The sequence below is a fragment of the Planctomycetia bacterium genome (assembly GCA_015200345.1).
Lineage (GTDB): Bacteria > Planctomycetota > Phycisphaerae > UBA1845 > UTPLA1 > PLA3.
On record CP054187.1, the window covers coordinates 345,786 to 403,456 of the forward strand.

Below are 57,671 nucleotides of genomic sequence, written 5' to 3' on the forward strand. Positions count from 1 at the left end.
TGCCGCAACCACGATTACGACTTTGCCCTCATTGGCGACGGTCAGCGGATCCAGCCCGAACATTTCCGAGGCATGCCGTGCGGTCGGGGTAATCGGCAAGTCCGCCTCCTCGATCACGATGCTCACCTCGCGCTGCTCGCTGATATCCGCCAGGACTCCGGCCACGCCGCCGCGCGTCGCGTCGCGCATGAATCGAATGTCGGCCCCGGCATTCAGCGCCGACTGGATCATGTGGTTCAGCGGCGCGGCGTCACTTGCAAGATTGCTGTCAAACTCGATTCCCTCGCGCGCGGCGAGAACCGTCAGTCCGTGTTCGGCGAGCGCGCCGCTCACGAGGATCACGTCGCCGGGGTGTACGCGCGAAACATCCAGTTTCGCGCCGGGCAGTGGCGCGCCGATCCCAGCCGTGTTAATGTACATGCCCGGGAAGAATGCAGGTTCGCCCGCGGCTCCGCTCAATCCTCGCCGTGCTTCGATGACTTTCGTATCACCCGTCACGATCAATACCCCGGCTTCCCGGCAGGCCGCCTCGATCGATGCCACGATCCGATCCAGCACCGCCATCGGCAGCCCCTCTTCGAGGATCATGCCCAGGGAAAGAGCGATCGGCCTCGCTCCCATCACGGCGAGGTCATTCACCGTGCCGCACACAGCCAGCCGACCAATGTCGCCACCGGGAAACTCCAGCGGCGTCACGACGTAGGAATCCGTCGTAAAGACCAGTTTGTCGCGCGACCAATCCAGGATCGCGCCGTCAGTCAGCGGTGATAATTGCCCGTTCGCGAGTTTCGGCAGGAAGTGCTCGCGAACCAGCGCCGCCGTCAATTCTCCTCCTCCTCCGTGCGCGACAACGACGCGCTCGAGCGCGTTGCCCGGCATGGACGCCGCCGGAGCAGGGCTGCCTGACGCGATCGGACCCGCAACCGATGTTGATTGAAACGTACTCATGGCAGATCCCCTCGGGGTGTTGGCTTGCCAATCGCAGCGACCTCGCTGGATTCCCTGCCGTGGGAATCCACGTGGGCCCATCTCTTCGCCCATTGGCCGCCGCGTGATCGCAACGCAGACGCATAGCGATACCATGCGCCGCAGGTGCCTTCGCCGCTGACCATGCAGGGTCCGATGGGCGTGCGCGGCGTGCAACCGTTCCCGAATAACGGACACTCCTCGGGCATGGCCACACCCTGAATGACCTCGCCGCATCGACACGCGGGCGGATCATGATCCTCTCCAAGTGTGATGCCGAAACGCTCCAGCGCATCAAACTCTCGGTAAGCATGCGCCAATTCAAGACCGCTTCTCGGAATCACGCCCATCGCGCGCCACGGTGCATCGGCCACAACAAACACGCGCCGCATCAGCCCGCGCGCCGTGCGATTGCCTGTTTCGTGAACGACACCAGTGTAAACATTTTCCAATCGTGCCGCGCCGTCTTCGATTTGTCGCACGAGATGGAGCAATCCCATCGCCAATTGCGACGGCTCGAATCCCGCCACGACGCACGGCTTGCCGAATCGCTGTACCAACGGACGATAGGCCTTCGCCCCGATGATGACGCTGACGTGCCCGGGGCAAAGGAATCCGTCGAGCAGCACCCGTTGCCCGTGCAACAACGCCGTCATGGCCGGCACGACCAGCTTGTGGCACATGAGCACGCTGAAATTGGCGATGCCGTCGCGCCGAGCGGCCAGCACCGCCGCCGCGGTCGCCGGCGCCGTCGTCTCGAAGCCCACTCCCAGAAAGACGACCTGTCGAGTGGGATGGGCCGCTGCCCATTCGACGGCCTTCATTGCCGACTGCACGACGCGAACGTCCGCGCCGACAGCCCGCAGCGACTCGAGACTGCCGCGCCGACCCGGAACGCGCAGCATGTCTCCGTATGTCGTGATCGTGACGTCAGGCCGAGCACCGAGTTCCATCGCGGCGTCGACGTGCCGCTGTGCCGTCACACAGACCGGACAGCCCGGTCCGCTGATAAGCCGAAGCTCCGGCGGCAGCAGCGAGCGAATCCCGCTTCGGAAAAACGAAACGGTGTGCGTACCGCAGACTTCCATGATCTGCACGCGACGACCGATCCGGCGAACCGATGCCGCCACGTCGGCGAGCAGGGATGGGATGTCTGCTTTCACGATTCGCACTCCTTGGCTTCGCTTAGTGCGTCTTTCAACGCTTCGCCGCCATACGCTCCGTTCAAATAGTCCCACGTCGCATGCGCGGTCTTCTCATCCATCATCGAAATCGAGAAACCGGCATGCACCAGCACCCAGTCACCCGGCCGCGCCTCGGGGGTCAGCACGCGAACGATTCGCACCCGATTGCCTTGCATATCGACGACGGCGTCGGCGCCTTCGCACTCGATCAACTTACCCGGCACAGCGAGACACATCTTCCTCACCGCCCTTTCACAACGGGATGCGAGCCGGAGTCGGACCATCGACCCGGCGCTGCGACGCAAGCCACGCCGCCCCGATCACCGCTTGCCCCAGCGCAAGGCTGTCATCGCCAAACGATGTGCGACGCGGCGTCAATACATCCAGCCCCAATCCGGCCAACTGCGCAATTACGCGCTCACGCAACAATTCGTTGACAAAACAGCCGCCACTCAACACGATCAAACGAATCCCGGTGCGATCGACCATGATTTGCGCCGCGGAAGTCAGCATCCGCGCGACGGTCTCATGGAACCGCCCCGCGATTTCCGCCACGGATCGCCTCTGCTGCGCGTCCGCAACCAGTGCTCGAACACAGGGTATCAAGCTCATCCGCACCCCCCGAACATCTACTAGCGTCTCATAGGCGTACGGCGCGCCGGTCCAGACTTCGGCCGCCCTCTGCAATGCAACGGCCGCCTGCCCTTCATACTCATTGCGATCGCACAAACCCAGCAAGCAGGAAACGCCGTCGAAGAGCCGGCCAAGGCTCGATGTCTGCAAGTGGGCCTCGGCCGCAGTCCGCCGACCAGCCAGCCATTCTGCTTCATTCGTCTTGATGGACGCGACGCCGCCTGTGACGTGGTTCTTCCAATCATTCCCAAAGGCGGCACGCAGCAGCGCCAGCGCCGGTCGCCATGTCTGAACGGCTGCCAAGTCACCGCCCAGCAAGGGAAACGTAGCGTGGTGACCCACTCGTTGAAACGTCTCCTCCCGGCAGACCAACAGCTCGCATCCCCAGATCGTCCCGTCGCTGCCGAATCCCGCCCCATCGCAAACCAACGCCAGCACCGGCCCGCATACGTCGTGCTCCGCCATGATCGTCATGGCGTGCGCGTGATGATGCTGCACAGCCAGACAAGGCCAACCGAAGCTTCGAGCCAATCGCGTCGATACGTATGACGGATGCGCGTCATGTGCGATCAGCGCCGGTTCAGCACCAGCGCGGTGCAGGGCTGCTTCAACTTGCTGCCGATACCGGCGGTAGTGAGTTGGCTGGGTGAGATTGCCCAAGCCACCGATCAGCTCCGCCCGTGATTCGCGATAGAAACAAATGCTGCCTTTACTCTCGGCACCCAGCGCGAGGACTGGCTCGAACACACGGCGAGCCATGGCGAAGTCGTAAGGTGTTGCTGACCGGTCGTTGGTGGCATGCTTCGCATTGTGGTTGTGAGGCTGGACCAACATGGCGATCGCCTCCGTTGCGCGCTCCCGAAGCGACTCCGGCCTAAACCTGGATCAGGACTTGCGCCAAGATCAACAAGATCGGATTGCAATTCCAATGCCATGCCGGAACGAAACGACCAACGATACGCACCATGCGCCGCGACGCGATGTGGTGCGCAAGATGACGCAGCGGCGATGGAAAATACACATTCACACGCTCAACGGGATCGGATCGAGCCATCCGGCAGATGGAACACGCGAATCAATGCCGTCACTTTGATAATCGATTGCTCGTTCGCAGGAGTTCGCGCCGTGCCGAACCGGACACTGCGAGAACCGCAGGGTGTCGAATTCGCCTTTCCACGGAAATGGCATAAATCCGTTCGCGTAAAACGGGAATCGTCCCGACGCACTGCACGCCGTACTGCTGTTCGATCTCCGTCGCGATAGCCTTCGGACCAAAAAACAGGCCGGAGCCTGCATGCCCGAATGCCTTCATGAGGGCGCTGTCCTCGAACTGCCCGACAATGCGAGGCGTGATGCCGGTGGTCAACATCCATTGATTAAGCATCCGGCGGATCGTACAGGTCTCGGCAGGCATCAGAATCGGCGCGCCGGTAAGGCTCGCAGGAAATCGCGCGCGATACTTTCGTGCCAGCGCCGGTGCTCCAAACACGGCAAGCGGACTCTCGCCCAGAAGATGGCTGAACGCCCGCACGCTCACATTCGGCCCGATCGGTGAATCGCTGATGACCAGATCCAGCTCGTGAATCGCCAGATCGGCGAGCAACTTGTCCGGCTTGCCCTCCCGACAGACAAGTTCGACACCCTCCGGCAGGTGAAGGGCCGGTTCGAGCAGGTGATAGGCGATCAACTTCGGCACGGCGTCGGCCACTCCGACAACAAATCGCTGGGGGCGGTCAACCGGTCGTCCACGAAGCGTTTCGCTCAATTCACGGCCGAGCGTGAAGATCGCGTCCGCATAGCGAAGCGCGATATGCCCGGTCTCGGTGAGTTCCAGCCGGCGGCCGTGGCGGTGAAATAACGGCTGCCCCAGGGAACGCTCAAGCATTCGGATCTGCGCCGAAATGGTCGGCTGGGAAACGTGCAGCTTGCGGCTGGCCGCGAGGATGCTCCCTTCGCGCGCGACCATCCAGAAGTAATAGAGGTGGTGGTAATTGGGGTAGATCATGCCGGGATTATATAGAAAAAAAGTATATGTCACTGCATCGATTCCTATTTTTCTTTCTTACGGGCGGTTGCTATGTTTACCAGACGGGCGGGGCAGGGTCGCTGCGCCGATCATGGAGAAGAACGATGCGGGTGTCCCTCAAAATCGCCGAGCCGATCAAAACCGCCAACTTGAGTGATTCGCTCGCGCGGCGAATTCGACTGGCCCTGGGTCGATTCGAGGCCCTGATCGAACGAACACATGTTTTCCTGGACCACGAAGCGAATTCGGGCAACCGACGGAATTGCCGTTGCCGCTTGAAAATATCTCTTCGTTCCGCCCAGGGCTTTTTTATCGAGATTCGGGATCCCGATGCGGAGTCCGCCGTCCGGCGGGCCATCGATCGCGCTGCCTGGCTGGTTCGCGAACACGTGGAGGAGAGAACGCGTGATTTCTGACCGGAATCGTTCATGGACCGCTTCCCCGGGGCACGACAACGGCTCAGCGGTCGTCGCCGCTGCCGGTCGTACCCCCCACTTGCACGAACCGCCGCTCACCGGCGTCCCGCCCTTTCGTCGCCTGATTCGCCTCTTCGCGAACGACCGGCGCGACATCGGCCTGGTTCTCCTCTTCTCCGTGATCGTCGGTATCCTGACGCTTGCCACGCCCATCACCGTACAGGCGCTGGTCAACTTCGTTTCGTTCGGCGGGCTGATCCAGCCGCTCGTCGTGTTGGGAATACTCTTGTTCGGATTTCTGGCACTGGCCGGCACGATTCGGGTGGTGCAGGCGTTCGTCATCGAAATTCTGCAACGTCGGCTGTTCGTGCGCGTCCTTGCGGATTTGTCCCTGCGGCTGCCGCGCGTAACCGCGGAATGCTTTGACCGGGGCAACGGACCCGAGCTGGTCAACCGCTTTTTCGACATCGTTACCGTCCAAAAGGTCGCCGCGATGCTTCTGCTCGACGGCGCCTCGGTGCTGCTTCAGATTTTCGTGGGGCTGGTGATCCTCGCGTTTTACCATCCTTTCCTGCTCGCCTTCGATGTCCTCCTGATTCTGTCCATCATCTTTGTCATGCTCGCACTGGGGCGCGGCGCCGTCCGGACAGCCATTGCCGAATCCCGTGCGAAATACGCCGTCGTGGCGGCACTGGAGGAAATGGCCCGCTATCCGATTGTGTTCAAGCTGGCGGGCGCCTCCGATTTCGCGCGCGAACGCGCCGACGCGCTGGCCGTTGATTACGTCGAATGCCGCCGAACGCATTTTTCCATCGTGCTCCGACAGACCATCGGCTTCCTGGCGACGCAGGTTTTCGCCGCCACCACGCTCCTCACCCTCGGCGGGTTTCTCGTGATCGATGGGCAACTCACCTTGGGGCAGCTGGTGGCGGCCGAGTTGATCGTCTCCGGCGTTCTGGCGTCACTCGCGAAGTTCGGCAAGACACTCGAAAGCGTGTACGACCTGCTCGCGGCCGTTGACAAACTCGGTCAGCTCTTCGACCTGCCGCTAGAGCGCGATGACGGCGTTGCCATGCAGCCCGTGCGTGACGGCGCCAGGCTCGAGCTTCGCGGCGTGATGTATGCCTTTCCCGAGCAGCCGCCCGTTATCCACGATTTCTCGCTGTCCGTCGCGCCGCGCGAACATGTCTGCATTGTGGGGCGCCACGGCTCCGGAAAAAGCCTCCTGGCGGACATGCTGATTGGTCTGCGCCGTCCGACAGCCGGGACCATCGCACTGGACGGAGCGGACCTGCGGGAAATCAGCCTCGCCAGCCTGCGCGAACACGTCGCACTGGTCCGCGGCACCGAGATCGTCGAAGGGACCGTGGAAGAAAACGTCCGCATGAGCCGTCGCGACATTCCGGCAGAAGTCGTCCGAGATGCGCTCCAGCGCGTGGGAATTCTTGAGCGCATTCGAGAACTGCCCGACGGTCTTCGCACCCATCTGGCGCCGACCGGCGCGCCGCTTTCTCCTGGTCAGGCTGGTCGGCTCATGGTGGCCCGTGCGATGATTGGTCGCCCGCAAGTGCTTGTCCTTGACGATTTGCTGGATGATTTGGACGAAGAGGCCCGTGAGCACGTGCTCAATGCCGTGATGGCGCCCGATGCATCGTGGTCGGTTTTGATTCTCGGCAGCCATGAGATCGGCCGGTCGCGCGGCGCACGCATCGTGCGACTGGATCGGGACCCGGAGCCGGCGAACGGTGGCGCCGTACGTCCACGGGCGACGGTCACGACCTAGAGGGAACAAATCGGAATGAAGGCAACACATTCACACGCTTCTTCGGGAACGATCCAGCCGCACTTTGCGGTCATGTCGATGGTTGCGCGTCCGCGTTGGCTCGGTCGGGTTGCATGGTGCATCGCGCTGTCGTGCGGGGGTGTCCCCGTTGCAATGCTGTTCGTTCCTTGGCAGCAAAATATCAAAGCAGCGGGGCGCGTGCTGGCTTTTGCGCCGCTGGAGCGCGAGCAGGCGATCAAGGCCCCCCTCGGCGGACGAGTCGTGCGTTGGCGCGTGCAGGAAGGATCACGCGTCTTAGCCGGTGATCCTCTGGTTGAAATCTCCGACATCGACCCCGAGTTGATTTCTCGCCTGCAACAAGAACGCAACGCCACGCAAGGCAAGTATGAAGCGGCGGTTGAAAAAGTACGCTCCTACGAGCAACAAGTCGCCAACCTCGTCGCCACGCGGGATTTGGCCGTTACGGCGGCCATGCACCGGCTGGAAATGACGCGCGAAAAGGTACGTGCTTCCTCCGCCGCGCTCGAGGCGGCGCAGGCCGCGCTCAAGGCGGCCGAGGCGCAGTTCAATCGGTACCGCGCGCTCCTCGACGACGGCTTGGTGTCCCGCCGTGATTATGAAGTGGCCGAACGCGACTTTGAATTAGCGCGAACGAGTGTTCAAAGCGCCGAAGCCTCGCTCAAAGCCACACAAAACGAACAACAGGCCATGGAAGCCGAGTTGGAGCGTATTCGCACCGAGGCAGACTCTCGAATTGACTCTGCCCGCGCCACCATGAACGAAGCACAGGGGCAGGTCCAGGAGACCCTCGCGAGCCTCGCCAAGCTCGACGTGGCCATTTCCCGACAGCAATCCCAACTTGTCACCGCGCCGCGCGATGGATACGTCTTTCGACTCCATGCCAGTCAGGACGGTGAAATCGTCAAGGCCGGCGACTCGCTGATGGTCCTCGTCCCGCAAACCGACAACCCCTCGGTCGAGCTTTGGATCGACGGCAACGATGCACCACTTGTGCGCCAGGGAAGCCCCGTTCGCCTTCAATTTGAAGGCTGGCCCGCCGTTCAATTCGTCGGCTGGCCTTCGGTCGCGGTCGGCACATTCGGCGGACGGGTCGCGCTGATCGACTCGACCGACAATGGCAAAGGTCAATTCCGCGTCCTGGTCGTTCCCGATCCGGCGGACGATCCATGGCCGGATAGCCGATACCTTCGACAGGGTGTTCGCGCAAAGGGCTGGGTGCTGCTGAACCGGGTCACGGTAGGATACGAAGTCTGGCGCCAGATCAACGGATTTCCCCCCGTCATTGCGCCATCGGAGCCTGCGCCGGGAGACGGAAAGGCCGAGGAATCGTCGAAGAAATGACCGCCGCAGTTCCCTGCTTGCACGGCCGACGCACTCCCGCCCCTCGCACGCCGTGGGTTTCTGCTGCGCCGCCGACCTGCCGAATCCCCTCACTGCTGCTTTGGATCGCCGTTGCCGCGATCCCGGGCTGCTCGGCGTGGCAGGGTCGGTTGGATCCGCAGTTCGAAGACCAGGTGAATCGTCGCCTGCAAGGCATCGAACAAGCCCGGTTGGACAAGCAGTCAATCCGGCCGCCGCAGGATATTGAATCCGGCTTGGCGAGTTTGAAAGACGTGGCAAGAACCGAGACGCCTTCCACTGCGCCGGCTTCGCTAGACTTGCCGATCGACCTGGCTCGCAGATCCGTGCTGGAAAACAACCTTGATCTGTCTGTTGTGGCCATCGAGCCGGACAAGGCGCGGACTCGCATCAGCGAAGAAGAGGCAAAGTTCGACGCGACGATTCGCCTAGGGGCCTCCTACAAAAAGCAGAACCCGCCCGCGCTCGACGGCGACTTCGTGCAGTTCACCGAAAAGAAAACCGCACTGGACCAACTCATCAAGCGGTATGAAGCCGGTCGGTCGTTCGTTGATACGATGCAACAACTGGCCGAGGGCAAAACACCGAAGGCTGACAAGGTCGGCGGGTTCGACGGCGGGATCGCTAAATTGACGACCATCGAGCAGACCAAAGAATCCATCAACGCCGAACTGGGCCTGAATGTGCCGCTACCGACTGGAGGAAGGGTAGGCCTGACCCAATTCCTTGACCGCCAGAACAAACTCTCTCCGTTTTCTTCGGATCAATCGACTTCACCCCTGGTTTTTTCAATCAGCCAGCCGCTCCTTCGCAACGCGGGACTGGACACGAATCTCGCGTCGATCCGCATCGCCCGGCTGGATGCCAAGGCGACGAGTGCCAAAACGAAACTTGTCGCCATTCGCCTGTTGGCGGCCGCGGAGAAGGCCTATTGGAAATTGTACGGCGCAAGAAAACTGCTGGAGATTCGAGAGCAGCTGAACGAGCTTGCCAATCGAAATCTCGAACTGGTGCAGAAGCGCGCCGACGAAGGGCTGGTCGCGCCGATCGAAGTCATCCGGGCACAAGCCGGCGTCGCCTTGCAGCTCGAAGCCCTGATCGTGGCGCGAACGAACGAGCGGATTCAAGAGCGCGACTTGAAGCGCATTCTCAACCTGGAAGGAGTTGACCTGAACTCGCCGACTCGCCTGGACATCACGACGCCACCGACCCTGCTGGCGTATGAATTGAAGCCGGAACCGCTGATCAATCGCGCGCTGACCAATCGCATGGAAATGCTCGAGGTCGAGCTGGAGCTGGCCGCTGATGCGATTCGCGTCGATTTTGCCAGGAACCAGACGCTCCCCCTGATCTCCCTCGACTTTGAGTACGGCCTGATTGACACGGGTGGCACTCCGGGAACCGCGTGGCAAAATGCATGGGATTTTGATAATTCGAACTACGGCATCGGGATCAAGGGGGAGATCCCCGTAACAAACGAAGCCCGCAAGGCGCAGCTTCGTCGCGCCGTGCTGACGCGCACGCAACGACTGTCGACCCGCGCCGCGCGTGAACTGGCCATCCGGCAGGAAGTGCTGGACGCCCTGGATCTGCTCGACCAGAACTGGAAACGGATTCTTGCCGCTCGACAGGCCGCCATCGTCTCTGGATTGAATTATGAGGCGGAGCGCAAGCAGTTTGACCAGGGTACGCGAACCATGCGCGAGGTGTTCGAGGCCCTCGCGCAACTGGGCGACGCCCAAGCCCGCGAAGCCAGCGCGATTGTCGCCTACCAGGTGTCGCTGGTCGACCTCGCGTTCGCGACCGGAACACTCCTTGGATATTCAAAAGTCGATATGCTGGAAGCCGATTTTTGATGATCGGACGCGTATCGAAACGGAGAGGGAGGGATTCGAACCCCCGCAGCAGTTGCCCGCTGACCGCATTTCGAATGCGGCTCCTTCAGCCACTCGGACACCTCTCCAGGACTGCCGGCCCATCGGCCCGGCGCGATTGGGAATCGTAAGAAACTCATCGCCGAGAGGCAAGCCGATCTCACGCGGAGGGACCGAAGCGTTTCCGCTATCATTTCCCAGTGGAGGGTCGTCAGAAGCCACTTGCGGCCTCGTCGCGTCGCCTTCGGGCGCCGTGTGGCGGCCGTCGGTGGGGAAGACGTACCTGCGAAGGGCAGCGGCCGGGATTCTCTCCCATCCGATCATGCCCTTTGTTTTTGCGCCATGTGGATGCCGTGGGTGGCGTAGTTGTTTCCGGCGCCTTGAGCAGGAATCGAAGTCACGCGGCGTTCCCGACGGTGCGGCCCGGCCGAACAATCGCTGACTCATTCTGATGCGTCGAGGACGCACTTTCTGTTCGCACCGCCGATCTTCGGCGTCTTGGCCCCCGGGGGCATCAGCGGTTTTCATTCCATGGCATGAGATAAGAACTCGCGGGTCTCGTCGCGCGCGGGAGATTCGAACATCTGGGCCGGTGGACCGCTTTCGATGACGCGGCCGGCGTGAAGCATGTGAACCGTCGTCGCGCTGCGGCGCACGAATCCCATGTGATGGCTGACCACGATCATCGTCTGGCCGCTCGACGCAAGATCGGCCATGACGGCGAGGACCTCGGCGGTCATGCGCGGGTCCAAGGCACTGGTCGGCTCGTCGAACAGAATCGCTTCGGGATGATTGGCGAGCGTGCGCGCAATGGCCACGCGTTGTTGCTGCCCACCGGACAGACTCACTGGTCGCGCATCGGCCTTGTCCGCCAAACCGACGCGGTCCAGCAGTTCCCGAGCAAGCACGGCGGCCTCGTCGCGCGGCGTGCCTTGAGCATGAAGTGGGCCGCACATGACGTTTTCCATAGCGCTCATGTGCGGGAACAGGTTGAACTGCTGAAAAACCATGCCGATGCGACGGCGAAGTTTCAGATGGGTCGCTGCCTGATCGGCGCCGTTTGACGGCACCGGCAACGTGATGTCCCCGACTCGAATGCTCCCCGCGTCGAACGTCTCCAGCGCATTGATGCAACGCAGCAGCGTGCTCTTGCCGCTGCCGGAACCACCGATCAACGCGGCGACTTCGCCTTTGTCAACCTTCAGCGACGCGCCGCGCAAGACGTGCGTCGTGCCGAATCGCTTATGAAGGTCGATCGCCTGGATCATCGTCACGCCCCCATCGGCACGCCGTAGCCCGCACCGGCCAGTTTTTTCTCCAGCCGCGCCGCCACGACCGACAAGGGGTAGCTCATCGCGAGATAGAGGCCGGCCGTCAGCGCCGCCAGCTTCAGCACCTCGCCCGTGCTGTTGGCGAGCATGTTGTATTGTTTCGTCAATTCCGTGACCGCGATCACGGAACAGACGGAAGTATCCTTGAACATGGCGATGAAATCATTGGTCACCGGCGGCACGACGATGCGCACGGCTTGTGGCACGATCACGCGACGCAGCGCCGTGCCGCGCGTCATGCCCAGCGCCAGCGCGGCCTCCATCTGACCGCGCGGGATCGCCTGCAAGCCGGCGCGGTATATCTCGGCTTCGTAGGCGGAGTAATTCACGGCGAGGCCGATGATCGCTGCTGCAACGGGCGAGAAACTGAACGGAAGCACCTGTGGGAGAATGAAAAAAATGACGTAGAGTTGCAGCATGACCGGGGTGCCGCGCAACACTTCGACATAGAGCGTGCATGCCCATCGCAATGCCGACGGGCCGTACATGCGAATGAGTGCCACAATCAGCCCCAGCAGCATGGCCAGCGGCATCGAAACAACGGTCAGCAAGACGGTCATCCCTGCGGCGCGAAGAAGAATGCCGCCGTAGGCACGCACGACGCCGGTGCGAGCATACTCCGCGCCCTCGGTTGTTTGCGACTCGGCTGCTTCGGCGTCCGGATCGGCTGACAGAAGATTCTCCTGCGCCGCAGTCCAGACACCGTGGCGATCATAAATCGTCTTCAGCCGTCCATCGCGAAAGAGCCTTTCAATCGCGTCATCAATCGCCGCGATCAGACGTCGCTGGTCCGGCCTCGCATAGATCACGTAATACCCCCGCCCCACCGGCTCACCAACAAAACGAAGTCCTTTCCCCTGGGGTTTGTCGCGATAGAACACCGCCATGGGCAGATCGAGCAGCGTGGCGTCATGTACGCCGTTGCGCACCTGCAACATGGCGTTGGTGTTGCCGTCGTATTCGATGATGTCGGCGTCGGTTTCCCAGTGGGCGTGCAGGTACTCCGACGCCGCGCAGCCGCCGAGGACCGCGATCTGCCGCCGCGGACGACCCGGCGTCGCACGCAGGTCCTCCCAGGCGCCGATGCCGCCGTCTCGGCCCAGCAGTTGCAGTTGATAGATGTAATAGGGCCGGCTGGCCGCCATGCGCTCGGCCCGTGCGTGCGACCATTCGTAGCCATTCAGGATGATGTCGATTTTCCCGCTGCGCAGGAACTCCGGCAGCGTCAGCCAGTCGCATTGGCGAAACTCGGCGCGGACGCCCAGCTCGGCCGCCAGCGCGTCGGCCAGCTCGACTTCGAATCCCACGAGCTTGTCAGGATCATCCGGATCGGGATAGACGTAAGGCGCGTTGCCTTCCTGATCGCCCCCCCAAACCATCACACCCCGTGCCCGAATCTCATCCAGCAGTTCCGCGTGGGCAGGCGGCAGGCCGTCTGCGAGAATTGCAAGAACGACGACGGCAATTCGATGGGACCAGGTAGGCACGTCGACCACTCATGCGCCCCCCTGCATCGCCCGCGCTCGACGAGCCATGACAAACGAACGAACACAAAGCACGACATAGACACCGCACACCAATGCGGTCACAGACGCCGGCCAGCGATTGGTGCCGGAGGGCGTAGCGGCGCCCGCTGAATCCACCACGGCGTCGCCCTGCAATACGCCAACAATCCCCACAACCATGCCGATCAGACCGGCCAGCACGGCACCGTGCATGGCGTGCATCCGAACACGCTCATTCATCGCTGCCCAGCCGCAAGCAATCAGGACGCTCCCGGTGCCAGCGATCGCCAGCGGATTTCCCCTTGTCGGCGCAGCGCCGAAATAACTCGCGGCGCCAATCGCCACCAGAATGATCCCCACCAGCACGGTCAGCCTCTGCATCATGTACAGGCACTCCTCACTTGCGCTGCGAGACGTCGCTCCCGCATGTTTATTCCGCGCTCCCAATGCGGTACATCGTACGCGCTTTGCAAGCGGAGACTAGGGCCGACCGCCCAGAGGAGGCGGACGCTTCACGGCCGCGGCATTGAACGGTTACACTCGAGTTTTTGGGAGTCAGCCATGGCCGGATCAACCTCCGCAGACGCCTCGCGACTGATGGAGCTGATGTCAGCCCGCCCGCCTTGCGTGTTTATTCCGACGCACGAAGAGGCCTGGGCCTTGTCCCTCGTCCGAGAGGCGGCCTGCGGAGACGCGGAAGAGTATCTTACTTGGTCGATTATCGATGGCCTGCGCGACGGGCTGGTGCGCGATCAGCCGGCCATCCCCGAGACGGAGCACCCCGCCGGCGCGTTGTTCTACTTGTTCAAACGAATCGAGACGGTTCGCGCCGCGATCATGCTGGACTTGATTGCACATTTGGACGACGCACGAACGGCGCGGCTGGCTCGTCAACTGGTGCAGCGCTGCGCCGAGATGAAGCGAACGCTCGTATTGATCGACCATCGCGACGAGTTGCCGCCGGTGCTGGCGAGCGAAGCCGTGCGGTTCGAGTTGTCGCTGCCGACCGATGATGAAATTGAGACACTCGTCACGGGGGTGCTGCGCACTCAACACCAGAAAGCGCCGTTGCGCGTGGACATTCCACGCAGCGCGTTCGATGCCATCCTGCGCAATCTTCGTGGACTGACGCGCCGTGAAATTCTCCGCATCATCGAAGAAACGGTCTCAACCGATCGAATCTTTAGCGCCGACGACCTTGAGACCGTGCTGACGCGAAAACGGCAGGCTCTGCGATCCGGCGGCCTGCTGGAGTTCATCACGGCTCCGACTTCGATGAACGAGGTCGCGGGGTTGGCGCGGCTCAAGAACTGGCTGAATGTTCGACAAAAGGCCATGCACCGCGACGCAGAAGCGATGGGCCTCGCCGCACCGCGCGGCATCCTGCTTCTCGGCGTACAGGGTTCGGGAAAAAGCTACTGCGCCAAGGCCGTCGCCACCGCCTGGCAGCGCCCCCTGCTGCGGCTGGACCCCGGAGCACTCTATGATCGCTACATCGGTGAATCGGAGCGGCGTTTGCGCGACGCCCTGGCGCAAGCCGAGCGCATGGCGCCGATCGTGCTCTGGATCGACGAAATCGAGAAGGGGTTTGCCTCGGCCGCCAGTCGCAATATCGACGGAGGTCTATCACAACGCATGTTCGGATCGCTGTTGACGTGGATGCAGGAACACCGCGCGCCGGTGTTCATCGTGGCGACGGCGAACGACATCGAAGCCCTGCCCCCGGAGCTTCTCCGCAAGGGCCGCTTTGACGAAATCTTTTTCGTCGATCTGCCGACGCCCGCGGTGCGTGAGCAGGTCTTCGCGATTCACCTCCGCAAGCGCAAGCTGGATGCGTCCCGCTTCGATGTCGCGGCCCTTGCCGTGGCGACCGATGGATTCAGCGGTGCGGAAATCGAGCAGGCGATTGTTTCGGCCCTGCACGACGCATTCGCCTCGAAATCGGCTATCACGACCGAGCGGCTGATGACGGCCGTTCAATCAACGATCCCGCTTTCGATCACGATGGATCGCAAAGTCGCGGCGCTGCGCACCTGGGCTGCCACGCGGTGCGTCCCGGCCGACTAGTCGTGCGTTGGCGCGATCCGAAACAGCGTTCCGTACGGCGGCTGATCCTGGGCAATCGAAAACTGCTCCTCCACCTCAATCACGCCCGCTTCCAGCATCGCGCCGAACACGTGCGGCGACAGGCCTGGCCAGAAGCCGTAGCGCGAGTTCGCCAGGCGAGCCCATTCGCTCCAACCGACGTAAACGTGGGTATACTGATTGGCGACGAGCCAGCGTCCGATCTCCTGCGGCGATTTGTCCGCGGCGGCCTCCGCGAACGCGGATCGATTGAAGATCACCGTGTATTCCGCGCACGGCGAGAGATAGAAACTCCTCGCCTCCGCCACCATCAGCACCCGTCCGCCGGAATCGCACACCTTGTTGATCACCGGCACATGCGCCGTACCCGGCCACCGTCCCTCGCGAAACCAGGCGAGTCGATCCGCCGCCGGCAACGATGCGACGGCAAACAGCCCGTCGCGTTGACAGAAATCGAACGTGAGCCACAGATTACCCGCCGCAATGGCGAGAACGACGCATGCTGCCAGGCGCGCCGGTTGCGTCAAACGGTCCAGGGCGAGTCCAATTGCCAGCGCGGCCACGGGAAGGAGCGCGACGGCGAATCGACCATAAAGGTGCGATGCGAACAGCCACCATCCGAGCGTGCCGAGCGCGATCAAGACCATTGGAACAAGGCTCGTAGTGGCTGGTGCGCCGATCGTCGGGCTGCGAAGAATCAGCACGATCGCCGCGGCAGCACCAAGGACGCTGACCGAACCGTAAAGCTCGGAACCAGCGATTTCACTTCCCAATCGAGCGAGACGGCCGCCCAACGAACGCCATTCGGGAGCCGGCAGATGGCCTGCGTGCCAGCGCGCGGCGGCTTCGTCGGTCCAGATTCCCGTGCGCTCCGTGAAGACGCTCCGCGCCACGGGAAACACCGGATTGCCAGTATAGACGGCGTTCTTAATCAGCCACGGCAAGAATGCCGCAATTGCGCCCGCTGCGAATGCGACGATGCGGTTTCTCCGACCTGATACGCCCGGCCACGCAGCCAGCCACAGGGGCAACGCTACACAGGGGATCGCGGTATACTTGCATCCGCAGGCAAACCCGGCACATAGCCCGCTGACCACCCACCATCGGCCAGAACGGTGGCCGTCACGCGAGGCACGAAACACCGAGGCGAGCGCCAGCGTTGCGAACAGGATCAGACTGTTCTCAACATACGCAAGGCCGCTTAAGAAGCAGAGCATCGGGCACGACCCGGCGACCACGGCTGCGGCCCAGCCCGTGCGCGAAGAGAACTCCCGCCCCATCAGCCACACCGCTGCAATCGCCATCGCCCCGATAAACACATTCAAAATCTGCGCGACGGTAGCGGCGCCGACGGCATCGCCCCGCAGCACCATACACAGCAGATAAAGCATTTCCACGCCGAATGGAAAATTGGAGTAGATGTTGTGCGACAGATAGCCGATTCGCCCTGTCTGCCAGAACTCCTTCGGTACTGCGAGGTGATACTCCAGCACGTCGTAGCCGTTGCCTTCGGCGGGCCAGAGGATGCCCGGCGGCAGACTCGCTGCGGCGAGCGCCAAGCCCGCCGGAATCGTTAGCACGAGCCACGTCCAGGCGGGGATTGCTCCCGATTCGTCAGCGTCCCGCACGACGTCACGTTGACCGCGGTCGCGCCGAAGCTCCAAGCTGCTCGACACAACCGAGAGCCCGACCAGCGCCAACCAGAGCGGTCGCGCCAGCATCCCCATCCACCCCAGACCCAGCACGGCCAGACTCAACGCGCCGAGGCCCATCCCGAAACCCAGCAGCCATCGCCATCGCACTTCCAAATCGCCGAGGCCGATCGCTCGCAGCAGCGTCAGGCCTGGTCCGACGGCGCCGAAACAGATGATCAGCGCGAGCAGGCCGTCGCGCAGCACGACCGGCAGACAGGCCGGGCCGACCGCAGCCACGACGCACGCGGTCGCTGCAAACCACGCGACGATGATCCAGCTCGTCGGGCGCATCAGTAGCGCTCCCGCTCGCGGCACTCGGTGAACATCTTCACGTAGGATTCGTGCCTTATTTGTGACACTTCTCCCGCGTCGACCGCGGCGAGAATCGCGCAGCCCGCCTCGACGGTGTGCGTGCAATTCTGGAACCGGCACTGGGCAACGCGATCACGAAACTCTATGAAGTACGCCTCCAGATCTACCGCCTTCACCTCCGCCAGGTCGAATTGCCGCATCCCTGGCGTGTCCACGAGGTAGCCGCCAAAATCCCATTTCAGCAATCGCGCCGTCGTCGTCGTATGCCGACCTCGATCCAGATCGCTCAACGTGCCCACCTCCACCCCAAGGCCGGGCTGGAGCGCGTTGATCAGCGAGCTTTTCCCGACGCCGCTGGGGCCGACGAACACCGATACCTGGTTCGTCAATAGCCCACGAAGTTCGTCGATGCCCTCGCCACGCGCCACGCTGACGAACAGCGATTTGTAACCCAACGATTGGTACCGCGCCACCGCTTCGGCCGCGGAACCGTCTTCGTCCAACTCACGTTTATTCATGCACAGGATCGGACGAATGCCCCCCGCGTGAATCGCCACGAGGTAGCGGTCGATCAGGTGCGGCCGGAACTTCGGCTGTTCGGCGGCCATCGTGATGACTGCGTTGTCGACGTTCGCTGCGACGACCTGTTGCCGGCGTTCGTACTGGCGAAGCAGCGTGGCGCGACGCGGGGCAACGTGTTCGATCACGCCCTCGGGCATCGGGCCGGCGGCGGCCCCCCCGGGCGAAAACCAGACTTCATCCCCCACGGCCAGCGGCACACGATGGGAGATCAGCAGCGTTCGCAGTTTCCGGCGAAGGGTGCATGCCCAGGTGCGCCCCTCCGCGTCCACCTCGGCCACCAGTCCGCGCATGGTCAGCACGATCCCCTTGTGCCAACCCGACTGGTTCGGGTCGTCTCGGATGATGATGGTGCGCTTTCGCGAAAGTTGACCCTTCGCACGCACATTCTCAACGTTCTCGGCATCGTGAACCGTCTCATCCCCCGCCTTGACGCGGCGGGTCCACGTGCGATCGCGTGCGGCCTTACCGCGATTCTTGCGAAAATCGACGCGCTGCTTTCGCCCGCGCGGCGGTCGATCTTCCGATTCGCCGGTCATGGTCTCGCCTCGGCGGGCTGCATAGGGGTGTTCGCGCCAGCCGCCGGATCTCCCGATTCTGCGGTTGGCTGAAAGGCGATCACCACGCGAACGCGGCGCGAAGCTCCGAACAAGTTCCCCGACGCCGCCGGCTGCGATGCCGCATTGAACTCACGAACGGGCTTCTGCGATTCGTATGCCGCAGGAACTGATTCGGCAGGCGGCCCGCCTGATCCCGCAGGAGGTCTGTCGCTGGACTTCTGCGGCACTGGACCGCGCTGCGCCACCACCCGGCCTGCCGTGACCGGCGCATCCGCCAATTGGGACGCCCGAAGCTCGTACCGCGTTCCGGCGATGGGCTGCAAGACGGCGAGCAATTCAGGCACGTCGGCCTCGTCCAGCGCGATTTCAATCTGGTCGTTGCCTCCTGACGTGCCCCCGACCGGCAAGCCGAGGAAGAGCCAATCCAGTCCCGGGATCAGCAAGGCCATTTCCGAAACGTCCGCCTCCACGAACTCGGCCGACGGCGAGGCTTCAACGAACTGGTACAGCCGGTAGAGGATTTCATCCCGATCCTCGGCGCGTGCCATCGCGCGAATCGCGGGCGCCGATACCTCATCCTGCACCGGGCGCTGCATCGCAGCCTCATTTGATTCCAGCTGATCGAGATGCGCATCAGACGATGTCGGATCGTCCTCACCCGTTAAGCCGCCGGCGCTCATTGGAGCTTTCTGCTTTGGCTCCGGCGATGGGGTCATTGTTACGGCGTATGGTTTTGACGCTTGCGCCAGATCGACGGGCTGTGCAGCAGAATCAAACCTCACCCGAAGCCGCTCTACTTCTTTTGACGTATCACCACCCGACCGAGACACCGGCTCCGGTACGGCGGCCGTCACGGGTTGTTTGTCTTCCGCGTCGGCCACGGTCAAGACCCGATCCTCGCGAGCAGTCTCTGAAACTCTCGCCCGCGAGCGCAGGGCTATCGTGACGGCAAGAAGAACCACCGCCGCGGCACTTAGTCCCACCAGCCAACCTTGACCAGTCTGTGTTCGGGGCTTCTCCCGATGCGCCAGCAGGGCCTCGCGTTCAACCTGTGAAATCACACGATCGGCCATGTCCGAGCCGGCGGCAGCGCGCGGCAACGCGCCCACCGCGCGCGCTACGCGGCGCAGCGATTCCAGCTCCGCTCGCGCCGCCGGATCGGACGCGAGCCAAGCGTCAATCTCGGCGCGCTCGTGCGGCGTCACTTCGTCATCGAGGTACGCGCTCAACCGCTCGCGTTGATCGTTGCTAAGCGACATCGTTCAATCCTCGCCCAATTTGCCGACCAGCAGATCTCGCAGCGCCGCACGGCCCCGATGCAAACGCGATTTCACCGTGCCCCGCGGAACATCCAGTATCTCCGCGATCTCGTCGTAATCCAATCCATCCAGATCGCGCAACACCACAACCGCCCGGTGATCCGGTTCCAATTGCTCCAGGGCCGCGGCCACGAGCTCGCGCGACTCGTTCGCCGCCGCCGCATCGATTGGCGCGCGCTCGGACGACGCAACCGGCCGGCGATGGCCGTCGCCGTCGCGGTTCCCGTCCTGCCCTGCCGCAGCGGTGTCAAACGACGAATGTCGCAGGATCGACGGTCGGCGCTGGGCCGAAAGCGCCAGATTCACCGCGATCCGATAGACCCACGTATAAAACTGCGACTTGCCTTCGAATCGGTGTATCTGTTGAAATGCACGCACGAACGCCTCCTGCGTGAGGTCCTCGGCCTCCTCGTACCTGCCGCACAATCGCCAGCATACGTTCAGAATGCGATCCTGGTACGCCCTCACCAGCCCGCCGAATGCCGTCGCATCCCCTGCGCGACATCGCGCCAGCACAGCCGCCTCGTCCGCAAGCGTCCATTCAGACGGGGCCGATTGTGAATGCCTGTCAGGTTGTGATGCCAGTCTCATTCGATTGGACGCTCGCAGGGCCGCTCTGGTTCCGGCCGATCGCCCGGTTCGGCTCAATTCTCATCGGCCCCCATCAAACGCTTATTCACGCAAGAGAGCAAGGGGTGGCAGAAATGCGATGAGATGCAAACGAATTGCCACGGTTTTCTCGCGGCGACCGGTTATAATCGGTCAGGCATGGCAATCTCGCTACCGCTCGTTGAAGGCTTCTCGGATCCCCGGCCGTCAATCGCCGCGGCAATCACCGGACCGCGCGACATTCGCTCCGTCCGCACGCTTCGCATCAGCGTGACCGATCGCTGCAATTTCCGCTGCGTCTATTGCATGCCCGAGGAGAAGCTCGACTGGGTTCCGCGCGATGAGTTGCTGACCTTTGAGGAGATCGTCGCGGTCGCGCGTGCGGCCTTGCGACACGGCATCACCGAGTTCAAGTTGACCGGCGGCGAACCGCTCGTGCGTCACGATCTGCCGCGACTGGTAGGCTTGTTGCGAACGCTCTCGGCCGACGCCGAGCTGTCGATGACCACCAACGGCTCGTTGCTGAATCTCTATGCGGCGGAACTGAAGAAATCCGGATTGAATCGCCTGACCGTGAGCCTCGATACGCTGGATGCATCGCGCTTTCGCGACATCACGCGCGGGGCGGATATCAAAGCGGTCTGGGCAGGCATCGCAACGGCGCAATCCGCCGGTTTCTCGCCGCCCAAGATCAATTGCGTCGCCATGCGCGGGATCAACGACGACGAATTCGCCGACTTCGCCGCGCTCACCCTTGACGTGCCGCGCACGGTGCGCTTCATCGAGTACATGCCGCTGGGCCGCACGCAGCTGGGTGGGGAGTATGAAGCGCGTTTCATTTCTGAATCAGATATTCGCCGTTGCATCGAGGCACGATTCGGCCCGCTGGAGCCGGCCTCGCAAGACAGCGGAGCGGGTCCGGCCAAAGTTTGGCGCGTACCCGGTGCCGCCGGGAGGATCGGCTTCATCAGCGCGATGAGCAAGCCCTTCTGCGAAACGTGCAACCGCCTGCGGCTCACCGCCGAGGGCCAGTTGCGTAGCTGCCTGTTTGACGGAGGCGAAGTAGAACTCCGCCCGATCCTGCGTGAATCCCGATCCGATGCGGCGGCCGAACGGTTGCACCGGGCATTCATCGATTGCGTGGCGTTCAAGCCGCAGGTGCATTCGTACCACGGCAATCGCCAGATGTCGCAGATCGGCGGTTGATCTGTTCGCACGATGGGCGTAGTCAACCCCGCGCCAGCGCTACGCCCCGAGAATCCAGTTCTTGATGTCCTGATAGGTCACGAGAATAAACAGCGTGGCGATCAGGGCGATGCCGATGAGTTGCGTCGCGACCTGCGTCTTGATGCTGACCGGTTCGCCGCGAATCTTCTCCAGAATCAGAAACAGGAACAACCCGCCGTCCACAATCGGCATGGGGAGGAAATTGATCACCGCAAGGTTCGCGGAGATGACTGCGAGGAACCAGAGCAAACCGATGATCCCCGCGTCGGCCGCCTTGCTGCCGATGCGGATGATGCCGACCGGTCCGCTGACTTTCTCGACGCCGACCTGCTGCGTGAAGACCATGTGCTGGATCGAAAGGATCGTTTGCAGCGTCGCGATGTACGCCTGTCGAAACCCCTCGGCCATCGCCAGAATCGGATTCGATTCCGAGTACCGCTCGATCAGCGGGTAACACATGAACGGGTCCTGATATTGCACGCGCAACAGCCACGGATCGGTGTTGGACTCCGTGACGGCGAACGTACCGGCTCGGCGCTCCGCCTGAAGGGTGACGTACTCGACGGAGACCGTCTTGCCGATGGATTTCTTCAACAACTCGCGCACGGCTCGCCAATCGGGCAGACTCAATGTGCGCAAATTGCCCTCGGTGTCCGTGATGTTGACTTCCGTCTGGTTGTCGATCCGCGCGATGCGCGAGCCTTGCGGCATGTCCAGTGCTGCGCAGAGGTCACCGGGCACATTCAGCTTCACGGTCTTGTACAAATCCGCCGCACGATAGGTCACATCAACGAGGCGCCCCGCCGCCGCACGAAAGGCCTCGCTCAACTCGTACCATTGCCGCACCGGTTTCCCGTCCACCGCGGTGATGACCGCTCCGACGGGAATGCCCGCAGCGTGCGCAGGCGTCTCCATAGTGCCATACTTCGCCACCACATCCGCCACAACCAAGTGCGACTCGTCCATCGTGCGCAACATCGCGTCGATCGCAGGCGGCGGCGCCTTGCCGATCAGCGCGAAGTTCGCGCGCGGCACAAGCGGTTGAAGGACGTGCACATCGACGTTCTCCAGCCATTTTCGCCATGCCGTGCCATCCGGCAGCTTGGTCAACGCGGCGATCAACTGTTCGACGTCTGCTTCGGGCAGTTGCTTCGTCGCCAGATCGCGCGCCTGACTGACTGCCGCGGAGACCTCCTTCAGGGCAGCGGCAATCAGCGACTCGCGGTGTTCGACAAGCAGCGAAATCGTGGCGGCAGAGAGTCCGTGATTGGCCATCCCCGGACGGGAGACCGCCAATTCAATCGGCTTCCCGGGGTTTTCTTCGATAATCTTCCGAACGAGCGCGTAACTCGGATACGGCTCACCGCCGATTCGCGCGATGACGTCGCCGAACCGAGCGCCGGCCGCATCGAACGACTTCTTCTCATCCGCCATGCGGATGGAAAGTCGCGGCACAAGCCCCAGGAGCGAACCGGTGACCTGATCGCCTTCCTCATACGCCATGGGCGACCACACGGCCTGCACTTTGACGCGCGCCTCGATGGTGTCCAGCGCCGGCTCATGACCCAGAACCGCCTCTGGTGTCAGCGCTGCGGCATTTTTCGGGCGCTTCACGATAAACTCGACCGGCTTTCCTCGCGCCTCGATCAAGGCGCGGCTGAACACGCCGGGATCCTTGAACTCCTTCGGTTCCCCGTTCGGCAGCACCAACTGATAGAGTTCATCAAACTGCCGCAGCCGGTCCGGCGCATCCACCTCCGACGGGGCCGCCGCTGGAATGGCGACCCGGCGGTTCCGGCCATTGGAGATGCCGATCTGACGGATCTTCTGATCCTTCTTGAATTCGGGCAGCACGACGGGCTTGGGATCAAGCATCTTCCCGCCGCGTTCGACGTCCAGCGTCAGTTGCTCATCCACGTCGGAGAGCATGACCGCGAATTGAAACTCCTCAAAGGAGTGAATCTCCTTGCCGTTGATGGCCACCACACGATCGCCGGATTGCAGTCCGGCCCGCGCTGCCGGCGAGTTTGGCGCGACATCGCCAACGACCGGCGGCTGGCGGTCTCTTCCCGCCATGATCACAATGGCGAACGCCACCGCGGCAAAAAGCAGGTTCATGATCACGCCGGCCGAGACGATCACCATGCGCTGGCCGATGGACTTGTGGGTGAACGAATCGGGATCGGCCTTCACCTTCAACTCGCCGGATTTGTCAACGACAAAGTCTTCCTGCCCGAGCATTTTGACGTATCCGCCGAGCGGCAGGATGTTGAAGGAATACCGCGTTTCACCGTGCGTGAACCCGAACAGCTCCTTGCCGAAGCCGATGGCGAAGCGCTCGACTCGCACCTTGGCCCACTTCGCCGCGAGGAAGTGTCCCAGCTCGTGAACAAAGATCACCAGCGAGAAACCGGCGACGAGGAGTAGAATGGACCACAGGTTCGCACCAAGTTGGCGGAAATCCAACGCCGCCAAGAAGTCACTGCCCAGCATCAGGAAACCGCACTGCATTGAAGAACCTCTTGCCGCGCCCAGGCATCAACGCGCATCAGCGTGTCGAGCGTGGGACGGGCTTCATAAGGATGACGCGACAATACTTCTTCCACTCTTGGAACGATGTCGAGGAATCCGATTTTCCCCTCGCGAAAGGCCGCCACAGCCGCTTCATTCGCCGCGTTCAACGCCGCGCCGGCCGTACCACCCTGCCTTGCAACGGAGTGTCCCAATCGAAGCGCCGGAAACCGATGCGGATCGGGCGGCTCAAACGTCATACGCTCCAGGCGCGAGAAATCCACCCGTGCCGCCCCGCCCGAAAGCCGACGCGGATACGTCATCGCGTACTGAATCGGTGTCCGCATATCGGGACTGCCCATCTGCGCGACGATCGACCCGTCCCGAAACGCAACCATTGAATGGATGATCGACTCTGGGTGGATCACGACTTCAATTCGATCCGGATCGACCTTGAACAGCCAATGAGCCTCGACCACTTCCAGCGCCTTGTTCATCATCGTGGCCGAATCGATGGTGATTTTCGGACCCATGTCCCACGTGGGATGACGCAGCGCGTCACGAAGCGTCGCCTCGCGCATGCGATCCTGCGACCACGTTCGAAACGGGCCGCCCGACGCGGTCAGCAGGATACGCTCGATTTCATCGTGCTGACCGGAATGAAGCGATTGATAAATCGCGGAGTGTTCGCTATCGACCGGCAACAGTTTTGATCCGCTCCGCGCTGCCGCGGAGATCATCAGCTCCCCCGCCACGACGAGCGACTCCTTGTTCGCCAAGCCGATGGTCAACCCGCGCTGCACCGCTGCCAGCGTCGCCGAAAGTCCCGCCACCCCCACAATGGCCGACAGCACAAAATCGCAATCCGTCTCTTCGACAAGACGCACCAGTCCGGACGCGCCGGCCAACACCCGCGTCCGGCCGCCGCCGGCGCGCAGGCGATCCGCGAGTTTCTCGCATGCCGATACGTCACTCATCGCAACGGCCTGCGGACGGAATTGCTCGACCTGTTCGGCCAATGCCTCCCAGCGCGAGCCGGCTGCCAGCCCGACGATTTCGAATTCACCACCCAGGGATTGTGCGACGCTTAGCGCACTGCGACCGATGGAGCCGGTTGAACCGAGGATGACGATCTTCTTGGCCATGAAATGCGACCGCTCGCCCTCTTCCGTGCCCGTCCCACAGGCGAGCGATCCGGCATCATAGGGCACACCGGATCGCGCGGCAATTCAGTCAATTGGGAGGACCTGCGGGACACGCGGCACGCGAGCGGCCTCGCGCTTGCGAGCACGGCAGGCGCGACCGCACAATTCGCGTATGACGAGTCAGCCTCTTCAGGCGCTGATCGCGTTGCGAACCGAATTCTCGCACGCCGCAGCGCGAAAAAAAGCCGCCGCCCTGCGCGCGCTCATCGGGGCGCCGCCGACGGACGCGGCGCAAGTGCGTACGCTCCACGACACGCTTCTGTTCATCGCCGCCCACCCGGATGACGCCACGATTCGGCGTCTGGCGGATACGTGCCTACGCTCGGTTTGTCATTCGATCGAAGGATCGATGCCAATCAGCCGACGCCTTTCCAACTCCGGCATACTCGGCACGACTACCACGCACGTGTTCTCGCTCTCCATGTTGAATTGGCTCGTGTCAACCTTCCCGAAGGACCTCGACCTCGATTGGAGCGATGGAGCCGCCATGGACCGGCTCGAGGCCTTTCTCCCTCATCTCGTCCGCACTTGCGAACGCGACGGACTTTATGCCGAGCACTTGTCCACCCGCGAATGGATGGACCTCGCGCGCGGTCGACAGACGGCTGCGGCGTACCTTGTTGACTGCGCGGGACGCATTCCCGGTTCATCCACGCTCAAAGAACACCTCTTCGAGTCGATGGAGCTGGCTATTCGCTGGCGGCTGAATCGGCCCGCTGGCTCGCGTTCGTTCGCGCGGTTTCCTGCGCGGTCCGCTCATTTTCAACAGGAGCCGATCATCAAGATGATCGAACTGCGCAGCCTGTTGAATCGCCGCCTGCCGACGCCGAAAAAACTGAACCGCACGGCAACAGAAAAACTCCTCGACGCCTGCCGGATCACCCTCTGCGCTCGCAACCGCGAAATCGACACACTCACCTACGTGAATCCACGCGAGGTGTATTTCCTTCAACTTGAGCGCGGGATCGATGTCGCCGTATTCGGCATGAGCCCCCCCTGGCGGTTGCCCATCGAGAGTTACTTCGGCTTCGTGGCAGCGCGAAATCGCGTGCCGATCGCCTACGGCGGCGGCTGGGTGCTGTTCGACCGCTGTGAGATCGGCGTTAACATCTTCGACGAATTTCGAGGCGGCGAATCGGCCTACGCATTCGCGCAGGTGCTTCGCGTCTATCGGCAGTTATTCAAATCCACGCGGTTCTACGTCGATCCGTTTCAGTTCGGTGCCGACAACCCGGAAGCCATCCGCTCTGGCGCGTTCTGGTTCTACCATCGCCTCGGGTTTCGGCCGACCGATGCCGCGCTGCAACGCCTGGCCGCCGAGGAATCGCAGCGCATCGCCGTCCAGCGCGGCTACCGCTCGCCCCCTGCCGTGTTGCGGCGGTTTGCCAAGGGGAAACTGCTGCTCGATCTGAACCGGCCCGCGGAAGACGGCATGTCCTCCGGTGCGATTGCGAAACATGCGCCGCGCGGCGACGTGTCGCACAATCTCGATTTGACGGCATTGAGCCTGGCGACAACAAAGTGGATTGGCGATCGGTACGAAGGCGTGAAGTCCAAGCCGCTTGAAAAGCATTGCGCGAGCGTCTGGCGCATCCTGGGCATTCGTTCGACGCGCGGCTGGTCAGGATTCGAGGGCGTATGGTTTGGCCGTCTCGTTCGCCTCCTATGGCCGATCGCCCCGGAATTGCGCTGCTGGCCGCTCACAGTGCGGCGCGCGATCGCCGACGCATTTCGCGCCAAGGGCGGCATAAAGGAGCGAGTCTATGCGCGTCGCCTCGCCGCGATCCCGCAACTCCGCGATGCATGGATGCGCCTGGCTGCAACCGCGCCGAAGCCGGACCGTCCATTGGGGCGGCGAAACGAATCGCCATGAAGTGAATCAGATGATCGCACCAAGCCGATACGCACCGTGTCATTCACTCGCCCCGGCGCGCCGAACGGGCTCGAATGCTCGCTGGTTCAATTGTCGGCCTAGATGAACGCGAAAATCAGATCCAGAATCGCGAAGATCAGCTCCAGGATCAGGTAGAAAATGTCCACGCGCGTTGCTCCTGTTCCGCGAGGTCCAAACGCAGGCAGTCCTCTCTATTCTAGGGAGGTTGCGCGCACGTACCCGGCGCTACATTAGACCCATGAGAATGGCCGGGGTTAGGGCAACGAAACGCCGCGACGTTTGCTGCAAAGCTCAATGGCAAGCCGAATAGCGGACTTCATCGAGCCGGGGTCCGCTTGGTTCTTGCCGGCGATATCAAAGGCCGTGCCGTGATCGACGCTGGTGCGAATGATAGGCAATCCGAGTGTTAAATTAACTGCCTCATGAAAAGCAAGCAGTTTGACCGGAATCAGCGCCTGGTCGTGATACATGGCCACCACGCCGTCGAATTCGCCGTGCACCGCACGGTGAAAAAGCGTGTCAGCCGGCAAAGGCCCCTGGGCGTCGATGTCGTGTGCGCGGGCCATTTCAATGGCCGGTTCGATGACGCGCGATTCCTCGTCGCCGAAAAGCCCGTTCTCGCCGGCGTGCGGATTCAGACCCGCCACGGCGATGCGCGGCCGGGCAATGCCGAACCAATCCCGCAATGCAGCGTGCAACAAGTCAATAGGTTGAAAAACGAGGCCGATCGTGAAGTGATGTCGCAGTTCAAACAGCGGCTCATGAATGCTTGCCAGGGCCACGCGCAACGGACCGCCGACAAACATCATGGTGATTCGCCGTGTGTGGAACCGTGCGCCCAGCAACTCGGTGTGCCCCGGATACGGCACACCCGCCATCTTCCATGCCGTTTTGTGAATCGGCCCGGTCACAATGGCATCAAGCAAACCTTTCTGGCAATCCGTAACGGCCTCATCAATGAAACGGATCGACGCCCGCCCCGCTTCGACTGATGGTCTACGCAGCGGTCGCGCGTCGACGTTGCAATCGTCGAAATCGGCGATGAGAACGGAAATCTCTTCCGTGGCGCCGCCCAAGGGAGAAGTTAGCGTTCCATCATTCAGACCGTTCCAACCGCTTGCTGTGCGTGGCACGCCTCCAGCTACCGGATGCGAATCGGCCGACAACACCCGGCGTGCGTCGTCCAGTGAGCCTTGAAGCCAATAGGGACGCGTTTCCGCCAGATCCGCTGCATACGTCAGGTGTTCCGCCGTGCCGTACAGGACAAACCTGGCTCGTTCGCGAAGCGAGTGATCGGCCAGTGCTTTGACAATGCACTCGGCGCCAATCCCCGCCGGGTCGCCCATGGTGATCCCAATGGTAGGCAGTTTCTGTCGCGGTTGCGTATCGCCATTCATGACGCAGGAAGTGTAGCCGCCGCGCCGTAGCGTGGCGAATCGGTCCACGAGAAGCAACGAGGGATACTCCCGGCGAAATGCGCGGGGCGATCCGAGGCCCGTCGCGGACTATTTCGTGATCTCCGGCATGATCGCCTTCATCTGGTGAATCACCGTTCGCGCGATGATGTCGGTCTCGAGGTTGACCTTCGCACCGAGCTGCTTCGTTCCGATGGTTGTGCGCTCAAGCGTTGTTGGGATCAGCGCAACGCTGAACTCGTCGCCGCGCACGTCCGCGATGGTGAGCGATATCCCGTCAATCGCAATCGAGCCTTTGGGGACGATGCACGGTAACGCCTCACCGCCGACGCGAACCCACCATTTTGATTCAGCGGCAGACGATTCCACGCGAGAAACAACGCCGACCGCATCAACGTGCCCCTGCACGAAATGTCCATCAACGCGGTCTCCAACACGCAGGGATTTCTGAAGATTCACACGACTGCCCGCGCGAAGCTCGCCCAGCGTGGACCGGCGCAGCGTCTCGGCCACGACATCAAACCAAGCAGAGTCGCCATCGGTTCTCGTGACCGTCAAACAAACGCCGTCGATGGCGACGCTCGCTCCGGGCATCACATCGGCCCAGTATCGCCTCGCGCGGATTGAGAGCGCGACCCCGCCCGGCACACTCTCCACCGCGCCGACCTCTCCAACGCCATCGATGATTCCGGAAAACACGCGTGCGCCCCTCACAACCCATGGCTCGTATCAACCGGCAAGGAATCGGTCACAAGAGCTTCTACAAGATTCTAATCCATTCGCAAAGGATCAATCCATTTGAGCCTTCATGAAAAAAGGCCCCGGGCGACGGGTCGCCGAGGGCCTTGGGTGAACTGTTTAGATGAGTCAGAGCACTTCAGCCGTTGTCGTTCTCATTCTCGTTCTCATTCTCGTTCTCATTCTCGTTCTCATTCTCGTTCCCGTTGGAGTTCCCGTTGGAATTACCGTTGGAGTTCCTGTTGGAGTTGCCATTGGAATTACCACCGGTCGCACCGGTGAAAACCTGATCGAAAATGTTTTCGATGTCATCCCGAGTCGCGGTTTCCGGGTCGAATTGGCTGCTGGTGCCTTCGAAAGCCGCAGCCAATGCTGCCAAGCCTTGCATCGTCGATGGATCCTGTTCAAGAAGATTCAGAATCTCCTCAAGGCACTGCGCCTGATTCAACTCCAGAAAGGTCGCGACGGCCTTCGCCTGCGCGGGGGTCATGACGTCAATCGTGATCGGCGGAGTCTGTGACGCAAGGAAGTCCCGCGCTGACGTGTTCAACGCCAGGATTTCATTGGCCGTCAGGTAGCCCGCGTTGCAGTCGCCCAGCTTCAGCAGCGCATTGAACGCATCGCAACCTGCGACGACTCCAATCAACAAACCGCAGGAAACGAGCGAATGAACCCATTTACTTCTCGACGACATGTTGGGATACTCCTTTTGTTGCAGGCCGTGCGAGGCCGAAAGCTTGCGAGACTATTGTGGCACGCTTCGCCGCACAAGTCAAGGAATCGTGAAGCTAAGCAGATAATTCACCAAGCGATCCCCTTCGGGAGTCATCGGCGCGCCGATCGCGGTGCGGACAGCCTCTCTGCGTTCATCCAACGTAAGACGTTCATCGCGCTGAATCGCACGAAGATCCTCAAAGTCAAAGTCAGGAAACGCGTTCGGAAGCGCCGGCTGGATGCGCTCAAAGCCACACCCCCACCACCCGGGCGCCGCCAACACCAGACCAATTCCCACACACCAGTTTCGAACTCGGCGGATCTTGTGCATTCGGAAGGCTCGTTTGGCGAGAGTCCACACGCATACTAGCATCGTCGATCTGTCCATCCACCCTTTAGGGTTGACCGATGGCATCCGAATCGCATGATCTTTTCGGCAGTTTTCGCCTCCTGACGCCGAAGCTCCGGAACCTATAATCGCCTGTTGCCGGAAAACCCGTGGCACACGAGACTATATCTTGCATTACCTGGTTGACGCACGGGCGGAAGATTTCCATGGAAAATTTAATGGGTTGGTCAGGCTTGCCTGGGTTCGCGGATTGCGGTTTTGCCCGGCGATGCAACAGGCACCTGCGCACCACCGCCATCTTGGGGTGCGCCATTTTTGCCGCCCTGCCCCCGTACAATAAAAGTGCCGGCGGCGTGTACGCCCAGCACAAGGCCGATCCGCAATCGGCAGCCAGCGTGACCGAAGGAGCCGTAGCGGGCGCCGCGGCTGCGGAGCGACGTTTGCGGGAGCATCTATCGGCTGCCCATCGGATATTAACCATCGAGATCGCCCCGGCCCTGTCTCGCGAACTCTGCGAAGATCGTTCAAGACGAGACGAGTTGGGCCGGATTGCTCGCATGGCGGAACAACACCTCGTTGAGGCAAGGCAGGAGCTGGCGAAACTGGCGGACTCCGATTCGCGAGACGCACTCGAAGCCGAAGTGGATCAGCTCGCAAGCTTTGCGGCTCTCTTTGCGTCACTGGGCAGCCTGACGGACGATCCCGCCACGCAAAGCCGGGTGGTCGCTGCATGCGGGGAGTTGGCCGCATGGTTTGACTTTGATGACAAAAGTATTGTTGAATCCGCCAAGCTCTGGCAAGGCGCGGCCTATCGGCGGGTCGGCCGATCGGATCGCGCGTTGCAGGTCTTGCGGCCCGTGCTGGCGGAGCCGGCTTCACCGGTGATCGGTTATTGGGCACGGCTTGAGCGCGCCCGCGCGCTGGGAGACGAGAAGCGATTCGCTGCGGGGATCGCGCTCTGTCTTCGGCTCGAAACCCTCGCTTCAACCTGGTTCAAGGACGAGTCGGAAGAGCAGGTTGCCGCGCGGCGTACCGCTCGACAGGTTCGCGCGGCCCTCTTGAACCAGTGGGCGAAACAATTGAAAAAGCAGGGGCGCGACCGCGCCGCGGCGGCCGCGGAGACCAAAGCAAGGGAACTGGCCGAAGAGCTGGTACGAGTGCCGGAACCGACGCGGTTTCTGAAACTCGTAACGGCAATCGACTCGACGCAGGAAGGCGAGGCCGGCAAGTCGAAGGAACCTGCCGAGGACTCACCCGCTCCGTCGGATGACGATGCAGCAGGCGACCCCGAAGATTCCGAGCCATTTGACGATTCCGAAGAAAACCCGCAGGAGGACGACACCGGCACATGACCGACGTTGGCCGAAGTTGGCACAAGACGCCCGCAGCGGGGCTCCGAATCAAGGCGCGGCAGCCTTGCCCACTGATGAGGCGGGTTTGCGTTTGAGCAACTGCTTCACACGAAAGTCATCGATCACCGCCCCATCGTGCGCCGCGACCCAGACCCCAGCCAGCATCGCGCCGCCTTCGAGCAAGCGATCCTCGATGAACTTCCGCCCCGGCTCTTTCCGGAGATCCCCGGACTTTTCCAGCTTGTACAGCGGCTCGACCAGCGCGTGGGTTTGTCCTAAATAAACTGCAATATCCTTCCAGTAGTCCGTCGCGGAAACCGGCCGCGGCGCCTTGGCCCGGGGAAGTAGCGATTCGGTCGTGATTCCGTGCAGATCGATCACGCCGCCATCAATGAAAGCGTGGAACTGCTTGCTGGTCGTATACCCATTGGGGTTCGGGCCGATCCAGCCGTTGTGATGATCCGTGAGATGAAGCGGTTGGGCGCCATCGCCGACAAAATGGCTTAACAGCCCCATGTGGAGCACGACGTTGTCGCGTGCGAAGCGCATCTCCTCGTCGCTCACGTACTCGGCGTGTTTTTCGTACGTTTTCAGCGTCGTCCAGCTTGCGGCGATCTTCCATTGCAATTCGGCGATGGACCACGGAAGGAGACCTGGCGTACCTCTTGTGTAATCGTCGTCCTTCTCCGGTTTGGGAAACCGATCGGGATGATTGGCACGGACCGTCGCAAGCAGATCGGTGTATTGCCGCCGAAATCGGGGCAACCTGTCCAGCGCCAGTCCATACGGCTCCAGCGCCTCCACGTCGAGATAATGGTCCGGCTTGTTGATGTGGTCGAGGTCCGGGTTGCGCTGTCCGCGCCAGCGATCCGGCTCCGCCGACAAATATGCCAATCGCGCACGGACTTCCGGAGTGCGCAGCCACCCGGGCATCGAGGTCGGAAGCTTTTCGTGTGCGAGGACGGTGATCGTCGCGTGGCCGTTCTCATCCCATGCGGACGCAGAGGATATCACTGATGCCGGCAACAAAACGACCAGGCAGGACGCGATCTTCATTCGATAGCCATTCATGGAGAACACCCTTCGCTGTCTGAAATGTGCGACAACCAGGCATTGTAGTTGGAACTCCAAGTCAGCGCAGCCGGGTGGACCCGGTCAGCGTCGAAACATCGCCGGCAAAGGTTCGACAGGCCGACTCGACCGCACTCGGCCAATCGTCCGCACACGCTGCCCGATGTGCTACCTCTCGGTAGGCGAATATGACCGATCGCCCCGCCGCGATCAGAGCGCCACGACCGGACGTGTCGAAATACGGCGCAAAGTCGGCTGCCTGCCCGCCCTGCGCGCCGTAACCCGGCACGAGAAAAATCGACGCAGGCATCCGCGCACGAAGCCTCGCTGCATCATACTTGTCACGCGTTGCCACGACGGCGCCGATCGCGGAGTAACCGAGTTCCCCAAGCAATGCCGGCTCGCGGCTCCAGGCGTCAACCTGCGCCGCCACAGCTTCGTGAACCTTGCGGCCATCGGCGAGCGCGACATCCTGAATGGTCGCCGCGGAAGGATTGGACGTGCGCACCAATACGAAAACGCCTCGTCCATGTGCGCGGGCCGCATCGATGAAAGGCTTCACGCCGTCCAGCCCGAAGTATCCATTGACCGTCACGGCGTCCGCATGCACACTGAATGAAGGCGCTTCTGGAGCAAGCCGGATCGCCTCTGCGGACGCCCCCCACTCCCCCAAACAAGCACGGGCGTACATCTCCGCCGTGTGCCCGACATCGCCTCGCTTACAATCCGCGATCGTGATGAGACCGCATTGCCTGGCGTAGCCGATCAACTCATCAAAGAGCGCCACGCCTGCCGAATGGTAGCGTTCGAAATAGGCGCTATTGATCTTTACTGCCGGCACGATCGGCGCGATGACCTCAATGATTCGACGTGAGAACGCCCGAATGCCGGCGAGAACCGCCTGCGCATCGCCCAACGCCGCGCCGCGCGTAAGCGGTTCGGGCAGCAACTCCCAGACCGGATCGAGCGCCACGACAGCCGGCGCGCGCCGGGCCTCTATCGCCGTGAGGAGCCGATCCGCAAACCCAACTGCCATGGTTTGAATCAGTCTTTCTTGATGGTGGTCGTGCGCGTGGATTCGCCGGCCGGACGACCCTGCGGGGTTTCGTCGATACCGGGAGCCGCGCCCTCCCACTCGCCGGTCTTCGCGTCGATCCACTCTTTCCGTGTGACGCGTCCGTCGTTGTCGAAGTAAATCACGACCGAAAGGTGCTTGTCCTCTCGCTCGTACTCCCATTGATCACCGCGATTGATGTAGTCCTTGCCGAGCGTCAGTTCCACCTCGGTCTTGTCGGACGCGCCTTCGCGGATCGTGTCGTAGTTCTGACGTGTCAACTTGTCAGGCGCGCAACCGAGAATCAGTGTTCCCGCGATCACGATCGCAAGCCCCATCATTGCCGGTTTCATGGTCATGCTCCTTGCTGACGACTCATGGCATTCCGCTGTCAGGTTCAATGGCCTGATGCCGCGCGAGGCGGGCTCATCGGCCGCTGCCGGTCAATGCGTCGAGAATCTCCTCCCGGTGCACGGCGAACTCAAACGTGTACTCGTCGAACAACCGTTCGCTGCCGGGCGATTGGAACGTCGCCACGAGCACATACTTCTGTTGCGGCGCCAGGGGTTGACCTTCCCAACTCAACTGGAACTCATACGTCGTCGTGACGCGTTCCCAGAATTGCTTCTGCTGATCGATGTTGACAACCGGCTGGGTCCAACTGCGGATCAGCGGACCCTTGTGCGTTCCGATCGCCGGGCGATAGGCGTACAACTCGAACATGAACGTGCCATAGGCTTTGACCGGATCGCCCGCGCCGTCCAGGGTGCGCAGCGACACGCCGATTCCATCGGGCACGGCGTCGCTGTCGAAACTGCGAGGCTTGGTGAATGGAAGTATTTTCAAACTGCGCGGGCTGTAGTACTGAATCAACTCGTCCCCGGACGGACCGTCTGCGGATTCGCCGATCGCGCCACGATGACACGCCGGCGACATCAGGCCTGCCAGCAACAGAAACATTCCCAGACGCCGCACCGATCCATGTCGCGTTTGCATGAAGACCATCCCTGATGACCGGGCAACCGCCCCGTCCAGCGCGATTATACCCATCCAATCGAGCCTGCAAAGCAGGGCCATTCTTCCAGCCGGGACGAAACAATCTACCCACCGCCCTGTTGCTTCAATCGCTCCAGGGCCGCGACGGCCTTCTCGAAACCGGGCTTGAGTTCGAGCACGCGCCGGTAAGCCGCTTCGGCCTCACGCGGTCGATTGAGCATCAGAAACGTGTTGGCCAGATTGAAGTGCGCCTGATAGGCCTTGGGGTCGCATCGCAAAGCCCGCACGTAGCTCTGCATCGCGTCTTCGTAGCGTTTCATGTCGAAGAAGCACACGCCGAGATTGTAGTGAAGCGTATACTGCCAAGGGGCCAGGTCAATCGCCTTTTGATAAGCGGCCACTGATTCCTGATGCCGCTTGGCCTTGTAATAAGCTCGCCCGAGGTTCTCCAGATAGCGCCAGCTCTTGGGTTCCAGCTCGACGGCTCGCTCATAAAGCGGCACGGCCTCCGCGTATTGTTCGCGTGTGAGGTACTCCGTCGCCAGCGCGGAGAGCGCCCGCGCGTTGTCGGGCCGCTGCTGAACGGTAATGGACCAGAGGTGCAGCGCATCGTGGTAGTCGGCATTTCGAGCGTGCGTGCGCGATGCAAGCGCGGCGACGGCAAGCAAGCACACCGCGACACCGATCGGGCGTCGCGCCGCGGAGGGCAATCGCGAGAGGAGCCAAAAAGCCGTGAGGACGATTCCGAGGATGACCGCCGCCAACGGAACGTACATCCGATGCTCAAAGCAGAGGTCGTTAATCGGTACGAAGCTGGAGGTCGGCGCGAGGATGATGAGAAAGGACGCGGGCAACAGGGACCACGCCCTGCGACGACACACGCCCCATGCGGTGAGCAATCCCGCAGCCGTCAGAACGAAGAACGGAAACCCATACTGTGATAATGAAGTCGCCACAGGCCAGGCATAATCCAGCACGAGCGTTCGAGGCCATAATGCTAAACCCAAGTAATGCAGGATTACTCCCGGCTGGGTCCGGAAATAGCCAATCGAGGATATTTCGTTCAAGCCGAAACCCACGGATTCGGAGCGCGGGCCGCCAGCCATGAGCGCCGCCAGAATGAACCAGCCGGCCGTCAGCCCCAGATAGAGGCTCCATCGCTTCAGCAGGGCGAAACGATACGAGCGCGCGAACAACAGCGCGTCAATAAGAAGCACCGTAACCGGCGCAGAGGCCATGACTTCCTTCGAGCCCATTCCCAACGCGCAGGCCAACACCGCGGCAACCGTCCAGACGGAAAACCGGCCGTGCTGCATCGCGCGGATCGAGCAATAGAGCGTAACCAGATAAAACAGACCGACGAGCGATTCGCTTCGCTGGATGATGTAGGTGACCGCCTGTGTTTGCAGCGGATGCACAACCCATAGTCCGGCCGTCGCGAGCGCCAGCGCCCCTGCATGGAGGGCAAATCGATCCCGCAGGGCCGGCGATTGCATCGCACGATGCACAACGCCGAACAGCGCCAGGGCAGCGAGCAGGTGGATTGCAAGATTCACCATGTGGTATCCGCGGACGTCTAGCTCAAACAAGGCGTAGGTCAGTGCAAAGGTAGCCGCTGTGATCGGCCGGCCGGCCAACGACGATTGCGGCGGCGCCGCGAAAGCCGTTCGCAACGATCGTATATAGCTATTTTGCTGAATAGCGTGAAAATCGTCGTAGATGAAGACGCCCTGAAAGCTGTTGGAATACGCTAATGCGCCGATCAAACCAATCGCAAGCGGCGCGGCGATGCGCTGCCAAGTCGGCATGACGGAGGGTTCGGCCGGGGCCGCGGGCGATGAAGAGGCGGATGCACGGCGGGACCGGGGCATCGCGTCACACCATGCTGGAGTGTTTCTCGAATCGAAGTTTGCCGACCGGCTGGTCGACCGGCATCGGGTAGCGGCCGCTGAAACAAGCGGTGCAGTAGTGGCCCGGGGCGTGCTTCGCACAAGACAACATGCCGTCCAGTGATAGATAGGAAAGTGAATCCACTTCGAGGTACTGGCGAATCTGCTCGATCTCGCGATCCGTAGCGATCAATTCTCGCTGATCAGGGAAGTCGATGCCGTAATAGCACGGATGGCGAATCGGCGGGCTGGCGACGCGCAGGTGAATCGCCTTGGCCCCGGCCCGGCGAAGCGCTCCCATTTTGCCGCGCGTCGTCGTGCCGCGCACCACGGAGTCTTCAACCACGACGAGCCGTTTATCGCGGACGGCTTCGCGGATCACGTTCAGCTTCATACGAACCGCGAGATCGCGCATCGGCTGCGTCGGCATGATGAAGCTGCGGCCGGAGTAGTGGCTGGTCGTGAAGCCGCGACCGCGGCTGATACCGCTTTCATCGCTGTAACCGATGGCCGCGCAGCGGGCGCAATTGGGCACGGGGATCACCAAGTCGGCATCGGCCGGCGCCTCGCGTGCCAGTTGCCGCCCAAGCGCGACGCGATACGCATGAACATTCTGCCCGAAGATATCGCTGGACGGGTCGGCGAAATAGACGTACTCGAAGATGCAATGGGCCGGGCGAATCGCTCCCGTGTCGACGAAGAAGCGACTTGTGAGTCCGGCGTCATTCAGCGTGACGATCTCTCCCGGCGCGACGTCGCGGACGTACTCGGCGTCGACCATGTCCAGCGCGCACGTTTCGCTTGCGATCACCCAGGCCCCGTCGGGCAGCCGGCCGATGCACATCGGGCGCACGCCGAAAGGATCGCGCGCCGCCTCAATCCGATCTGCAAAGATGAAGAGCAGGCAATACGCGCCGTTCAACTGCCGCAGCACGCTGGCCAGCGGGTCGTCCGCGTGCGCGTGCGCCGGGTCGGCAAGCATGTGAAGAATGACCTCGGTGTCGCTCGTGGTCTGAAAGATGGCGCCCTGGCCTTCGTATTGCCGTCGCAGCGCTGCGGCGTTGATGAGATTGCCATTGTGTGCCACGGCGACCTGGCCGGAGGCACACGTCACCAGCAGCGGCTGGCAGTTCGCGTCGTTGCAGGAGCCGGTCGTCGAATAGCGGACATGGCCGACGGCGGCGTCTCCGCGAAGTCGCGCAATAGCCGCCTCATCAAAAACGCGCGTAACAAGCCCCTGCCCGGCGTGCCGGTCGATTCGTCCCTCGCGCAGCGAACAAATCCCCGCCGCTTCCTGGCCGCGATGTTGTTGAGCGTAAATCCCGAGGTAGGTGAGCGCTGCGGCATCGGGATGGCCCCAGACCGCGAAGAGGCCGCAGTGATGCCGAATCTCGGGCATCGAGGATTGTCGGGACGTGGCCCGCGGATCGGATAGGATCGGCAACGGCTGTCGCGGCACCGCTTGCTCCATGCACGAGACCGGCGGCATTCGCCGCCGGCCCGTGCATGGAAGAATAATCGATTGGATGCGCCTGGTCAAAATCAACCGGGCCTTGTTGCAATTGAGCGTGAACAGCCGGTCACGGTTTCTTCAAACCAGCCGCAGTAGAGCCGTTCTTCTTCTTCCAGCCGTCGTCGTACCAGCCGTACCCGTCTTCGTAGTAGTACCCGTCCTCGTAGTACCCGCTGTCGTAGTAACCTTCGTCATAATAGACTTCTTCGTCGCTCCAGAAGTCCCAGCCGCCGAAGTCATACCCGCCAAAATCGAGGAACCCCAGGCCGACCGAGACATCGGTATAATTCCCGCCTCGATATCCCCGGCGGCAGCCCGAAGCCGGCCACACAACCGCCAACAGCGCCAACGTCAGTACGACCTTTGTTACCCACTTGCGAGCGTTCATGGTTGACTCCCTTCTCTCTTCCCAGGCTTGGCCTCGTCGCGCGCAGGTCAGCCCGGTCGCCGTGGCCGGCGGATGGTTTTTTCCTCCCAGCCTGCGGCCGGGATTTTTTCGGGTTCGGATTGAAGTTCGATCAGGAGTCTGCCTGGGGCAATCGGCCCCAGCATCCTGCTCGAACGATGCATTAGACACTGGCCGGTTCGCGGCGTTAGTTTTGCAATACCCGTCCGACAATATTCGCGAACCGCGGCTCAATCCCTTTCTTGAGTACAAGCATGCGCCAGCCCCCGGTCGGCCCGCACGCGGTTATAATGAACGATGCGACAAGCATTTAGGAAGCGAAGACCACGGAAGCCCAACCCATGTTCGGCCGCCTTGCTAATGATCGAATTCGCAGTGCGACGCAGGCTCTCGATGAAGGTCGGCTGGACGATGCGGTTCGACTGCTTTCCAGACACAAAGGCCGTCCGCCTGCCGAAGCCGAATCTTTGCTCGCTCGACTTGCGGAAGCCCTGATGACCCGCGGCCAGGAGCACCTGCTCTCGCGTCGATTCACGGAGGCCATATCGGATTTCGATCATGCAGCGTCGTGCGGCGTCGACGAAGCACGAGTCGAACCGTGGCGCGCACGCGCCCGGTCGGCCATGAAAGAGGCCCATGCAGCCGATGAACAGGCTCGAGTCGCTGCAGCCGAAGCGCTGGCAACCGAATTGTTGCCCAAGGCGCTGGAAGCGTTTCTCAACGGCCGCCTGGCGCAGGCCCGGTCGCTCGTTCAACAAGTTGCCGGGGCTGCTCACATGAACGCAGAACGATCTACGCTCGAATCCGCCTTGCATTTGGCGCAGCAGGCAAGTCAGGCATTGCATAACGACCGGTTCGCCGAAGCGCGTGTGCTGGTCGGCCGGATCACGCAGCTGGGGCTTGCCGCCGACTGGCTCACAGATTGTCAGGCACGCCTCGATTCGTTGCAGGAATGCCGACAGTCCTTGCTAAGCGGCCCGCTTGGCCTGATCTCTGACGGGCGGATGCCGGCGGGAATCACCATGACGCCCGACGACGCGCCGCGCCACCCCATGCACGCGACAGCGGCCGCGCCGGGCGCGGCGCCCCCCGTGCATCCCGCAGCGAATAGCCTTCTGATCGAATCACCGGGCAACGGCCTGCCACGCCGGCTCGTGCTGCGCATCGATGGGGTGGGTACGTTTCTGTTGCTTCGAGGCGACCGCGTAACCATCGGCCGCGCCGGGCCGGGGGCCACGGCGGATCTTGAGTTGTTTGCCGATTTGTCCGAACGGCAGGCGCAGATCATTCGCTCGGGCGAAGATTATTTCATTGCCGGCGTTCACGGAGTGGAATTGGCCGGTCGAAAGGTCGAACACGCATTGCTGCAACACGATGACCGTATCCGACTGGGTTCGCGGGTGAAGTTGCGCTACCTGCGCCCCAGCTCCAAGAGCGTTACCAGCTTGCTCGACCTGGGAGAAGGCATTCGCACAACGTGCGAGTCTCGCCGCGTCGTGCTCTGGGGCGGGCCTCTGATCATGGCGCCCTCGCGCGATGCGCACGTTGTGCTCCCCGGTGGCACGGGCGGCGTGGTTCTGCTGGAGCGGGATGGGCAGATCCTTGCGAAGCCGATGTCCGGCCATGAAACACCGCGAACGATTGCCCTCGGATCACCGTTAGTCATCGGAGACCTTCGGTTGAGCATGGCCGCGTTGGATCGCTCGGTTTCGCCGGGACGAGTGGTGGGTTGAGACACGGTTGCTGCGACACGCGCCGCCCGTGAAGGATCGCACGTCATGGCCTTTGCATTCAGTCAGGGTGATCGACCGCTGCCGGGATACACAATCCTGCGCGGGGTCGGCCGCGGCGGCTTCGGCGAGGTCTATTACGCCACGAGCGACGGCGGCAAGGAAGTCGCGCTGAAGTACCTGCGCGAGAACCCGGCCGTGGAGCTGCGCGGCGTCCAGCACTGCCTGAATCTCAAAAGCCCCTACCTCGTCGGGATTCACGACATTCGTCAGAACACAGACGGCGATTACTTCGTCGTGATGGAATTCGTCAACGGTCCATCGCTGCGCGATTTGCTGAACGACGCCCCCAGTGGCCTGGGGCCGCAGAAGGCCGCCTACCTGACGCGGGAAATCGGAAAGGGCCTGGCGTATCTGCATGACCGCGGCATCGTTCATCGCGATCTCAAGCCCGGCAACATCTTCTACGAAGACGGCTTCGTTAAAATCGGCGACTACGGTCTGGCGAAGATGATGGCCGCCAGCCAGCATTCCGGTCAGACCGTTTCGGTCGGCACCGTGCACTATATGGCGCCGGAGGTCGGCAGCGGCAACTACGATCGCACGATTGATATCTACGCGCTCGGCGTCATGTTGTACGAGATGCTCCTGGGCCGCGTGCCGTTCGCCGGGGCCACGATGGGAGAAGTGCTGATGAAGCACCTCACTGCGCAGCCCGCAGTCGACGATCTTCCTGCCCCATTCCCTGATGTCATTCGTAAGGCACTCGCCAAGGACCCCAAGGACCGCTACCAGACCGTCGGGGAATTGATCGCCGATCTGTTCAGCGTCGCCTCGCTTGATGAATCCGTCGCCGCGTTTGAACCGGCCAGTCTTTCGCAGGCCGCGCGCCGCGTCGCGCAGGACATCAACGCAACCCTGTCCGCATCGCCCCGGCCCGGCGGCGTCGCCGTCGTCGGTGCAGGCAGCAGCAACGTCGGCGGACCCTTGCCGCCGCCCATCATTCCCCGCACCGGGCGCACGTCCGATCGCTTTGGCGAGTCGCCGAAGGTTGGCAGCCGCCTGCCGCGCCTCGCGGAGCGGTTGACGGGCCGGCTCATCGGCAACGCCGCGCGGAAATACATCGACCACACAGCGCCGCGCGGCAGCCCGGTCGAGAAGCTCGTTGTCGCCCTATTGATCGCGTGCGGCCTTTCGATCGGCATCAGCTTCGTCACGCCGGAACGAGGCGGTTCGCAGGTCGTCGCTTCAACGATCATCTTCACGGAGATGCTCGCCGTCGTTCAGGGTGTCTGGCTGGGCACATGGCTCGGTTATGGTCGCCTCAACGCACAAGGAGCATTTATCCCCCGCGTGCTGATGGCAGCGTTCGCGTGGATCGCCATGATGGGCAACAGCGCGATGTGGGGCGGGCTGGACAACTGGGCGCGGGCCATGGTGCCGGTCATGCTCTTTTGTGACTGGGACGGGCGGCTCTACGTCGGCCGGCGCGGCGTGGTGTCACTCGGCTCGGCCTTCTATGCCGGCATCTGCGGCCTGATCTGCGGCGCGATCTTCACGAACCACGACGCAGCGACGATCGGCGGCATCGCGGCGGCGGCCTCGCTCACGCTTCAGGCGGTCGCTGGCATGTTTCCAATGTCCCAGGGTGAAGTGATTCCGGCAGCCATCGCGGGATCAAACTCCTACGCGCAGGAGGGATTGGAAACCGCGTCCGAAGCGCCAGTTGCCGGTGCGAACGATTCACTCCGCCCCTTTGTCGCCGTGGAAATGGGGACCGGCGATGACGGCGGCAGCAAGAACCGCCGTGCCACATGGAAGATCGGCGGCGACGATCCGAACGCGGCGCCGTTGCAACATGAGTCTGCCGTGGAAGAACATCGGGCATCGCAGATTCCGCGGAGCAGCGGAGTCCGCGCCCTGTGGCTTCTCTGTGCGGGAGTCCTGCAATGCACGGCAATTCTCTGTTTCGCCGCGCAGGCCTTCATGCCCGAGATGAGAGGCGATGACCAGGCGATTTCCGTCCTCTGCGGCATCGTCGCGGAGAACGGTTTCCTCTTCGCACTGACTCGCGCCCTTCGAAAGTATCGCATCGGCCTTTGGCGCGGCGTCATCCGACCCGGCATCTTTTTCCTCGGCACAGCCACCGCTTCATCGGCCGGTGCGGCCATGGGATTGCTCAAGCTCGACGGCGAATCGCAATTCATCGCTCTGGGCTTTTTGCTCTTTGGCGCCATGATCTCGCTCTTTGTCTGGTTTATCCCGTCGCCGCCGCCGCTGACCGCCGCGCCGCCCCAGACGCGCGATGAGGCATTCCGCCGGAATCGACTCGCCAGCCGGCTCAAGTTCGCCGGCGTCGCAGGACTGGTCCTGACCGGCGTCCTCCTGACGATCTTCGGAATCACGCTTAGCGGCAACGACATGGAAGACATCGCCCCGCCGACCTGCATCCCGCTCGGAATAGGCTCGGTCGGCATGATTGTCGCGGGATTCTGGAAGGGCCGCGATCGACGTGAGCCGGCGCAGAAGATCGAACTTCCCATCAAGCGCGTCTTTGACGTTGATTCATCCGTGCCGCTCTCGTCCATCATGGAACGCCACATGGCGCTGCTGGGGTATCAGCTTGAGAACCGCTCCGAACTGCTCTGGTGCTTTGCGCGCGGCCAGTGGATGTCGCATCTTTGGCAATCCGACATTCAGAAATGGAAGACGCGCGTCAACATCGCAGCCTACCGGCTGGACAACGGAGACCACCGCGTCACTTGCCGGCTTGACCTCGAAGCCGACTTCAACCAGCCCAGCCAGAAGATGCTCACCCTCCTCAAGGACGAGTTGGTCGACTTGCAGCGGATCCTCAATGGGCGCGACGCGATCTCGCCCTTCGGGGTGGAGGCGCGCGCATGAGCCGCCCTCAAAGAAAAAGCTGGGTGCATACCGCCCTCATCGCCACAGCCGGCGCGGTGACCATGTTGTCCGTCAGCGCTGTCCTGCTTAGCGGCTATCAGGCGGCCGGCGAAAGACAGAGAGCCGAAGACCTGCGGCGAAAGGCCTTGTCCATTCGTGCTGAATACGAGTCGCTCCAGCGCGGCGTGAAGTCATCGGTCGACCTGTCGAGCGATACAGATCATCTTGATGCGAACAAGAATATTGAATCGGTGAACGTACCGATCGATGAAACCGAGCTGGTGGTTAACGTCGGGAGCGTCCCTGACGTTGCAGCGAAGTCCCCCGCAGCACCGAAACCGCCTCGCCAGCCGGAAAGCCGCGTCGCCGCGCAGGTCAATGCCTTCGGCGCCCTGGCGCTGGTCATGCTGGCGCTGCTCGGCGCCGCCCTCGCGATGGGGTTGTTTCATGCCGACCCGTCGACGAAGAACTGGATCGGCGCGATGACCCTCGCGTCCCTCATCGGCCTGGCGTTGGCCTGGCGCGGCGTCATCCCGCCGAACTACGTCGGTCGTTCGGCAATCATTGCGTTGTTTGTATTGATGGCATATGGATTCATCGACGCACGGCGGCGCGGGCGTTATACTTGGCCCGTCCGGATCGGCGTGGTGGCGGCGTTCATCGCGGTCTGCTGCGTGCTGTCGTGGTATGGTCGAGCCGTCTAGGCGCCGCCCGGAGACGTCGCGAATGTTGCTTCCAGTTCGAAGCGCTGCGACGACGTTTCGCCCCATTCTAATCCGGGATCGCTTGCCTTGGAAAAAGACTCCGACGCCGATGCCTTTCTCGTCGCCGCCATTCGCTCCGGCGATCAGCGTGCCTGGAAGCAACTCATTGATCGATACTCCGGCCGACTGTTGGCCTTCGCGCGCACGCGGTTGCGCGGCGTCGGCGAGGCGGAGGACGCGCTTCAGGAAACGTTTCTCGGGTTTCTGACGAGCCTGCCCCACTACGACCCCGAGCGTTCGCTCGAAACCTATCTCTTCGCCATCGTGCGGTACAAGATCGGCGAGGCCCTGGAAAAAAAGCGCCGCGGCGGCGCGCCGGCACCGGGCTTCGACGCCGACGAATCCTCCCGACCGCTCGAACCAGCCGTGTCTGAAACGCCCAGTCAATCGGTCATGCACCGCGAGCGCGTCGCGCGGCAGGAGCACGTCATCGCCACGTTGCTCCGCGGACTGATCGAGTCGTTTCGTGATCGAGGAAAGCTCGAGGATCTCCAGGTGATCGAGCTGCTGTTCTACGTCGGCTTGCGAAACAAAGAGGCGGCTGATCTGCTCGGACGGGATGAGAAAGCCATCGCCGGCGTGAAGTTCCGTGCCTTGGGAACCTTGCGAGAAATGCTTGACCAACTCGAAGCCGAAGACCGCGGCCTGCTGGACGAGGTGGTGTCGTCCGATGCCACCATCGCCCGCGTCTGGCGCGAGCGACGCTTGAGCTGCCTCAAGCGCAGCACCATCGGATCGTTCCTGCTAGGCGTGCTGGATGAGCCGTGGCAATCGTATACGGCCTTTCACCTTGATGTCGTCAAATGCGAGATGTGCCTCGCCAATCGCGACGATCTCGCGGCGGAAGCGGCCGAAGCATCGGATGCCGCCGTGCCGGAGCGGATGTTCCAGTCAAGCGTGGGCTTTCTCTCGACGGGTTCGCGCTGACAAATCAACGCGGCAACTCCGCCGCTTCGCCATTGCGCGATTCCGAGAAGGGATCGTATTCGAGTTCAATTCGGAACAATCTCGCCGGGTCGATCTGGATGTGACGCGTCTCCAAGTCCACCAGTGCAGGTTCGATCGCGCGACGCACATGGTCGATATGCCGCGGAATCAACAGCCCCATGAACGTCTCCGGCAACCCCTCAAACAACTCCTGGCTCGTGACGAACACCTGTCGCACCCCGACGGCTCGACCGCGCCGAAGCAGTTCCAGCACGACGGACGACTGAATCAAGGCTCGGTAGAAGCGCTCGCGGCGACGATCGCGCGTCAGATTCCATGCTTCTTCCCACGTATCGTGGGCTTCAAAGAACTGCCCCTCGTTAAACAGGGCAATGCCTTCATAGTAAATACGGCGCTCCTCGAGCAGATCGGCATGAACGTCGCGAGATGGTGAAACCCCGTTTTGCATCCGCGAATTGTATCGTGACTCCATGGCTCGAGGCGACGGATTGCGCCCCGGCGGCAAATCCGCGGTCCGCTTCGAGTTGCCAAATCGGCTTCGGCCGCGATACACTTGGCCTCCTGCGAGCCGACCTGGAACCTGCCGAGACCCGCCGTGGCCCACCGTGGCCCACGTTGAATTCACGCAGAACATCCAGCGCCATGTCGCCTGCGCCCCGATGCAGCGGCCGGGGTCGTCCGTGCGAGAGGTGCTCGACGCCGTCTTCGCCGAGGTGGAGCGCTTGCGCGGCTATGTCCTCGATGAACGCGGCGAAGTGCGCAAGCACATCGTTATTTTTGTCGACGGCAAGCCGATTCGCGACCGCGTCGCCCTCACGGACCCGGTCGGCGCGAGCAGTCGAATTCACGTGATGCAGGCGCTGTCCGGCGGCTAAGTCCCCCATGAAGGAGGTCCCATGGCAGATCGTCTTTTTGTCTCCACACGAAAAGGCCTTTTCACCGTACTCCGAGGTGCCGCCGGATGGAAGATCGCTCGATGCGATTTCTTCGGCGACAACCTTCCCATGATGCTGCCCGATCGGCGCGACGGCGCAATCTACGCGGCCCTGGCGCATGGCCACTTCGGCTCCAAGATTCATCGCTCGCGCGACGACGGCAAGACCTGGGAGGAAATCGCCGTCCCGACGTACCCCGAACCGCCGGCCGGCGCGGAGCCGGTGCTTTGCCCCATGCGCGGCACGCCCGTTCCCAACAAACTCGAATTGATCTGGTCCCTCGAAGCCGGCGGAGCGGATGAACCCGGCGTGCTCTGGTGCGGCACCGTGCCCGGCGGCCTGTTCAAATCGACCGATTCCGGCGCGTCGTGGTCGCTCGTTCAATCGCTTTGGGATCACCCTTCTCGTCGAAAATGGTTCGGCGGCGGACTGGACTGGCCGGGCATTCACTCCATTTGCGTGCATCCTCATGACAGCCGCCATGTGACCATCGGCATCTCCTGCGGCGGCGTCTGGGTGACCCGCGACGGCGGCCATTCGTGGGCCTGCAAGGCCGACGGCATGCGCGCTGAATACATGCCGCCCGAACAAGCCGGCGCGCCCGACATACAGGATCCGCACCGCGTCGTTCAGTGCGCGGCCAATCCCGACGCGCTGTGGGCGCAGCATCACAACGGCATCTTCGTCACCATGAACGGTTGCGAATCATGGCACGAAGTCAAGAACGCCGCGCCGTCCGGGTTCGGATTCGCCGTGGCCGTTCACCCGCGCGACGGCAAGACCGCCTGGTTCGTTCCCGCCGTCAAGGATGAACGGCGCGTACCAGTCGATGCGCGCGTCGTTGTTTCGCGCACGCGCGACGGCGGGCAGACGTTCGACGTGCTTCGCGACGGGTTGCCACAGGAACACGCCTACGACATCGCCTTTCGCCACGCGCTGGACATCGATGAAACAGGAGACCGTTTGGCGTTCGGAACCACGACCGGCTCGGTCTGGGTGACCGAGAACGGCGGCGACCACTGGACCCACCTCTCCGCGCACTTGCCGCCGGTGTATTGCGTGCGATTCGGATGAACGCCGATCACCGCGGCGCGCCGCCCGGCCGGATCGGCGCAGCCGCCTGTACCGACTCGACGTACGCGATGCGAAGCTGGTGCAGCGTCGTGTCGAGCATCGCTTTTTCGTCGGGCGTCAGGTTGCCCTTCGTCTTCTGCTCGAGCAGGTCGAGCATATCAATATGCATCTTGGCCAGTTCGAGGTTCGGGGGAATCTCCTGCCCCCCTGGTCCGGCAAACCCTCCCAAACCAACCAGTGCTTGCATGGCCAACAACTGCACCAGTCCGGCGAAGCCGCCCGCGGACATGGGTCCGCCCGCCTCGCTCCCACCGACGCTTTCCTCCACCGCCGCCGCGAGCTGCTCTTTTTCCCGGGCCGCCTGCTGCTTCCAATCGTCGTCGATGATGATTTTTTTTTCGTCGCTCATCTGCCTCCTCGCTTGTTGAATATTCGAAACCCCGAATTTAACCTGAATCGCAGCGGCGGCAACGGTGCCCCCTCGCCAAAACGGGCATTGCCCCCCCTTCGGACCGAGCCAAATGACAGCTAGCCTGTTCGACCATGCCGAAAGACCAGGAACCCACTCACTGGCGGTTGATGCTCGAATCGAATCTCAATCGCTACCAGTTCCCGCCGCCGCCCCCTTGCGGACCTTCCACGTATTCTTAATAATGTCACCCTTGCAATTTGAAGCTTCGGGCGCGGTCAATACTTGTCCATTGGCGGACAGTCGCCCACCAATCAGGCCGTCCCTTGGCGGCCGCTTGCCCCGATCGGTTTGCCACGCCGTTGAGGCTATCGGCCAGGCCGGTTCAAGGGTCTTGGAGAGTATTGCCGGCTGCGGGTTCGCCGCACCGGACCGTTCGCCATAGAGACCGAATGATCGATCAATCCCCCACGACGTTCCTGACCGGCGCGACCGGTTTCCTCGGCCATTACCTCTTGCGTGACCTGCTACGCAGCGGCAGGCGGATGGTCGTCATGCTCCGCGCGCCGCTGATTGAATCTCGCGAGCGGCTGACAAAGCTGATGCGACCGCTCGAGATCGACCTCAACGAATACATCGATGCCGATCAACTCGTTCTGGTCGCAGGCGCTTTGCCCGATGAACTCCCTGAACCGACGTGGGGACGCACCGACGAAATCGTCGCCTGCGCCGCATGCCTTCAACTGCTCGCCAACGGCAACCAGGAGCCGCATCGAACGAATGTCCTGGGAACCCAATCCATCATCGAATGGGCCGAGCGGCACGGCTGCCGCTCCATTCACGCCGTCAGCACGGCCTACGTCTGCGGTTACACCCAAGGCACGGTGCGCGAGGTTTTTCATTACCCGCAGCCAACATTCCAGACCGACTACGAGCGCTCGAAGTGGATCGCCGAGGACAAGCTGCGCGAATGGTCCAACCTGCCCGAGCGCAGCCTGACCGTCTACCGTCCCAGCTTCCTCGTCGGCGACTCGGCCAACGGCTACACGACCCAGTTCGGCGGCTTTTACCAGTTCGCTCGACTCGTCAGCCTGCTCAAAGAGCAAAACAACGGCAACAACGGCCACACGACCTACGTCCCCTTGCGAATACCAGGCTACCCGACCGATCAGATACAGAACCTCGTCCCGGTCGATTTCGCATCAAAGACCATCGCGCGGATCATGGACGATCCGGCCTTCCACGGACGCATCTATCACGTCGCCGATCCGTCACCGCCCACCTGGGAATTCTTCAAGGCATGCATGGAAGATTACTTTGGTCTGCATGGGGGCTATTTCGTCCCGCCCGAGGAAATCAAGGCCGAAGTGAACACGCCCGAATCACTCATGTGGGAGAAGTACGACCTGCTCTTGCCACGATTGAGGCACCTGCCGCGGTTCGATTGTTCCAACACCCTCGCCTTCCTCGCCTCGCGCGGCTTGACCTTTCCTTCGTTTGATCGTGACCGTATCACCACGCTACTGGACTACGCCCGTTCACGAAACTGGGGAACACGCTCCGGCCGACTCGCCCGCGCCCATTAACGCGGTTCCTGAATTGCGAGTTGATCTCGCTAAGTGAAGCCGCTATGCGCTTTCACCTTTGGAACCGGCGTCTCACCTGTGATTCACCAGCCGCGGCGGGGGACATCTCTGCTTTATCGGCTCCTTCCGCGGCCGGCATTCTCGACCGTCGATGGCGGTGAAGCGCTCCACGCCCGCGACGCTAAGGACAGGCCCCTCCGCTTAGCAGCTTGTCGATGAACGGCTGGATGTCCAGGCCGTTGACCACGTTGTCTCCGTTCATGTCGCCGGGGCAGCACGACGGCCCCGCGCCCGTGAAGACGTAGGCCGCCCCGGAATCCGCGGCGCTGTTGTTGGCTCCGTTGCCGTTCACGCCCGTAGCGCTGCTGTCCTCGCCCGGTGCCCCGACTACCACGTTGTCGCCGCTGACCGCCACCGAGTAGCCGAACTGGTCGGTCGCCCCGGTGTTGGAGGCCTTCAGATAGGCCTGCTGGCTCCAGACTCCGCTGCTGCGGACGAAGACGTAGGCCGCGCCGGAGTTGCTGGCGCTGTTGTCAGCTCCGTTGCCGTTCACGCCGGTGGCGCTGCTGTCCTCTTGGTACGCCCCGACCACCACGGTGCCGCCGCTGACGGACACGGAGTTGCCGAATCGGTCGTCCGCCCCGGTGTTGGAGGCCTTCAGATACGCCTGCTGGCTCCAGACCCCGCCGCTGCGGACGAAGACGTAGGCCGCCCCGGAATCCGCGGCGCTGTTGTCGGCCTGGTTGCCGTTCACGCCGGTGGCGCTGCTGTCCTCCCGGTACGCCCCGACCACCACCGTGTCGCCGCTGACCGCCACCGACTGGCCGAACTGGTCGTTCGCCCCGGTGTTGGAGGCCTTCAGATAGGCCTGCTGGGCGATCGGGTCGATGGTCAGCGGATAGACCGCGTCCCTATCGTCGATGACGATGCGGAGGAATGGCGGATGGCGGATGTCGGAGGGCGGATTGGATTCGGGCATATCGAACCACGCAGGGACGATCCTGCCGGCGGCATCGAAGACCGTCAGCCCCACGTAGGTCACCACCGCCGCGCCGGATTGATCGACAAACGTCACATTCCGACCGTCCCCGCTCACCCGCGGACGCAGGTCGCCACGCACCGCCAAGGTGAATGTCAATGGCTCCTCCAAAGAGCCGCGGGCTTCAGCCCGCGCGGCGCAGCCATGTTGCGCGGACGCCTCGACTCGAGATACCTCCGGCCGCCGGTGCACCGTGTAGCCGTGCTCCAGACCGCGCCGGTCATTCACGTACCACTCGGTCAGCGCGTCGTCCCACTGATACGACACGCGCCCGCCAGCGGCCTCGACGCAGGCCGGCGGTCCGTACCGCGACCCTATGCAAGCGGCCTCTTCATGTTCGCGCGACGGGAACGCGGGTTCACGAATCGAACCCGCTTGCTCACGCGCGCGGCTCGGATCATTCGCCCGGCCGTAGCTCACCAGCTCCAGCCCCCACGACCACTCACCGGAATCAGGCGCGGTGAGAAAGCCGCGGCCGTCGAAGCGCGTGATCCACTGCTGGCCGGGGTTGCGGGCCTGCCAGCCGCCCGCGACCGGGAAGGCCGCATGGCGATTGGCCTCATACACCGCGCGGATGCTCGACCAGTCGGAGGCGCTTAGCCCGTCGGGCACGCGGTCATCAAATGGCCCGGATTCGGCCGGACCGCTCGCTGCGCGGGCGGCGGCTGTCATCAGAAGGGGAAGGGTCAGGTAAACAACGATGGACAGACGGATAGACAGGATGCGTCCGCGTCGCATGGCACTCCTCCGCGGAATAGCAGAGACCATCGGGCGACGCGAAGATGGACCATCCAGGATCACGATGCCCGAACGACGCTCTCATGTTATCTGAAGACAGTGGTCGAACTCAAGCGGAAGAACCTTCGTGACAGGCCCCGTAATCAATGCCGGTCGCACATGGGCCTTGGTGCCTGAATCAGGCGGCGATCTGGTCACGCCAAAGGATATAGAGGAGAATCGCGCCGCGACCGTGAAGGAGCGGGTTCGCGCCGGTTCGCGCTGGTCCGCGGCGGTCCGAACCGGTCCGAGCCGCCTCATTTCCGCCATCGCGGTTCATCGACATTCGGCGGAATCGAAGTGAGCCGCGCGTCAGCAAGTAGAATGGGATGATGCAGCCCGGTCGCGTCCGGGGGTCCCGATGAGGGCAATTGCATGGACGGCCAAGTCACTCCACATTTCCATCATCGTGACCCCACCCTCGCTGCGCGAGGATAAGGCACCCGCGCGATCGTCATCGCTTGCGAACCGGCACGCCGAGCGATTTCAGCACGCCTGCCAGATCGCGCATGCGAACCGACGGCGGCAGCGGGCCGGCCGTCGTCATCACAAAGCCCGTGGAGCTGACCGCGTTCAGCGCGCCGTGCGTCGCGGAAATGTCGACCAGGCGCGTCATCAGTTCGCTGCCGCAGTGATAGCCGTCGGCGAGGCTCAAATAGACATCCGGAACGTTCTCCACCAGCCCATTGAACGCCCGCCAGATGCGATATATGGGATCGGGGTACGTCCCCGCGCCGGCCTGCCCCTCGCCCATCACCTGCGACCAGTCCGCGTCGGTCGCGTAGCCCGCGGCGTCCATCCTGCTCGCGGCGCGCAACGACTCCACCGCGCCAGCCAGGTGAAGCGGATCGCCACGCACCAATTTCACCCCGAACCGGCCGCGCGAATCCATCCGCAACACCGTCTCACCATTGCGTCCCAACACGGTGATCTCCCCGCGCCCCGACTCTCGATACATCGCCAGCTCCACGCCGTCGATGCCGATGCAATCGCGCGCGACGTCGGCCGGCCGCCGCGTGTGAATCGCCGCGCAGCTCACCACTCCGAACTCGGGCACGACGACGTCGCGCTCATCCGAAAGGCGACTCCCAACGTGCCAGCCCTTCTCCGCGAGCAGGTTCGACAGCGGTATCCGCCGACTCTTTTGCAACACGTGCCCATGATCGGATAACAACGTGATCTGCACGCGACCGCGACAAGCATGCAGGATGTACTCGCATGCCGCGTCGAGTTTTTCCAGCGCCGGAGCGTGCCCCGCGCGCCCATACCACGCGCCGAGGCCCGATGTCGTCACCACGTAGCCGCGAAAATCACCCCGCCCGCCAAGGAACATCCGCTGAATCTTGCCCAACTCATGGTCGTACCATTTCCGCGGATTGAGATAGGCGACCGCATGGACAATCGGCCGCAGCGCATAATCCACTTGCGCGTTCCATCCTGCGTTACCGCCGTGGGCATAGACTTCGTACCCATCGCGCAGCCTCCGCCCGTCGTAGTACGACGCCTCCACGCCGGGACTGGGCGAAACACCGAACAACTCGGAGAAAGACAGATCGGTCATCACCGGGAACGGACTGATGACCCTGCCGGGCGGATGGAACAGCCGAAAGCGTCCGGCCTTCCATGCCTCCTCGACCAGACCAAACGGGATGCTGTCCAGCAGGATGACCAGATGACGATCGCCGGCATTGGGCGCGGAGCGATCGACGCACTCATCGGGTGAGCCGTCGGCATTCGTATCAAACGCAAGGGACACAATGCGGCCGGTTGTGTCGAATTGCTGCCAGTAATCCGCGCAGCCGTCCCGGTTGGTGTCCAGCGCGCGCGGCGCCGGCGCAGTCGCCGAATCGGTCACGTCGAGCAGGCGCGGTCCCGGTTCGGCGCAACCGGCCAACCCGACGATAACGAGCACCGGGCCAAGTCGCGGCAGTAACGTGCGAAACAGAATTGGCGCGATGGGCATTTAGATTCGCTTGACAATGACGGCGGTGAGATCGTCGCTTTGCGGCGTGCCCTGCGCGAACTCGAGGACGGACTCGTGCAGCAATCGGATGATGTCGACGCTGCTGCGGTCGCGGTTCGCGCGAATGAGATCGTACATCCGTTCCAGGCCGTATTGGTTCTTCGTCGCGTCGGCCCACTCAAAAAACCCGTCCGTGACGACGATCATCATGTCGCCCGGCGCCATTTTGAAGACATCCGGCTCGGGAAACGGCACATCGGCCATGATCCCCAGCGGTACGCCGTTGGCCTTGAATTCCTCGATGCGATCATCGGCGCGGGTGTAGCGAATGATAGGCCCATGCCCCGCGCTTAGGTAGGTCATCTCACTCCGCTTCGCCGAGACAACCCCGAAGAACGCCGTGACGAACCGGTCGTCGGGCAGGTCTTCGCAGAGCAGATTGTTGACACGCTCAACCGCCGCGGTCAGGTTGTCGGGCGCGAGACCGATCGTGGCGCGAAACAGCGCGCGGCATTCGGCGATCATCAGCGCCGGGCCGATCCCATGACCGGTCGCGTCGGCGATTGTGACGGCAAGCGTGTCCTCGCTGAGGCGCAGATAGTCGTAGCAGTCCCCGCCGGTTTGATCGGCAGGCTTGTTCCACCCGGCGATGTCAAACCCGGCAACTTCCGCGGGCTTGTCGGGCAGGAGGCCCTGTTGAATCGTCCGGGCAATATCGAGATCGCGCTCGAGGCGTTGTTTCTCGGTAAAGTGCTCGATCAGCAACTGGCGTTGCAGGGCAACGCCGACCTGCGCCCCGAACGTCTTGACCAGTTCGCCGTCCCAGGCGTCTCCGCCGCCGGTGCGATTGAGCAATTGGAGCACGCCGATGATCGAGTGATCGAAGCCGCGCAGCGGGAAGCTGATCATGTTGCGCGTCTTGAAACCGGTCTTGCGGTCGATCTCGGGATTGAATCGCGGGTCGGCGTAGGCGTCGGGCACATCAACGATTTCGCCGGTACGAACGACCTCGCCGGCGATGCCACGCTCGGCGCTGAAGCGAATCTCATCCACACCGGTGGCAAGGCGGCTGTACAGCTCGTTGCGCTCGCGGTCGAGAATGAAAACCGTCGCCCTCTCGCACTCCAACACCCGCAACGCCGCTTTCTCGATTTTCGAGAGGAGCGTCGTCAGTTCTTCCATCGCCGCCAGCTCGCGCGACACCTCCAGCACGGCCCGGAGGTTGGCCACCTGCCGGCTTTCCGCGCTGCCGACCGGACGGCTCGGCTCGCTCGTTTGTTTCGTGACGCTCATGGAACGATCCCGGGACCGGGTCCAGTTGCCCGGTCCACGGCGCGGCGGCGTCCGCACCGGTAAACCCTCCATCATACCAGACGTTCGTGAGATTGCGACCATGCCGGCCGAGGCAGCGAAACGCCCTATGCAATGCAGCGGCGTATGTTCCAGCGCCCCATTCACCCGGCTTGCCCTAAACTACATGCCATGACCGGCCGACGTCGCACAAATCCAAGACACCGACAGGCCGAGGCGGACGGCGATGAAACCTCGATCCACATCGCCGGTACTGCTCCATCGCCCCGATTCGCAGCCATCATCATTGGGCTTGCGATTGTCTCTCTTACGCTGCTGGTCTACGCCCGCGCCATCGCCGGTGGATTCATCTGGGACGACGATTCCTACATCCTGAACAACGAGACGCTCAACCGCGCGGCTGGACTGTGGCGCATCTGGTTTGAAATCGGCGCGACACCGCAATACTACCCCCTCGTGTTCACCACGTTCTGGGTGGAAAATCAAATCTGGGGCCACTGGTCGCACGGCTACCACCTCGTCAACGTGCTGCTTCACGCCGGAACAGCATGGATGCTGTGGCGCATTCTGCGCGAATTGCGTGTGCCGGGCGCCGCCGCAGCGGCACTGATCTTCGCGCTGCACCCGGTCCATGTGGAATCCGTCGCATGGATCACCGAACGAAAGAATGTCCTCTCGGGTTTCTTTTACATGCTTGCGGCCTGGTACTTTATTCGATTCTCGCCAAACGAGACGAGCCGCGTAGCCGACGCGAACACGTCGGATTCGATGCGTAGCACGGCCCTGTCGCACCGGCCCTTGATGAACGAGGCGACTGTTCCAAACGCAAACTGGAAGTACTACATCCTGTCGCTGGCATGTTTCATCCTGGCACTACTTAGCAAGACCGTCACGGCGTCATTGCCCGCCGCGCTGTTGCTCGTCTATTGGTGGAAGACCGGCCGCATCAGTCGGCGAACCCTCATCGCGATGCTGCCCATGCTCGCATTGGGAGCTGCCGCAGGGCGAATCACTGCCTGGGTCGAGACGCATCATGTCGGCACCAAGTTCGTTGATCTGGATTTTTCTGCCGCCCAGCGCGTGCTGATCGCGGGCCGTGCCGTCTGGTTTTATCTCTGGAAGCTGCTCTGGCCGCATCCGTTGACCTTTATCTATCCCCGCTGGCGACTTGATGCGGCGAGCGCCTTGCAATGGGCTTTTCCCATGGCAGCAGTGCTTCTGGTGGGCATACTAGTGGTCCTGGTACGGCGAGCGGGGCGCGGCCCCCTGACGGCGGCGTTGTTCTTCGGTGGCACGCTCTTTCCCGCGCTGGGATTTGTCAGCGTTTTTCCCATGCGCTATTCCTTTGTCGCCGATCACTTTCAGTATCTCGCGAGCATCGGCCCGATTGTCTTCATCTGCGCCGGGGGCGCATGGCTGTTTCGGCGTATGCAGCTCGGCTCGACGCCCGCCTGCGTCGCGACCGGCCTTGCATGCCTCATACTCGGCATATTGACCTTTCGACAAGCCGGCGTGTACCGCGACCTCGTCACGCTCTGGGTCGATACGCTCAAGAAGAATCCCGACGCCACGATGGCCCGCAACAATCTCGGCGCCGAGTACCAGCGCCAGGGCCGGCTCGACGAGGCGATCACCTGTTATGTCGAATCCCTGGCACATCCTGATTGTTACGATCGACCGGACGTACTCACCAATCTCGCCAAGGCGTGGACGCTAAAAGGCGATTATCCGCGAGCCATCGAGTACTACGAGCAGGCGCTGGCCCTGCGACCTGACTTTCCGAAAGCGCGAAGCAACCTCGGCGCGATTCTCCAGCGCGTCGGCCGCGCGCGGGAGGCCGAGTCGCATCTTCGCGCATCCGTCGAGTCCTACCCCGAGAATCCGCTCGCGTGGAACAATCTCGGCAGCGTTCTGCTGGAACTCGGCCGCGCACAGGAGGCCCTGGACTGCCTGAAGAAAGCCGCGGCGCTGCGGCCCGATCTGCCCGACGCGCATTACAACATGGGAAACGCGCTCTTCAGGCTTCGTCGTTCGGAAGAAGCGCTTGCGGCCTACGGCGAAGCGATCCGGATTGATCCGAAGTACGTGGATGCTCATGTTAATCGCGCAAATGTCTTTTTACAAAGCGGGCAGATCGAGCGAGCGCGACAGGACCTGAACGAGGCGATACGGATTCAACCGGATCACGCCATCGGAAACTACCACCTTTCAAGCATCCTCGCGCGCGAAGGCCGCCGGGAAGAGGCTCAACGGCACTACACCATCGCGAAGCGCGGCCGACCCGATCTCCCGCCCCCCGCCGGGCTGACCGGCTCCTGAAGCGCGGCATTGAAAACCCAGGCGGCATGGCCGCGGCAATGGGCGGCCATGTTGGTAAGGCAAACGCTAAAGTCGGCGTAATGCCAAAGGAAGCCCTAAACTGCTTCAGATGAACGAATCAGGCATTCCAAGCACACAAGCAACCGTCATCTCGCGCTGGCGATTGCGATCAAAATTCGCCGCGACGCGCCGGCGCGACGCGTCTCCCCGGTCGGACGCAAGGCGTGGATTGCCCAGCGCCTCATCCATCGCGGCGGCCAGCGCCGCAACATCTTCCGGTGGCACCACCCAGCCCGTCACCCCTGCTTCAACCAGTTCCGTCTGTCCGCCGACATCCGTCGTGATACAAGGGATGCCCCGCGCCATGGCCTCCAGCGTCGCATTCGACATCGACTCTCGCCGCGACGCCAACACGCAAACGTCCGTCGCCGCATAGATCCGATCGCGATTTGATTCGTACCCCGCGAACCGCACGCGCTCACTCAATCCAGCCGAGTTTGATCGCGCCGCCAAGTCCGCCCGAAGAGGCCCGTCGCCAAAGTACGTCAACGTCGCATCGGGATAACGGTCCGCAATTCGTTCAAAGGCGTCCAGCGCGATGTCCACCCCCTTGGCAGGCGTCAGCCGTCCTACCACCGCCAGTCGCCGGCCATTGGTCGCCGCGGATGGCCGCACACGAACGCACTCGCCATTGTGGATCACTCGGCAGCGATCGGCAGGCAAGCGATACAGGCGAGCGTACTCGTCGCGGACGCGACGGCTGTTAAAGATAATCGCATCGCACGCGGCGGCAGCGGTCCGCACGCGCGCCACCGCTCGACGCCGCCACGGCGAGAGTGATCCGAACAATCCTGCTCCGGCCAACGGCGCAGGCGGCTGTCGGACGGATTGGACAACGCGCAAGCCCAGCCGTCGCGCCGCGATGATCGACGCGCGAAACGCGGCTCCCGACGCCTGCTGCACCACGAAAACGGTCGCGGCGCGCGTCGACGCAAGCCAGTCCATTCTTTCGGCAAGGGTCGCAGGATCGTCTACGTCATCGCCGTGCAAATCCGCGTTGATCCAGTTCACGTTCTCAACGCGCAGCCGAAACGGTCCCCAATGCGACACGAGCGGGTGATAGATGGTTGCCCCGCTGTATGCCACCTGCACATCCGCGCCCGCCTCCAGCAGCGCGTCGATCGTGTCCAGCAGGTACTTCTCTGCCCCGCCGAGCAACCGAGGTCCAGACGATGACTCGTGATGCACCGCCAAGACCACGACCCGCCGCGCCACTGCGCAGCGCGACGCCAACACCGCGCGCTGCGAACGCGTCAGAACCC

At 62.5% G+C, this 57,671-nt stretch carries 48 protein-coding genes and 1 tRNA gene (2 of these 49 cut by a window edge); 15 read left to right on the top strand and 34 right to left on the bottom strand.

Annotated elements, in window-relative coordinates:
- The 6 genes from hypE to HRU71_01655 all read right to left on the bottom strand — a co-directional run.
- Positions 1–879 carry the 5' portion of a hydrogenase expression/formation protein HypE gene (gene hypE, locus HRU71_01630; protein ID QOJ04891.1) on the bottom strand. The gene continues 174 nt to the left of window position 1, outside the view, so 879 of the gene's 1,053 nt are visible here — the first part of the coding sequence; the start codon lies at positions 877–879; its stop codon lies beyond the left edge, outside the window.
- A gap of 65 nt (positions 880–944) precedes the next feature.
- Positions 945–2,129 carry a hydrogenase formation protein HypD gene (hypD, locus tag HRU71_01635; GenBank protein ID QOJ02263.1) on the bottom strand — a complete coding sequence of 395 codons (1,185 nt, stop codon included), beginning with the start codon at positions 2,127–2,129 and terminating at the stop codon, positions 945–947.
- Positions 2,126–2,386: a HypC/HybG/HupF family hydrogenase formation chaperone gene (locus tag HRU71_01640; GenBank protein ID QOJ04892.1), complete on the bottom strand. Its 261-nt coding sequence runs from the start codon at positions 2,384–2,386 to the stop codon at positions 2,126–2,128. The genes hypD and HRU71_01640 overlap by 4 nt, the downstream gene beginning before the upstream one ends.
- A gap of 16 nt (positions 2,387–2,402) precedes the next feature.
- Positions 2,403–3,617: a carbamoyltransferase HypF gene (locus HRU71_01645; GenBank protein QOJ02264.1), complete on the bottom strand. Its 1,215-nt coding sequence runs from the start codon at positions 3,615–3,617 to the stop codon at positions 2,403–2,405.
- Between the two features lie 250 nt (positions 3,618–3,867).
- Positions 3,868–4,788 (bottom strand): LysR family transcriptional regulator, encoded by a 921-nt coding sequence (locus HRU71_01650; protein QOJ04893.1) that lies wholly within the window; start codon positions 4,786–4,788, stop codon positions 3,868–3,870.
- Between the two features lie 110 nt (positions 4,789–4,898).
- Positions 4,899–5,198 (bottom strand): hypothetical protein, encoded by a 300-nt coding sequence (locus HRU71_01655; GenBank protein ID QOJ01965.1) that lies wholly within the window; start codon positions 5,196–5,198, stop codon positions 4,899–4,901.
- Here HRU71_01655 and HRU71_01660 point away from each other — a divergent pair.
- The 3 genes from HRU71_01660 (at position 5,140) to HRU71_01670 (ending at position 10,244) form a co-directional block, all read left to right on the top strand.
- Entirely contained in the window at positions 5,140–7,008 is a 1,869-nt protein-coding gene (locus tag HRU71_01660) for an ATP-binding cassette domain-containing protein (protein QOJ02265.1), read from the top strand. The two genes, HRU71_01655 and HRU71_01660, sit on opposite strands and share 59 nt — an antisense overlap.
- 153 nt (positions 7,009–7,161) lie before the next feature.
- On the top strand, positions 7,162–8,370 hold the full coding sequence (locus tag HRU71_01665; protein ID QOJ02266.1) for an HlyD family efflux transporter periplasmic adaptor subunit: 1,209 nt from the start codon (positions 7,162–7,164) through the stop codon (positions 8,368–8,370).
- Positions 8,367–10,244, top strand: a complete 1,878-nt coding sequence (locus HRU71_01670; protein QOJ02267.1) for a TolC family protein — start codon at positions 8,367–8,369, stop codon at positions 10,242–10,244. The genes HRU71_01665 and HRU71_01670 overlap by 4 nt, the downstream gene beginning before the upstream one ends.
- A gap of 20 nt (positions 10,245–10,264) precedes the next feature.
- Here HRU71_01670 and HRU71_01675 read toward each other — a convergent pair.
- The 4 genes from HRU71_01675 to HRU71_01690 form a co-directional block, all read right to left on the bottom strand.
- Positions 10,265–10,351: transfer RNA gene (locus tag HRU71_01675), tRNA-Ser, on the bottom strand.
- Positions 10,352–10,786: 435 nt separating this feature from the next.
- On the bottom strand, positions 10,787–11,530 hold the full coding sequence (locus HRU71_01680; GenBank protein ID QOJ04894.1) for an amino acid ABC transporter ATP-binding protein: 744 nt from the start codon (positions 11,528–11,530) through the stop codon (positions 10,787–10,789).
- Positions 11,531–11,532: 2 nt separating this feature from the next.
- On the bottom strand, positions 11,533–13,080 hold the full coding sequence (locus HRU71_01685; GenBank protein QOJ02268.1) for an ABC transporter permease subunit: 1,548 nt from the start codon (positions 13,078–13,080) through the stop codon (positions 11,533–11,535).
- Positions 13,081–13,089: 9 nt separating this feature from the next.
- Positions 13,090–13,482 (bottom strand): hypothetical protein, encoded by a 393-nt coding sequence (locus tag HRU71_01690; protein QOJ02269.1) that lies wholly within the window; start codon positions 13,480–13,482, stop codon positions 13,090–13,092.
- A gap of 177 nt (positions 13,483–13,659) precedes the next feature.
- Here HRU71_01690 and HRU71_01695 point away from each other — a divergent pair, with 177 nt between their 5' ends.
- Positions 13,660–15,165, top strand: coding sequence for an AAA family ATPase (locus HRU71_01695; protein QOJ02270.1), 1,506 nt, complete (start codon positions 13,660–13,662; stop codon positions 15,163–15,165).
- Here the strand turns inward: HRU71_01695 and HRU71_01700 are convergent.
- From HRU71_01700 to HRU71_01715, 4 genes are read right to left on the bottom strand one after another with little or no spacing between them, the layout of a single operon-like run.
- Positions 15,162–17,168: a glycosyltransferase family 39 protein gene (locus HRU71_01700; protein QOJ02271.1), complete on the bottom strand. Its 2,007-nt coding sequence runs from the start codon at positions 17,166–17,168 to the stop codon at positions 15,162–15,164. The two genes, HRU71_01695 and HRU71_01700, sit on opposite strands and share 4 nt — an antisense overlap.
- Positions 17,168–18,307, bottom strand: a complete 1,140-nt coding sequence (rsgA, locus tag HRU71_01705; GenBank protein QOJ02272.1) for a ribosome small subunit-dependent GTPase A — start codon at positions 18,305–18,307, stop codon at positions 17,168–17,170. Before rsgA ends, HRU71_01700 begins: the two co-directional genes overlap by 1 nt.
- A complete protein-coding gene (locus tag HRU71_01710; GenBank protein ID QOJ02273.1) occupies positions 18,304–19,587 on the bottom strand; it encodes a hypothetical protein in 1,284 nt (427 codons plus the stop codon). The genes rsgA and HRU71_01710 overlap by 4 nt, the downstream gene beginning before the upstream one ends.
- A gap of 3 nt (positions 19,588–19,590) precedes the next feature.
- Entirely contained in the window at positions 19,591–20,238 is a 648-nt protein-coding gene (locus tag HRU71_01715; GenBank protein ID QOJ02274.1) for a sigma-70 family RNA polymerase sigma factor, read from the bottom strand.
- A 177-nt stretch (positions 20,239–20,415) separates the two neighbouring features.
- Between HRU71_01715 and moaA the strand changes: the two genes are divergently transcribed.
- The gene (gene moaA, locus HRU71_01720) at positions 20,416–21,462 is read left to right on the top strand and encodes a GTP 3',8-cyclase MoaA (protein QOJ02275.1); all 1,047 of its coding nucleotides are present in this window, start codon (positions 20,416–20,418) and stop codon (positions 21,460–21,462) included.
- 39 nt (positions 21,463–21,501) lie between these two features.
- Here moaA and HRU71_01725 read toward each other — a convergent pair whose 3' ends face one another.
- Together HRU71_01725 and HRU71_01730 are read right to left on the bottom strand one after the other, a co-directional pair.
- A complete protein-coding gene (locus HRU71_01725) occupies positions 21,502–23,994 on the bottom strand; it encodes a site-2 protease family protein (protein QOJ02276.1) in 2,493 nt (830 codons plus the stop codon).
- Positions 23,976–25,139, bottom strand: a complete 1,164-nt coding sequence (locus HRU71_01730) for a 1-deoxy-D-xylulose-5-phosphate reductoisomerase (protein QOJ04895.1) — start codon at positions 25,137–25,139, stop codon at positions 23,976–23,978. Before HRU71_01730 ends, HRU71_01725 begins: the two co-directional genes overlap by 19 nt.
- Before the next feature lie 172 nt (positions 25,140–25,311).
- On the opposite strand from HRU71_01730, the gene HRU71_01735 reads away from it, so the two are divergent.
- Complete coding sequence (locus HRU71_01735) at positions 25,312–27,072, top strand: hypothetical protein (GenBank protein ID QOJ02277.1); 1,761 nt, start codon at positions 25,312–25,314, stop codon at positions 27,070–27,072.
- A 275-nt stretch (positions 27,073–27,347) separates the two neighbouring features.
- On the opposite strand, the gene pdxA is transcribed toward HRU71_01735, so the two are convergent.
- From pdxA to HRU71_01755, 4 genes are all read right to left on the bottom strand, one after another.
- The gene (gene pdxA / locus HRU71_01740; protein ID QOJ02278.1) at positions 27,348–28,547 is read right to left on the bottom strand and encodes a 4-hydroxythreonine-4-phosphate dehydrogenase PdxA; all 1,200 of its coding nucleotides are present in this window, start codon (positions 28,545–28,547) and stop codon (positions 27,348–27,350) included.
- A 51-nt stretch (positions 28,548–28,598) separates the two neighbouring features.
- The gene (locus tag HRU71_01745; GenBank protein QOJ02279.1) at positions 28,599–29,207 is read right to left on the bottom strand and encodes a riboflavin synthase; all 609 of its coding nucleotides are present in this window, start codon (positions 29,205–29,207) and stop codon (positions 28,599–28,601) included.
- A 178-nt stretch (positions 29,208–29,385) separates the two neighbouring features.
- Positions 29,386–29,940: a hypothetical protein gene (locus HRU71_01750; GenBank protein ID QOJ02280.1), complete on the bottom strand. Its 555-nt coding sequence runs from the start codon at positions 29,938–29,940 to the stop codon at positions 29,386–29,388.
- Positions 29,941–30,018: 78 nt separating this feature from the next.
- Positions 30,019–30,291: a hypothetical protein gene (locus tag HRU71_01755; GenBank protein QOJ02281.1), complete on the bottom strand. Its 273-nt coding sequence runs from the start codon at positions 30,289–30,291 to the stop codon at positions 30,019–30,021.
- A gap of 575 nt (positions 30,292–30,866) precedes the next feature.
- Between HRU71_01755 and HRU71_01760 the strand changes: the two genes are divergently transcribed.
- Positions 30,867–31,661, top strand: coding sequence for a hypothetical protein (locus HRU71_01760; protein QOJ02282.1), 795 nt, complete (start codon positions 30,867–30,869; stop codon positions 31,659–31,661).
- Between the two features lie 48 nt (positions 31,662–31,709).
- Here HRU71_01760 and HRU71_01765 read toward each other — a convergent pair whose 3' ends face one another.
- From HRU71_01765 to HRU71_01800, 8 genes are all read right to left on the bottom strand, one after another.
- Complete coding sequence (locus tag HRU71_01765) at positions 31,710–32,732, bottom strand: hypothetical protein (protein ID QOJ02283.1); 1,023 nt, start codon at positions 32,730–32,732, stop codon at positions 31,710–31,712.
- Positions 32,733–32,793: 61 nt separating this feature from the next.
- A complete protein-coding gene (gene pyrF, locus HRU71_01770; protein ID QOJ02284.1) occupies positions 32,794–33,768 on the bottom strand; it encodes an orotidine-5'-phosphate decarboxylase in 975 nt (324 codons plus the stop codon).
- Between the two features lie 8 nt (positions 33,769–33,776).
- Positions 33,777–34,139: a hypothetical protein gene (locus HRU71_01775; protein ID QOJ02285.1), complete on the bottom strand. Its 363-nt coding sequence runs from the start codon at positions 34,137–34,139 to the stop codon at positions 33,777–33,779.
- Between the two features lie 73 nt (positions 34,140–34,212).
- Positions 34,213–34,782 carry a hypothetical protein gene (locus HRU71_01780; GenBank protein QOJ02286.1) on the bottom strand — a complete coding sequence of 190 codons (570 nt, stop codon included), beginning with the start codon at positions 34,780–34,782 and terminating at the stop codon, positions 34,213–34,215.
- 104 nt (positions 34,783–34,886) lie between these two features.
- Positions 34,887–36,590 carry a tetratricopeptide repeat protein gene (locus HRU71_01785; GenBank protein ID QOJ02287.1) on the bottom strand — a complete coding sequence of 568 codons (1,704 nt, stop codon included), beginning with the start codon at positions 36,588–36,590 and terminating at the stop codon, positions 34,887–34,889.
- 67 nt (positions 36,591–36,657) lie between these two features.
- Positions 36,658–38,070: an amidophosphoribosyltransferase gene (locus HRU71_01790; protein QOJ02288.1), complete on the bottom strand. Its 1,413-nt coding sequence runs from the start codon at positions 38,068–38,070 to the stop codon at positions 36,658–36,660.
- A gap of 181 nt (positions 38,071–38,251) precedes the next feature.
- Positions 38,252–38,572: a hypothetical protein gene (locus tag HRU71_01795; GenBank protein QOJ02289.1), complete on the bottom strand. Its 321-nt coding sequence runs from the start codon at positions 38,570–38,572 to the stop codon at positions 38,252–38,254.
- A gap of 248 nt (positions 38,573–38,820) precedes the next feature.
- Positions 38,821–39,348, bottom strand: coding sequence for a hypothetical protein (locus HRU71_01800; protein QOJ02290.1), 528 nt, complete (start codon positions 39,346–39,348; stop codon positions 38,821–38,823).
- A gap of 18 nt (positions 39,349–39,366) precedes the next feature.
- On the opposite strand from HRU71_01800, the gene HRU71_01805 reads away from it, so the two are divergent.
- From HRU71_01805 to HRU71_01820, 4 genes are all read left to right on the top strand, one after another.
- Positions 39,367–40,323, top strand: a complete 957-nt coding sequence (locus HRU71_01805) for an FHA domain-containing protein (protein ID QOJ02291.1) — start codon at positions 39,367–39,369, stop codon at positions 40,321–40,323.
- A gap of 45 nt (positions 40,324–40,368) precedes the next feature.
- A complete protein-coding gene (locus HRU71_01810; GenBank protein ID QOJ02292.1) occupies positions 40,369–43,224 on the top strand; it encodes a serine/threonine protein kinase in 2,856 nt (951 codons plus the stop codon).
- A complete protein-coding gene (locus tag HRU71_01815; GenBank protein QOJ02293.1) occupies positions 43,221–43,928 on the top strand; it encodes a hypothetical protein in 708 nt (235 codons plus the stop codon). The genes HRU71_01810 and HRU71_01815 overlap by 4 nt, the downstream gene beginning before the upstream one ends.
- A gap of 87 nt (positions 43,929–44,015) precedes the next feature.
- On the top strand, positions 44,016–44,915 hold the full coding sequence (locus HRU71_01820) for a sigma-70 family RNA polymerase sigma factor (GenBank protein QOJ02294.1): 900 nt from the start codon (positions 44,016–44,018) through the stop codon (positions 44,913–44,915).
- 4 nt (positions 44,916–44,919) lie between these two features.
- Here HRU71_01820 and HRU71_01825 read toward each other — a convergent pair whose 3' ends face one another.
- Complete coding sequence (locus tag HRU71_01825; GenBank protein QOJ02295.1) at positions 44,920–45,384, bottom strand: DUF309 domain-containing protein; 465 nt, start codon at positions 45,382–45,384, stop codon at positions 44,920–44,922.
- 157 nt (positions 45,385–45,541) lie between these two features.
- On the opposite strand from HRU71_01825, the gene HRU71_01830 reads away from it, so the two are divergent.
- Both HRU71_01830 and HRU71_01835 read left to right on the top strand, forming a co-directional pair.
- Positions 45,542–45,811: a MoaD/ThiS family protein gene (locus tag HRU71_01830; protein QOJ02296.1), complete on the top strand. Its 270-nt coding sequence runs from the start codon at positions 45,542–45,544 to the stop codon at positions 45,809–45,811.
- 21 nt (positions 45,812–45,832) lie between these two features.
- Positions 45,833–46,945, top strand: coding sequence for an exo-alpha-sialidase (locus HRU71_01835; protein QOJ02297.1), 1,113 nt, complete (start codon positions 45,833–45,835; stop codon positions 46,943–46,945).
- Between the two features lie 7 nt (positions 46,946–46,952).
- On the opposite strand, the gene HRU71_01840 is transcribed toward HRU71_01835, so the two are convergent.
- On the bottom strand, positions 46,953–47,354 hold the full coding sequence (locus HRU71_01840; protein QOJ02298.1) for a DUF1844 domain-containing protein: 402 nt from the start codon (positions 47,352–47,354) through the stop codon (positions 46,953–46,955).
- A 452-nt stretch (positions 47,355–47,806) separates the two neighbouring features.
- On the opposite strand from HRU71_01840, the gene HRU71_01845 reads away from it, so the two are divergent.
- Entirely contained in the window at positions 47,807–48,940 is a 1,134-nt protein-coding gene (locus HRU71_01845) for an SDR family oxidoreductase (GenBank protein QOJ02299.1), read from the top strand.
- A 181-nt stretch (positions 48,941–49,121) separates the two neighbouring features.
- Here HRU71_01845 and HRU71_01850 read toward each other — a convergent pair whose 3' ends face one another.
- The 3 genes from HRU71_01850 to HRU71_01860 all read right to left on the bottom strand — a co-directional run bounded on the left by HRU71_01850 (position 49,122) and on the right by HRU71_01860 (position 54,012).
- Positions 49,122–49,919: an FG-GAP repeat protein gene (locus HRU71_01850; GenBank protein ID QOJ04896.1), complete on the bottom strand. Its 798-nt coding sequence runs from the start codon at positions 49,917–49,919 to the stop codon at positions 49,122–49,124.
- Between the two features lie 1,291 nt (positions 49,920–51,210).
- Positions 51,211–52,719, bottom strand: coding sequence for a hypothetical protein (locus HRU71_01855; protein QOJ02300.1), 1,509 nt, complete (start codon positions 52,717–52,719; stop codon positions 51,211–51,213).
- Entirely contained in the window at positions 52,720–54,012 is a 1,293-nt protein-coding gene (locus HRU71_01860) for a SpoIIE family protein phosphatase (GenBank protein ID QOJ02301.1), read from the bottom strand.
- Between the two features lie 189 nt (positions 54,013–54,201).
- Here HRU71_01860 and HRU71_01865 point away from each other — a divergent pair, with 189 nt between their 5' ends.
- Positions 54,202–56,349 carry a tetratricopeptide repeat protein gene (locus HRU71_01865; GenBank protein ID QOJ02302.1) on the top strand — a complete coding sequence of 716 codons (2,148 nt, stop codon included), beginning with the start codon at positions 54,202–54,204 and terminating at the stop codon, positions 56,347–56,349.
- Positions 56,350–56,454: 105 nt separating this feature from the next.
- Here the strand turns inward: HRU71_01865 and HRU71_01870 are convergent, their stop codons facing one another.
- A protein-coding gene (locus tag HRU71_01870; protein QOJ02303.1) for a glycosyltransferase family 4 protein crosses the window boundary here: on the bottom strand, positions 56,455–57,671 show its 3' portion. It continues 19 nt past the right edge of the window; the window shows 1,217 of its 1,236 coding nt (coding positions 20–1,236); its start codon lies beyond the right edge, outside the window; it ends in the stop codon at positions 56,455–56,457.

Excerpts from the sequence above, each read along its gene's own strand:
- HRU71_01640 (QOJ04892.1), bottom strand. The coding sequence starts at position 2,386 with ATGTGTCTCGCTGTGCCGGGTAAGTTGATCGAGTGCGAAGGCGCCGAC.
- HRU71_01645 (QOJ02264.1), bottom strand. The coding sequence starts at position 3,617 with ATGTTGGTCCAGCCTCACAACCACAATGCGAAGCATGCCACCAACGAC.
- HRU71_01650 (QOJ04893.1), bottom strand. The coding sequence starts at position 4,788 with ATGATCTACCCCAATTACCACCACCTCTATTACTTCTGGATGGTCGCG.
- HRU71_01660 (QOJ02265.1), top strand. The coding sequence starts at position 5,140 with ATGCGGAGTCCGCCGTCCGGCGGGCCATCGATCGCGCTGCCTGGCTGG.
- HRU71_01665 (QOJ02266.1), top strand. The coding sequence starts at position 7,162 with ATGCTGTTCGTTCCTTGGCAGCAAAATATCAAAGCAGCGGGGCGCGTG.
- HRU71_01670 (QOJ02267.1), top strand. The coding sequence starts at position 8,367 with ATGACCGCCGCAGTTCCCTGCTTGCACGGCCGACGCACTCCCGCCCCT.
- HRU71_01680 (QOJ04894.1), bottom strand. The coding sequence starts at position 11,530 with ATGATCCAGGCGATCGACCTTCATAAGCGATTCGGCACGACGCACGTC.
- HRU71_01690 (QOJ02269.1), bottom strand. The coding sequence starts at position 13,482 with ATGATGCAGAGGCTGACCGTGCTGGTGGGGATCATTCTGGTGGCGATT.
- HRU71_01695 (QOJ02270.1), top strand. The coding sequence starts at position 13,660 with ATGGCCGGATCAACCTCCGCAGACGCCTCGCGACTGATGGAGCTGATG.
- HRU71_01700 (QOJ02271.1), bottom strand. The coding sequence starts at position 17,168 with ATGCGCCCGACGAGCTGGATCATCGTCGCGTGGTTTGCAGCGACCGCG.
- rsgA (QOJ02272.1), bottom strand. The coding sequence starts at position 18,307 with ATGACCGGCGAATCGGAAGATCGACCGCCGCGCGGGCGAAAGCAGCGC.
- HRU71_01710 (QOJ02273.1), bottom strand. The coding sequence starts at position 19,587 with ATGTCGCTTAGCAACGATCAACGCGAGCGGTTGAGCGCGTACCTCGAT.
- HRU71_01715 (QOJ02274.1), bottom strand. The coding sequence starts at position 20,238 with ATGAGACTGGCATCACAACCTGACAGGCATTCACAATCGGCCCCGTCT.
- moaA (QOJ02275.1), top strand. The coding sequence starts at position 20,416 with ATGGCAATCTCGCTACCGCTCGTTGAAGGCTTCTCGGATCCCCGGCCG.
- HRU71_01725 (QOJ02276.1), bottom strand. The coding sequence starts at position 23,994 with ATGCAGTGCGGTTTCCTGATGCTGGGCAGTGACTTCTTGGCGGCGTTG.
- HRU71_01730 (QOJ04895.1), bottom strand. The coding sequence starts at position 25,139 with ATGGCCAAGAAGATCGTCATCCTCGGTTCAACCGGCTCCATCGGTCGC.
- HRU71_01735 (QOJ02277.1), top strand. The coding sequence starts at position 25,312 with ATGACGAGTCAGCCTCTTCAGGCGCTGATCGCGTTGCGAACCGAATTC.
- HRU71_01750 (QOJ02280.1), bottom strand. The coding sequence starts at position 29,940 with ATGTCGTCGAGAAGTAAATGGGTTCATTCGCTCGTTTCCTGCGGTTTG.
- HRU71_01755 (QOJ02281.1), bottom strand. The coding sequence starts at position 30,291 with ATGCACAAGATCCGCCGAGTTCGAAACTGGTGTGTGGGAATTGGTCTG.
- HRU71_01760 (QOJ02282.1), top strand. The coding sequence starts at position 30,867 with ATGGCGGAACAACACCTCGTTGAGGCAAGGCAGGAGCTGGCGAAACTG.
- HRU71_01765 (QOJ02283.1), bottom strand. The coding sequence starts at position 32,732 with ATGAATGGCTATCGAATGAAGATCGCGTCCTGCCTGGTCGTTTTGTTG.
- pyrF (QOJ02284.1), bottom strand. The coding sequence starts at position 33,768 with ATGGCAGTTGGGTTTGCGGATCGGCTCCTCACGGCGATAGAGGCCCGG.
- HRU71_01775 (QOJ02285.1), bottom strand. The coding sequence starts at position 34,139 with ATGAAACCGGCAATGATGGGGCTTGCGATCGTGATCGCGGGAACACTG.
- HRU71_01780 (QOJ02286.1), bottom strand. The coding sequence starts at position 34,782 with ATGCAAACGCGACATGGATCGGTGCGGCGTCTGGGAATGTTTCTGTTG.
- HRU71_01785 (QOJ02287.1), bottom strand. The coding sequence starts at position 36,590 with ATGCCGACTTGGCAGCGCATCGCCGCGCCGCTTGCGATTGGTTTGATC.
- HRU71_01790 (QOJ02288.1), bottom strand. The coding sequence starts at position 38,070 with ATGCCCGAGATTCGGCATCACTGCGGCCTCTTCGCGGTCTGGGGCCAT.
- HRU71_01795 (QOJ02289.1), bottom strand. The coding sequence starts at position 38,572 with ATGAACGCTCGCAAGTGGGTAACAAAGGTCGTACTGACGTTGGCGCTG.
- HRU71_01805 (QOJ02291.1), top strand. The coding sequence starts at position 39,367 with ATGAACGCAGAACGATCTACGCTCGAATCCGCCTTGCATTTGGCGCAG.
- HRU71_01810 (QOJ02292.1), top strand. The coding sequence starts at position 40,369 with ATGGCCTTTGCATTCAGTCAGGGTGATCGACCGCTGCCGGGATACACA.
- HRU71_01815 (QOJ02293.1), top strand. The coding sequence starts at position 43,221 with ATGAGCCGCCCTCAAAGAAAAAGCTGGGTGCATACCGCCCTCATCGCC.
- HRU71_01825 (QOJ02295.1), bottom strand. The coding sequence starts at position 45,384 with ATGCAAAACGGGGTTTCACCATCTCGCGACGTTCATGCCGATCTGCTC.
- HRU71_01835 (QOJ02297.1), top strand. The coding sequence starts at position 45,833 with ATGGCAGATCGTCTTTTTGTCTCCACACGAAAAGGCCTTTTCACCGTA.
- HRU71_01840 (QOJ02298.1), bottom strand. The coding sequence starts at position 47,354 with ATGAGCGACGAAAAAAAAATCATCATCGACGACGATTGGAAGCAGCAG.
- HRU71_01845 (QOJ02299.1), top strand. The coding sequence starts at position 47,807 with ATGATCGATCAATCCCCCACGACGTTCCTGACCGGCGCGACCGGTTTC.
- HRU71_01850 (QOJ04896.1), bottom strand. The coding sequence starts at position 49,919 with ATGCCCGAATCCAATCCGCCCTCCGACATCCGCCATCCGCCATTCCTC.
- HRU71_01855 (QOJ02300.1), bottom strand. The coding sequence starts at position 52,719 with ATGCCCATCGCGCCAATTCTGTTTCGCACGTTACTGCCGCGACTTGGC.
- HRU71_01860 (QOJ02301.1), bottom strand. The coding sequence starts at position 54,012 with ATGAGCGTCACGAAACAAACGAGCGAGCCGAGCCGTCCGGTCGGCAGC.
- HRU71_01865 (QOJ02302.1), top strand. The coding sequence starts at position 54,202 with ATGACCGGCCGACGTCGCACAAATCCAAGACACCGACAGGCCGAGGCG.